49 protein-coding genes and 1 tRNA gene (1 of these 50 only partly in view) are annotated in these 57420 nt (G+C 67.5%); 31 read left to right on the top strand and 19 right to left on the bottom strand.

Annotation, left to right across the window (positions count from 1 at the left end):
• From JOD97_RS27090 to JOD97_RS27070, 5 genes are all read left to right on the top strand, one after another.
• A protein-coding gene (locus JOD97_RS27090; protein ID WP_209725473.1) for a glycosyltransferase family 1 protein crosses the window boundary here: on the top strand, positions 1–207 show its 3' portion. Its footprint begins 951 nt before the window's first position; the window shows 207 of its 1158 coding nt (coding positions 952–1158); its start codon lies beyond the left edge, outside the window; it ends in the stop codon at positions 205–207.
• A gap of 53 nt (positions 208–260) precedes the next feature.
• On the top strand, positions 261–1412 hold the full coding sequence (locus JOD97_RS27085) for a glycosyltransferase family 4 protein (RefSeq protein WP_209725471.1): 1152 nt from the start codon (positions 261–263) through the stop codon (positions 1410–1412).
• Between the two features lie 200 nt (positions 1413–1612).
• Entirely contained in the window at positions 1613–2320 is a 708-nt protein-coding gene (locus JOD97_RS27080) for a response regulator transcription factor (protein ID WP_209725469.1), read from the top strand.
• The gene (locus tag JOD97_RS27075; protein WP_229264764.1) at positions 2313–3752 is read left to right on the top strand and encodes a HAMP domain-containing sensor histidine kinase; all 1440 of its coding nucleotides are present in this window, start codon (positions 2313–2315) and stop codon (positions 3750–3752) included. The genes JOD97_RS27080 and JOD97_RS27075 overlap by 8 nt, the downstream gene beginning before the upstream one ends.
• A 76-nt stretch (positions 3753–3828) precedes the next feature.
• Complete coding sequence (locus JOD97_RS27070) at positions 3829–5082, top strand: pyridoxal phosphate-dependent aminotransferase family protein (RefSeq protein WP_229264763.1); 1254 nt, start codon at positions 3829–3831, stop codon at positions 5080–5082.
• A 12-nt stretch (positions 5083–5094) separates the two neighbouring features.
• On the opposite strand, the gene JOD97_RS27065 is transcribed toward JOD97_RS27070, so the two are convergent.
• The 3 genes from JOD97_RS27065 to JOD97_RS27055 all read right to left on the bottom strand — a co-directional run bounded on the left by JOD97_RS27065 (position 5095) and on the right by JOD97_RS27055 (position 9796).
• Positions 5095–6093, bottom strand: a complete 999-nt coding sequence (locus JOD97_RS27065; RefSeq protein WP_209725467.1) for an HD-GYP domain-containing protein — start codon at positions 6091–6093, stop codon at positions 5095–5097.
• Complete coding sequence (locus tag JOD97_RS27060) at positions 6090–8711, bottom strand: MHYT domain-containing protein (RefSeq protein ID WP_209725465.1); 2622 nt, start codon at positions 8709–8711, stop codon at positions 6090–6092. The genes JOD97_RS27065 and JOD97_RS27060 overlap by 4 nt, the downstream gene beginning before the upstream one ends.
• A gap of 98 nt (positions 8712–8809) precedes the next feature.
• Complete coding sequence (locus JOD97_RS27055; RefSeq protein ID WP_209725463.1) at positions 8810–9796, bottom strand: alpha/beta fold hydrolase; 987 nt, start codon at positions 9794–9796, stop codon at positions 8810–8812.
• 263 nt (positions 9797–10059) lie between these two features.
• On the opposite strand from JOD97_RS27055, the gene JOD97_RS27050 reads away from it, so the two are divergent.
• Genes JOD97_RS27050 through JOD97_RS27040 form a run of 3 tightly spaced genes read left to right on the top strand, consistent with a single transcriptional unit; the run spans position 10060 to position 13297 of the window.
• Positions 10060–11304 (top strand): efflux RND transporter periplasmic adaptor subunit, encoded by a 1245-nt coding sequence (locus tag JOD97_RS27050; protein WP_229264762.1) that lies wholly within the window; start codon positions 10060–10062, stop codon positions 11302–11304.
• Positions 11304–12077, top strand: a complete 774-nt coding sequence (locus JOD97_RS27045) for an ABC transporter ATP-binding protein (RefSeq protein WP_229264761.1) — start codon at positions 11304–11306, stop codon at positions 12075–12077. The genes JOD97_RS27050 and JOD97_RS27045 overlap by 1 nt, the downstream gene beginning before the upstream one ends.
• Complete coding sequence (locus JOD97_RS27040) at positions 12074–13297, top strand: ABC transporter permease (RefSeq protein WP_229264760.1); 1224 nt, start codon at positions 12074–12076, stop codon at positions 13295–13297. The genes JOD97_RS27045 and JOD97_RS27040 overlap by 4 nt, the downstream gene beginning before the upstream one ends.
• 6 nt (positions 13298–13303) lie before the next feature.
• Here JOD97_RS27040 and JOD97_RS27035 read toward each other — a convergent pair whose 3' ends face one another.
• Positions 13304–13756 carry a hypothetical protein gene (locus JOD97_RS27035; RefSeq protein WP_209725461.1) on the bottom strand — a complete coding sequence of 151 codons (453 nt, stop codon included), beginning with the start codon at positions 13754–13756 and terminating at the stop codon, positions 13304–13306.
• A gap of 104 nt (positions 13757–13860) precedes the next feature.
• Between JOD97_RS27035 and JOD97_RS27030 the strand changes: the two genes are divergently transcribed.
• The gene (locus tag JOD97_RS27030) at positions 13861–15177 is read left to right on the top strand and encodes a BNR repeat-containing protein (protein WP_209725459.1); all 1317 of its coding nucleotides are present in this window, start codon (positions 13861–13863) and stop codon (positions 15175–15177) included.
• A gap of 104 nt (positions 15178–15281) precedes the next feature.
• Positions 15282–16817 (top strand): S10 family peptidase, encoded by a 1536-nt coding sequence (locus JOD97_RS27025; protein ID WP_209725457.1) that lies wholly within the window; start codon positions 15282–15284, stop codon positions 16815–16817.
• Positions 16818–16850: 33 nt separating this feature from the next.
• Here JOD97_RS27025 and JOD97_RS27020 read toward each other — a convergent pair whose 3' ends face one another.
• The 4 genes from JOD97_RS27020 to JOD97_RS27005 all read right to left on the bottom strand — a co-directional run bounded on the left by JOD97_RS27020 (position 16851) and on the right by JOD97_RS27005 (position 19244).
• Complete coding sequence (locus JOD97_RS27020) at positions 16851–17348, bottom strand: glycine zipper 2TM domain-containing protein (protein WP_209725455.1); 498 nt, start codon at positions 17346–17348, stop codon at positions 16851–16853.
• A gap of 99 nt (positions 17349–17447) precedes the next feature.
• Positions 17448–17771: a hypothetical protein gene (locus JOD97_RS27015; RefSeq protein WP_209725453.1), complete on the bottom strand. Its 324-nt coding sequence runs from the start codon at positions 17769–17771 to the stop codon at positions 17448–17450.
• Positions 17772–17863: 92 nt separating this feature from the next.
• Positions 17864–18595 (bottom strand): choice-of-anchor J family PEP-CTERM protein, encoded by a 732-nt coding sequence (locus tag JOD97_RS27010; RefSeq protein WP_209725451.1) that lies wholly within the window; start codon positions 18593–18595, stop codon positions 17864–17866.
• A gap of 166 nt (positions 18596–18761) precedes the next feature.
• Positions 18762–19244, bottom strand: a complete 483-nt coding sequence (locus JOD97_RS27005; protein ID WP_209725449.1) for a hypothetical protein — start codon at positions 19242–19244, stop codon at positions 18762–18764.
• A gap of 159 nt (positions 19245–19403) precedes the next feature.
• Between JOD97_RS27005 and JOD97_RS27000 the strand changes: the two genes are divergently transcribed.
• Entirely contained in the window at positions 19404–19592 is a 189-nt protein-coding gene (locus tag JOD97_RS27000) for a hypothetical protein (RefSeq protein ID WP_209725447.1), read from the top strand.
• A 111-nt stretch (positions 19593–19703) separates the two neighbouring features.
• On the opposite strand, the gene JOD97_RS26995 is transcribed toward JOD97_RS27000, so the two are convergent.
• Positions 19704–19788: transfer RNA gene (locus JOD97_RS26995), tRNA-Leu, on the bottom strand.
• Between the two features lie 235 nt (positions 19789–20023).
• Between JOD97_RS26995 and JOD97_RS26990 the strand changes: the two genes are divergently transcribed.
• Positions 20024–20521, top strand: a complete 498-nt coding sequence (locus JOD97_RS26990; protein ID WP_209725445.1) for a hypothetical protein — start codon at positions 20024–20026, stop codon at positions 20519–20521.
• On the opposite strand, the gene JOD97_RS26985 is transcribed toward JOD97_RS26990, so the two are convergent.
• Positions 20518–22422, bottom strand: coding sequence for an AAA family ATPase (locus JOD97_RS26985; protein ID WP_209725443.1), 1905 nt, complete (start codon positions 22420–22422; stop codon positions 20518–20520). The genes JOD97_RS26990 and JOD97_RS26985 overlap by 4 nt on opposite strands.
• A gap of 455 nt (positions 22423–22877) precedes the next feature.
• Between JOD97_RS26985 and JOD97_RS26980 the strand changes: the two genes are divergently transcribed.
• On the top strand, positions 22878–23264 hold the full coding sequence (locus JOD97_RS26980; protein WP_209725441.1) for a gel scht: 387 nt from the start codon (positions 22878–22880) through the stop codon (positions 23262–23264).
• Between the two features lie 19 nt (positions 23265–23283).
• Here JOD97_RS26980 and JOD97_RS26975 read toward each other — a convergent pair whose 3' ends face one another.
• From JOD97_RS26975 to hutC, 6 genes are all read right to left on the bottom strand, one after another.
• A complete protein-coding gene (locus JOD97_RS26975; protein ID WP_209725439.1) occupies positions 23284–25035 on the bottom strand; it encodes a glycosyltransferase family 39 protein in 1752 nt (583 codons plus the stop codon).
• A gap of 114 nt (positions 25036–25149) precedes the next feature.
• Positions 25150–25419 carry a type B 50S ribosomal protein L31 gene (locus JOD97_RS26970; protein ID WP_209725437.1) on the bottom strand — a complete coding sequence of 90 codons (270 nt, stop codon included), beginning with the start codon at positions 25417–25419 and terminating at the stop codon, positions 25150–25152.
• 241 nt (positions 25420–25660) lie between these two features.
• Positions 25661–26923 (bottom strand): transcription termination factor Rho, encoded by a 1263-nt coding sequence (gene rho / locus JOD97_RS26965; RefSeq protein WP_090317455.1) that lies wholly within the window; start codon positions 26921–26923, stop codon positions 25661–25663.
• A gap of 168 nt (positions 26924–27091) precedes the next feature.
• A complete protein-coding gene (gene trxA, locus JOD97_RS26960) occupies positions 27092–27418 on the bottom strand; it encodes a thioredoxin TrxA (RefSeq protein WP_209725435.1) in 327 nt (108 codons plus the stop codon).
• A 456-nt stretch (positions 27419–27874) separates the two neighbouring features.
• Positions 27875–32110 (bottom strand): PAS domain S-box protein, encoded by a 4236-nt coding sequence (locus tag JOD97_RS26955; RefSeq protein WP_373999950.1) that lies wholly within the window; start codon positions 32108–32110, stop codon positions 27875–27877.
• Positions 32111–32387: 277 nt separating this feature from the next.
• Complete coding sequence (gene hutC, locus JOD97_RS26950; protein WP_209725431.1) at positions 32388–33134, bottom strand: histidine utilization repressor; 747 nt, start codon at positions 33132–33134, stop codon at positions 32388–32390.
• 187 nt (positions 33135–33321) lie between these two features.
• Here hutC and ada point away from each other — a divergent pair, with 187 nt between their 5' ends.
• The 8 genes from ada to JOD97_RS26910 all read left to right on the top strand — a co-directional run bounded on the left by ada (position 33322) and on the right by JOD97_RS26910 (position 41499).
• Complete coding sequence (gene ada, locus JOD97_RS26945) at positions 33322–34413, top strand: bifunctional DNA-binding transcriptional regulator/O6-methylguanine-DNA methyltransferase Ada (protein ID WP_229264759.1); 1092 nt, start codon at positions 33322–33324, stop codon at positions 34411–34413.
• Entirely contained in the window at positions 34406–35362 is a 957-nt protein-coding gene (locus JOD97_RS26940; protein ID WP_229264758.1) for a 2OG-Fe(II) oxygenase, read from the top strand. The genes ada and JOD97_RS26940 overlap by 8 nt, the downstream gene beginning before the upstream one ends.
• Before the next feature lie 158 nt (positions 35363–35520).
• Positions 35521–36381 (top strand): STAS domain-containing protein, encoded by an 861-nt coding sequence (locus JOD97_RS26935; RefSeq protein ID WP_209725426.1) that lies wholly within the window; start codon positions 35521–35523, stop codon positions 36379–36381.
• Between the two features lie 7 nt (positions 36382–36388).
• Positions 36389–36745: an STAS domain-containing protein gene (locus JOD97_RS26930; protein WP_209725424.1), complete on the top strand. Its 357-nt coding sequence runs from the start codon at positions 36389–36391 to the stop codon at positions 36743–36745.
• Positions 36742–37209 carry an anti-sigma regulatory factor gene (locus JOD97_RS26925; protein WP_209725422.1) on the top strand — a complete coding sequence of 156 codons (468 nt, stop codon included), beginning with the start codon at positions 36742–36744 and terminating at the stop codon, positions 37207–37209. The genes JOD97_RS26930 and JOD97_RS26925 overlap by 4 nt, the downstream gene beginning before the upstream one ends.
• Positions 37197–38228, top strand: coding sequence for an anti-sigma regulatory factor (locus JOD97_RS26920; protein ID WP_209725420.1), 1032 nt, complete (start codon positions 37197–37199; stop codon positions 38226–38228). Before JOD97_RS26925 ends, JOD97_RS26920 begins: the two co-directional genes overlap by 13 nt.
• The gene (locus JOD97_RS26915) at positions 38228–39586 is read left to right on the top strand and encodes a sensor histidine kinase (RefSeq protein WP_209725418.1); all 1359 of its coding nucleotides are present in this window, start codon (positions 38228–38230) and stop codon (positions 39584–39586) included. The genes JOD97_RS26920 and JOD97_RS26915 overlap by 1 nt, the downstream gene beginning before the upstream one ends.
• Positions 39583–41499, top strand: a complete 1917-nt coding sequence (locus JOD97_RS26910; protein WP_229264757.1) for a response regulator — start codon at positions 39583–39585, stop codon at positions 41497–41499. Before JOD97_RS26915 ends, JOD97_RS26910 begins: the two co-directional genes overlap by 4 nt.
• Here JOD97_RS26910 and msbA read toward each other — a convergent pair.
• The gene (msbA, locus tag JOD97_RS26905; protein WP_209725416.1) at positions 41496–43340 is read right to left on the bottom strand and encodes a lipid A export permease/ATP-binding protein MsbA; all 1845 of its coding nucleotides are present in this window, start codon (positions 43338–43340) and stop codon (positions 41496–41498) included. The genes JOD97_RS26910 and msbA overlap by 4 nt on opposite strands.
• Positions 43341–43487: 147 nt before the next feature.
• Here msbA and JOD97_RS26900 point away from each other — a divergent pair, with 147 nt between their 5' ends.
• The 10 genes from JOD97_RS26900 (at position 43488) to JOD97_RS26855 (ending at position 55643) form a co-directional block, all read left to right on the top strand.
• Positions 43488–45167 carry an amidohydrolase gene (locus JOD97_RS26900; RefSeq protein ID WP_209725414.1) on the top strand — a complete coding sequence of 560 codons (1680 nt, stop codon included), beginning with the start codon at positions 43488–43490 and terminating at the stop codon, positions 45165–45167.
• Between the two features lie 227 nt (positions 45168–45394).
• Entirely contained in the window at positions 45395–45616 is a 222-nt protein-coding gene (locus JOD97_RS26895) for a hypothetical protein (RefSeq protein WP_209725412.1), read from the top strand.
• A 9-nt stretch (positions 45617–45625) separates the two neighbouring features.
• Positions 45626–46624: a hypothetical protein gene (locus tag JOD97_RS26890; RefSeq protein WP_209725410.1), complete on the top strand. Its 999-nt coding sequence runs from the start codon at positions 45626–45628 to the stop codon at positions 46622–46624.
• Between the two features lie 149 nt (positions 46625–46773).
• Entirely contained in the window at positions 46774–48495 is a 1722-nt protein-coding gene (gene hutU / locus JOD97_RS26885; RefSeq protein ID WP_209725408.1) for a urocanate hydratase, read from the top strand.
• 13 nt (positions 48496–48508) lie between these two features.
• On the top strand, positions 48509–50056 hold the full coding sequence (gene hutH, locus JOD97_RS26880; protein ID WP_209725406.1) for a histidine ammonia-lyase: 1548 nt from the start codon (positions 48509–48511) through the stop codon (positions 50054–50056).
• An 11-nt stretch (positions 50057–50067) separates the two neighbouring features.
• Positions 50068–50856, top strand: coding sequence for an N-formylglutamate deformylase (hutG, locus tag JOD97_RS26875; RefSeq protein ID WP_209725404.1), 789 nt, complete (start codon positions 50068–50070; stop codon positions 50854–50856).
• Positions 50853–52232: a formimidoylglutamate deiminase gene (locus JOD97_RS26870; protein ID WP_209725402.1), complete on the top strand. Its 1380-nt coding sequence runs from the start codon at positions 50853–50855 to the stop codon at positions 52230–52232. Before hutG ends, JOD97_RS26870 begins: the two co-directional genes overlap by 4 nt.
• Positions 52229–52804: a HutD family protein gene (locus tag JOD97_RS26865; RefSeq protein ID WP_209725400.1), complete on the top strand. Its 576-nt coding sequence runs from the start codon at positions 52229–52231 to the stop codon at positions 52802–52804. Before JOD97_RS26870 ends, JOD97_RS26865 begins: the two co-directional genes overlap by 4 nt.
• Positions 52805–52812: 8 nt before the next feature.
• On the top strand, positions 52813–54030 hold the full coding sequence (hutI, locus tag JOD97_RS26860; RefSeq protein ID WP_209725398.1) for an imidazolonepropionase: 1218 nt from the start codon (positions 52813–52815) through the stop codon (positions 54028–54030).
• 83 nt (positions 54031–54113) lie between these two features.
• A complete protein-coding gene (locus JOD97_RS26855; protein WP_209725396.1) occupies positions 54114–55643 on the top strand; it encodes a glycine betaine ABC transporter substrate-binding protein in 1530 nt (509 codons plus the stop codon).
• A gap of 200 nt (positions 55644–55843) precedes the next feature.
• Here JOD97_RS26855 and JOD97_RS26850 read toward each other — a convergent pair whose 3' ends face one another.
• Positions 55844–56335 carry a GNAT family N-acetyltransferase gene (locus tag JOD97_RS26850; protein WP_209725394.1) on the bottom strand — a complete coding sequence of 164 codons (492 nt, stop codon included), beginning with the start codon at positions 56333–56335 and terminating at the stop codon, positions 55844–55846.
• The gene (locus JOD97_RS26845) at positions 56335–57255 is read right to left on the bottom strand and encodes a DMT family transporter (protein ID WP_209725393.1); all 921 of its coding nucleotides are present in this window, start codon (positions 57253–57255) and stop codon (positions 56335–56337) included. Before JOD97_RS26845 ends, JOD97_RS26850 begins: the two co-directional genes overlap by 1 nt.
• Positions 57256–57420 lie beyond the last annotated feature (165 nt).

Here is a 57420-nt window from a genome sequence, read left to right as displayed (position 1 = left end):
TCGCTGCCGGAGGTGGCGCTGGGCGCGGCGCTGGAGTTCGATCCGCTGTCGGTGCCGGAGATGAGCGCGGCGATGACCGCCATCGCGCGCGACGACGCGCTGCGCCAGCGCCTGGTGGCCGCCGGCCGCCGCCGCGCGCTGGAACTGACCTGGGACGAGGCGGCCCGCCGCACCGCGGCCGTGTATCATGACGTCCTGTCACACTGATGTCACACTAATTTCACACTAAACGGCCGCGTCGAGCGGCCCGACCACCAGCCATGCGCGTCCTTCATTTCTACAAGACCTACTACCCCGACAGCTGGGGCGGAATCGAGCAAGTCATCCGCCAGATGTGCGTAGGGACCGGCCGCCTCGGTGTGACCAACGAAGTGCTGACCCTGACCCGCGACGCCGGCCCGGCGCGCATCGAGCTGGAAGGCCACACCGTGCACCGCGTGCGCATGGACTTCGAGATCGCCTCGACCGGGTTCTCGTTCGCGGCGATCCGCGCGCTGGCCCGGCTGGCGCGCAAGGCCGACGTGATCCACTACCACTTCCCGTGGCCGTTCATGGACATCGCCCACTTCATGGCCCGCATCGACAAGCCGAGCGTGGTGACCTACCATTCCGACATCGTGCGCCAGAAGAACCTGCTGCGCGTCTACAGCCCGCTCAAGCGCCGCTTCCTGCGCAGCGTCGACACCATCATCGCCACCTCGCCGAACTACCTGGCCTCGTCGCCGGTGCTCAAGCGCTTCGAACACAAGACCCGCACCATCACCTACGGCCTCGATAAGAGCATCTATCCGCAGCCGTCGGCGGCGGTGATGGACAAATGGCGCGCGCGCTGCGGCGAGCGCTTCTTCCTGTTCATCGGCGTGCTGCGCTACTACAAGGGCTTGCACATCCTGCTCGACGCCATGGCCGACATCGACTATCCGGTGGTGATCGTCGGCGCCGGGCCGATCGAGCGCGAACTCAAGGAGCACGCCGCCCGCCTCGGGCTGACCCACGTGACGTTCGTCGGCGCGGTGGAGGAGGAGGACAAGATCGCGCTGCTCAAGCTGTGCTACGCGATGGTGTTTCCGTCGCACCTGCGCTCGGAGGCGTTCGGCATCTCGCTGCTGGAGGGGGCCATGTTCGGCAAGCCGATGATCTCGAGCGAGATCGGCACCGGCACCACCTACATCAACATCGACAACGAGACCGGCCTGGTGGTGCCGCCCAACGATCCGCAGGCGTTCAGCGGCGCCATGCGCCTGCTGTGGGAGCAACCGGAGCGCGCCGCCGAGATGGGCCGCCGCGCCGAGGCGCGCTACTGGGAACTGTTCACCGCCGAGCGCATGGCCGAGAGCTACCACGCGCTGTACCGCGAGTTGGCGGCGCGCCACGGCGGCAAGCGCGCGCCCCTGCGCGACCGCACTGTTTGATCTGGCGCAAATCCCCGGCGGCGCCGCGCCGCTATCATGGTCACCGAACTCCGCACCCCGCCGATGGTCCTCATTGATGGCGCTACCAAGATGGCGCCACCCCCTGTGCGACGCAACGACGTCGGCCGGGTGGGAGTTCACCTTCGGCCCCCCGCAAGCGCGGTAGAATACGCCCATCGTCCCAAATGATGGAGAACCGCGTGCGCTGCCTGGTTATCGAAGATGAAGCCGAAACCTCGAACTACATCTGCAAGGGCCTGCGCGAAGCGGGCTACCTCGTCACCGCCTGCGCGACCGGTCCGGACGGACTCGATTACGCCACCGGCGAGCAGTGGGACCTGATCATCCTCGACCGCATGCTGCCGGGCCGCATCGACGGCCTGTCCATCGTCGACAAGCTGCGCGCGCTGGGCAAGCAGACCCCCGTCATTATCGTCAGCGCGCTGACCACCATCGACGCCCGCGTGACGGGCCTGCGCGGCGGCGCCGACGACTACCTGTCCAAGCCGTTCGCCTTTTCCGAGCTGCTGGCGCGGGTCGAGGCGCTGCTGCGGCGCAGCGCGCCCGGCGCCGACAGCACCCAGCTGCAGGTGGCCGACCTGACCCTGGACCTGCGCACCATGCGCGTCACGCGCGGCGCCAAGGTCATCACCTTGCAGCCGCGCGAGTACCGGCTGCTCGAGTACCTGATGCGCAACGAGAACCAGGTGGTGACCCGCACCATGCTGCTCGAATCGGTGTGGGACTACCATTTCGACCCGCAGACCAACGTCATCGACGTCCAGATCAGCCGCCTGCGCGCCAAGGTGGACAAGGATTTCCCCGTCATGCTGATCCACACGCTGCGCGGCGTCGGCTACCGCATGGGCGCCGCCGCCGCCGACGCGACGGAGCAGGCGCTTGATTGAGCGTGAGCGTGAGCGTGGGCGCCCGCGCCCGCTCGCGGCCAGGCTGGGCTTCGGCACGCTCGGGCGGGCCTCGATCGCCGCCAAGCTGGTGCTGGGCTACGGCCTGCTGGGCACCGTCTCGATCGTGGTGGTGTCGGCGGTCTTCTACACCGGCACCATCGGCGTGCTCGATGATAACCTCGACGGCAAGATCGTCATGCAGTCCGAGCGCCTGCTCGGGCACGCCGGCATGCCGGGCCACGGTGCGCTGGTGGAGGAGGTGCGGCGCCAGCTGACCGACGGCATCGACACCGACCGCGAGATCTTCCAGCTGATCGCCGCCGACGGCGTGCCGCTGGCCGGCAATCTGGACGTCGTGCCGGCCGGCGCGGCGCGCGGCGCGCGGGAGGGCGGGGGCTCGGAAATGATCACCACCGCCGTCCGGCGCGCCGGCCACGAGCGGCCGGCGCGCCTGTACCTGCGGCCGATGGCCGACGGCGGCCTGCTGATCGTCGGGCGCGACCTGAGCGAGCAGCACGCGGTGCGCGAGGTGATCTGGCGCGCGCTGCTGGCCGGCGCCGGCGTCTCGCTGCTGCTGACGGTGGCCGGCGCGCTGCTGTTCCGGCACGGTATCGAGGGGCGCCTCGGCCAGATCCGCCGCACCGCCGCGCAGATCGAGGCGGGCAATCTGAGTCACCGCATCCCGGTCTCCGGCGGCGACGAGTTCGCGCTGCTCAACCGCGACATCAACCGCATGCTCGACCGCATCGAGCTGCTGATGGAGGGCATCCGCCACGTCTCCAACGCCATCGCCCACGACCTGCGCACGCCGCTGAGCCGCATCCGCGGGCGGCTCGACGACGCGCTGCGCCACGAGGTGACGGTGGCGCGCCTGTCCGGCGCCGCCCACGACGCCATCGACGACATCGACGATCTGATACGCCTGTTCGAGCGCCTGCTGCAGATCGCCGAGGCCGAATCGGGCATGCGCGCGCGCCTGTTCGAGCGGCTCGACCTGGGGCGCGTGGTGGCCGACATCGGCGAGATGTACGAGGCCATCGCCGAGGATGGCGGCATCGCGCTGACGGTCGACGCGCCGGCCTCGCTGTTCGTCGACGGCGACCGCAACCTGCTGGCCAGCGCCGTCGCCAGCCTGCTCGACAACGCCATCAAGTACGCCGGTCCCGGCGCCACCATCCGCATGCGCGCCGGCCTGCACCAGGGCCAGGCGTCGATCGCTATCCACGACAACGGCCCGGGCATCCCGGACGAGGAGCGCGACAAGGTGACGCAGCGGTTCTACCGGCTCGACAAGAGCCGCCACCTGCCCGGCAACGGCCTCGGACTGGCCATCGTCAGCGCCACCGCGACCTCGCACGGCGGCGCGCTGGCGCTGGAGAACGGCGCGCCCGGGCTGGTCGCGCGCATCCTGCTGCCGCTGGCGCCGGCGTGAAGGCCGAGCGCCCCGGCCGGCCCAAGCTATCCTAGCTGTAATGTGACCGCAATCTTGCGGAGAGGCGGGCGGTCCTATGATGGCCGCACAACCACTCGACTCTCCCATCATGCACGATTTAAGCGACATCGCCCACTGGCTGCGGCACCATCCGGTCCACCACACCTCGCAGGTGCACAGCACCTTGCCCGATCCGACCTTCGACACCGGCGGCGAAACGCTGGTCTCCTTCAGCACCAACAACTATCTGGCGCTGGCCAACCATCCGCGCCTGGTGGCGGCGGCCAAGGAGGGCCTGGACCGCTACGGCGTGGGCAACTGCGAATCGCGCCTGCTCGGCGGCGACCTGGAGGTCTACCGCGAGCTCGAGACGCGCCTCGGGGCCCTCAAGCACAAGAGCGACGCGGTGCTGTTCGTGACCGGCTACATGACCAACATCGGCGTGCTGTCGTCGATCGTCAAGGCGGCCACGCTGGCGCGGCTGCACGGCTTCCGCACCAAGAAGCGCCACAAGTACGCCTACTACTCGGACGAGTTCAACCACATCAGCATCCGCGAGGGCATCCAGATGTCCGGCGCGCTGCGCTACAACTACCGCCATTGCGACATGAACCACCTGGAGGCGCTGCTCAAGGCCGGCGCCGAGGAGGGCACCACGCCGCTGATCGTCAGCGACGGCGTGTTCAGCATGGAGGGCACGATCGCGCCGCTGCCGGACCTGGTGGCGCTGGCCGAGCGCTATGGCGCGCTGCTGTACATCGACGACGCCCACGCCACCGGCATCCTCGGCGCCAACGGCGGCGGCACCTCGGAGCATTTCAACTGCTACAGCGACAACATCATGCAGATGGGGACCCTGAGCAAGGCGCTCGGCGCGATCGGCGGCTTCGTCGCCGTCGAGCGCGACGTCGCCGAGGTGATCCGGCTGACCAGCTCCGCCTACGGCTTCACCTGTCCGCCGCCGCCGGACCAGGCGGCGGCGCTGCTGGCCGCGCTCGACCTGCTGGAGCAGGAGCCGCAGCGCCGCCAGCGCCTGTGGGAAAACCAGCGCTACTTCATCGAGAAGATGGCGCCGCTCGGCTACACCATCCTGTCGACGCAGACGCCGATCCTGCCGGTGCTGATCGGCGACGCCGAGACCTGCCAGCGCTACGCCATCGAACTGCGGCGCGAAGGCATCCACGTCGACGCCGTGCAGTTCCCGGCCGCGCCGGTGGGCAAGGCGCGCCTGCGCTTCATGATGAACGCCGGCCACACCCGGGCGCAGATCGACCACGTGGTCGGCGTCATGGCGCGCCTGGCGGGACGCGAGCTGCGCCTGGTGGCCTGACGGCGCCGCCCTTCAATGCTCTGCCCAGCGCCGCTTGACCTCAAGCAGCGCGGGCATCTGTTTCAGGAACAGGTCGACCAGCTCCGGCTGGAAATGCTTGCCGCGCTGCGCCAGCATGTGCTCGACCGCCCGCTCCAGCGGCCAGGCCTCCTTGTAGGGCCGCGCCGACGTCAGCGCGTCGAACACGTCGGCGATCGCCACGATGCGCCCCACCAGCGGGATGCGCTCGCCGGCCAGGCCGTTCGGATAGCCGCTGCCGTCCCATTTCTCGTGGTGCGTCACCGCCACGTCGTGCGCCATCGCCAGCATGCCGTGCGCGTGCCGGCCGATGATCTCGCCGCCGATGGCGGCGTGCGATTGCATGATCTTCCATTCGTCCGCGTCCAGCGCGCCCGGTTTGCGCAGGATGCTGTCGGGGATGCCGATCTTGCCGACATCGTGCATCGGCGCGGCGTGCAGCAGGTCGTCCGCCTCGGCTTCGCCCATGCCCAGCGCCAGGCCGAGGATGCGCGAATAATGGCTCATGCGGATCACGTGGCGGCCGGTCTCGTTGTCCTTGTATTCGGCGGCCAGGCCGAGGCGCTGGACGATCTCCAGGCGCGTGCGTTTGAGTTCGTCCACGCGCACCAGCGACAGGTGGGTGCGCACGCGCGCGCGCACGATCGCCGGGTTGACCGGCTTGGTGATGTAGTCGACGGCGCCGGCCTCGAAGCCGACCACCTCGTCCAGGCTCTCGGTCAGCGCGGTGATGAAAATGACCGGGATGTCGGCGGTGGCGCCGTCTGCCTTGAGCGCGCGGCAGACGTCGTAGCCGGTCATCCCCGGCATCATGACGTCGAGCAGGATCAGCTGCGGGCGCTCCTGGCTGGCCAGTTCCAGCGCGCGTGCGCCGTCCTTGGCGTACAGCAGGCGGTAGCGGTCCTGCAGGATGTGGCGCAGCAGCTGCAGGTTGTTCGCTTCGTCGTCCACCGCCAGGATCAGCGGCATGTTCGGTTGGTGTGTGGTGATCATGGTTTTTCCCCGGCCAGGCTGTCAAGCATGGCTTCCAGTGTCGCGTGCGCGAGCGGTAAGTCGAAGTCGTTCAAGGCGTTCTCGATGGCGGTCATGCGGCGTGTCAGCGCGGCCGGCGCGCCGGCGCCGTGGATGCCGGCCGCCAGCGCCGCCAGCGCGGCGTCGTTCAGTTCCCCGCGCTTGAGCGCCGGCAGCAGCAGGCCGGCCTTGGCGCGTACCAGGGCGGCGTCGTAGGCCGGCGCCGTCCCGGGCGGCGACGGCTCGGGCAGTGGCGGGGCGGCGAGGGCGGGCGCGCCGGCGCCGCCATCGGCTTGGCGGGCGGCCGCCTCCAGCGGCACCCTGACGTGGAAGGTGGCGCCCTGGCCGGGCGTGCTGTCGGCCCAGATCCGGCCGCCCATCAAGGTGACCAGCTGGCGGCTGATGGTGGTGCCCAGGCCGGTGCCGCCGAAGCGCCGCGTCATCGAGGCGTCGGCCTGGGTGAACTGGTCGAAGATCGCCTGCAGCCGCTCCGGCGCGATGCCGATGCCGGTGTCGGCGACGTCGATGCACAGGCAGGTGTCGTCGCGGCGCGCGCGCAGCGTCACCGTGCCGGCGGCGGTGAACTTGATGGCGTTGTCGACCAGGTTGCCGATGACCTGGCGCATGCGCAATTGGTCGCCGTGCAGCCACGCCGGCAGCGCCGCGTCGTATTCGACCTCGATGCGCAGGCCCTTGGCGCGGGCGTTGCCGCCGAAGGTGGACGCCAGCTCGTCGATCAGGTCCGCCAGGTTGTAGTCGGCCTTCTCCAGCTCCACCGCGCCCTTGTCCAGCTTGGCCGTGTCGAGCACCCCGTTGAGCAGGCGTAGCAGCGCGCGGCCGGCCTTGTGCACGGTGCCCAACTGCTGGCGCTGGCTGGCGTCGAGATCGGTCTCGAGCAGCATTTTGGTGAAGCCGAGGATGGCGTTGAGCGGCGTGCGGATCTCGTGGCTCATGTTGGCGACGAAGCTGGCGCGCGCCGCCGCCGCCTGTTCGGCGCTCTCCTTGGCCTTGCGCAGCTCCTGCTCCATTTGATGGCGTTCGGTGATGTCGAGGATCACGCCGTCGATCCAGACGATCTCCGGCCGGTCCTCGTCGCGCGTGACGGCGCCGTTCTCCCACACCCAGCGGATGCCGCCGTCGGCGTGGCGCACCCGGTATTCCACTTTGTAGGCGGCCAGGTTGGCGATGCTGTGCGCGATCCGCGCGGCCACGTCGGCGCGGTCCTCGGGCACGATCAGCGAACTCAGTTTGCGGGTGCGTCCGGCGCCGACGAAATCGCTGGCCGGATGGCCGGTCAGGCGTTCGATGCCGTCGCTGATGAACAGCGGCGGCGCGTCGAACTCCATGCTGCTGCGGAAGGAGATGCCGGGCATGTTGCCGATCAGGGAGCGCAATTGCAGCTCGCTGTCGCGCAGCGCCTGCATGATGGCGCGCCGTTCGCTGATGTCGGTGATGAACAGCACGAACAGGTCGCGCTCGTCCAGCGCCGCGTGGCCGATCGCCAGGCGGATCGGCACGATGGCGCCGTCCTTGCACAGCCCCAGCACCTCGCGGCCCTTGACCGGCAGCGCGGAGTTGTCTTCGCCCAGGGTTTTGAGCAGGCCTTCGCGCTGGGCGCGGTCCGGGTCGGCCATCAGCAGGCGGATGTCGCGGCCGACGATCTGGGCGCGCGTCCAGCCGAAGATGCGTTCGGCCGAGATGTTGAATTCGTGGATGGTGCCGGCGCGGTCGATGGTGATGACGCCGTCGATGGTGGTGGTGAGCAGCGCGCGCATCCAGCTTTCGCTTTCGCTTTTCTGCCGGAACAGTTCGCGGTAGCGCAGCAGGCCGTTGGCCGACATGATGAAGATGGTGATGGCCACCGTGATCAGGCTGATCGCCAGCGCCAGGAAGGTGCCGCGCTGCTCCGGCACGGCGCCGGGCGGCAGCCGGCCGACGAAGCGCGCCGCCGCCATGCCGGTGTAGTGCATGCCGGCGATGGCGCAGCCCATCACGCTGGCGCTGATCAATCCCAGCACGTGGCGGTGCAGGCGGCCGCGCAGGTTGCGCAGGCCGAAGCGGATCCACAGCGCCAGCGTGGCCAGCACCACGGCCACCACGATCGACAGCGCGAACATCGCCGGGTCGTAGCGCAGGGCCAGATCCATGCGCATCGCCGCCATGCCGGTGTAGTGCATGGCGCCGATGCCGGCGCCGACCAGCAGGCCGCCGCTCAGCAGCGAAGCGGCGCGCAGTTGCCGGCGGCTGATGATCATCAGCGCCACGCCCGACGCGCCCAGGCTGGGGAGTATCGACAGCAGGGTGGTGCCGGGATCGTAATCGACCTGCGTGCACAGGTTAAACGCCAGCATGCCGATGAAGTGCATGGCCCATACGCCGCAGCCCAGCGCCAGGCTGCCGCTGGCGAGCATGATGATGCGCAGGCCACGCCAGCGGCTGGTGCTGGCCTGCGCCAGGCCGACCACCTGCAGCGCCATCCATGATGAAAAGATGGCAACCATGACGGAGAGCGCGACCAGCGAGGGGGTGTAGCTGCCGTAGTTGATCAGCGATGGGTCGGCCGGCGGCGAAAACAGTTGCGGCGAAAAGTAGGTGTTCATGTGATATCGGGTGCTGCCGGGTCCGAGCGGAACGGCGACCATATCACATAAAAAACCGCCCGCAGGCGGTTTTCGGAGAACTGTTGTTTCGTGTCCCGTCAGGACTTGGCGAAGGCCAGGAAGTCGGCGTTGAACTTGTCCTTGTGGGTGTCGGTCAGGCCGTGCGGCGCGCCCGGATAAGTGATCAGTTTTGCATTCTTGACGATCTTGGCGGCGGCGCGGCCGGCGGCGTCGATCGGCACCACCTGGTCGTCCTCGCCGTGGATGATCAGCGTCGGCTTGTCGAATTTTTTCAGGTCGTCGCGGAAGTCGGTCTGGGCGAACGCCGCGATCGAATCGTAGGTGTTCTTGTGGCCGGCCTGCATGCCCTGGTTGTAGAAGGCGTTGATCAAGCCCTGCGACGGCTTGGCGCCGGGCCGGTTGTAGTTGTAGAACGGGCCGGAGGCGAAGTCCAGGTACAACTGGCCGCGATTGGCGACCGACGCCGCGCGGATGCCGTCGAACACCTCCAGCGGCAGGCCGCCCGGGTTGGTGTCGGTCTTGAGCATCAGCGGCGTGACGGCGGAAATGAGCGCCAGCTTGGCGATGCGCTTGGTGCCGTGGCGGCCGACGTAGCGCGCCACCTCGCCGCCGCCGGTGGAAAAGCCTGCCAGGATGATGTTGTTCAGGTTGAGCGCCTCGATCAGCTGCGCCAGGTCGTCGGCGTAGTGGTCCATGTCGTTGCCGTCCCACGGCTGGCTGGAGCGGCCGTGGCCGCGGCGGTCGTGGCTGACCACGCGGAAGCCGTTGCTGGCCAGGTGGAAGGCGGCCGATTCCCAGCTGTCGGCGTTGAGCGGCCAGCCGTGGCTGAGGATCACCGGCTGGCCGTTGCGCGGACCCCAATCCTTGTAATAGATCTCGACGCCGTCGCGGGTGGTGATGGTGCTGGCGGTCTTTTGCAGCTTGCCGGTGGTGGCGGCCTGGCTGTCGGTGCTGACGGCGGCCAGCGGCAGCGCGCTGGCGACGGCCGCCGCGGCGGCGAAGGCGCCGCCGGCCAGGGCGGAGCGGCGCGATGGATCGAGCTGGTTGTTGTCGTTGTTGGACATGATGTAAGCCTTTGTTTTTGGGGTTGAATGTGTGGTGCGATGGAATGCATGGTAGGGCCGATTTTCGGCGCCGGGAATGGCCATTCCTGCAAAGTTGGATTGCAAAATTGCATATCCCGACATCAGGGGGCGGCGCCCCATCCCGGAAGGGAGACGCGCCGCCCTACCGATGGGCGGGCAGGCGATCGGCGGCCATGGATTGCGTTTTTTGCAAAAGTGCTGAATACTTGCCGAGCTGATCCGCATACCGTCGGATCGCCCCTATGAGACAGACAGAAACGATGGCCTTTTTCACCAAGAAGAAAATCGCGCTGATGGTCGGCGTGATCGCGATCGGCGGCGCCGCCTTGGCGTTCTATTCCAAAAGCCGGACCCCTGTGGTGGAAGCGCCACGCTTCCGCGTCGCGGCGGTCGACACCGGCAATATCACGCAGACGGTGACGGCCACCGGCACCATCAACCCGGTCGCGCTGATCAACATCGGCTCGCAGGTCTCGGGCACGGTCAACGTGCTCAAGGCCGACTTCAACGACCGCGTGAAGAAGGGCCAGATCCTGCTGACGCTCGACCCCACCATCTTCAACGCGCAGATCCGCCAGAGCGAGGCGCAACTGGCGTCGGCGCGCGCGTCGCTGCGGCTGGCGCAGGCCACGCACCAGCGCAACCAGACCCTGGTGACCCAGAGCTTCATCTCGCCGCTGGCGCTGGACCAGTCCAAGCGCGAGGTCGACGTGGCGCTGGCGAACATCCAGCTGACGCAGGCGCAGCTGGCGCGCGCGCAGGCGGACCTGAACAACAGCGTGATCCGCTCGCCGATCGACGGCGTGATCATCAAACGCACGGTGGAGCTGGGGCAGACGGTGGCGGCGTCGTTCACCACGCCGACCATGTACCAGATCGCCCAGGACCTGACCAAGATGCAGATCGACACCAGCGTCTCGGAGGCCGACGTCGGCGCGCTGAAGGAGGGGCAGCAGGCGCGCTTCGTCGTCGACGCCTATCCGGACAAGGAGTTCGAGGCGCGCATGCGGCAGTTCCGCCTGGCCGCCAACGTGGTGCAGAACGTCGTCACCTACAACGTGGTGCTCGACGTCGACAACCACGACGAGCTGCTCAAGCCGGGCATGACGGCGCAGGTGCGGCTGTTGGTGGGCAACCGCGAGAACGTGCTGCGCATTCCGACCGCCGCGCTGCGCTTCCGCCTCAGCGACGAGGAGGTCGAGCGGCAGGCCAAGCTGGCCAAGGAGGCCAAGCCGGCCGGCGCCTCCGCGGACAGCGCCGCCGCGATGGACGCGCCGCCGGAGGACGACGCCGGCTTCCGCACCAAGGCCGACCTGACGCGCTCCTTCCGCATCTACACGCTCGATACCAAAAACCAGCCGAAGCCGATGGACATCAAGATCGGCCTGTCGAACTTCCGCTACACGGAGGTGGTGGGCGGCGCCTTGAAGAAGGGCGACAAGGTAGTCACGCGCGCCATCGTCGACAACAAGGACGGTGTGCGTTGATGTCGCGGACAAGCGCGCCGGCGGCGCCGGCCGGTCCGCTGATCGACATCCGCGGCGTGACCAAGAGCTACTTCTCCGGCGGCGTCGAGACGCCGGTGCTGTTCGGGATCGACCTGGCGGTGCCGCGCGGCGACTTCCTGGCGGTGATGGGGCAATCCGGCTCCGGCAAGTCGACCTTGATGAACATCTTCGGCTGCCTGGACCAGGCCAGCGGCGGCAGCTACCTGCTCGACGGCGTCGATACCTTGACCTTGTCGCGCGCCGAACTGGCCACCATCCGCAACCGCACCATCGGCTTCGTGTTCCAGAGCTTTAACCTGATCAAGCGCATGAGCGTGGCGGAGAACGTGGCGCTGCCGCTGATCTACGCCGGCGTCTCGCGCGCCAAGGCGCACGCCAAGGCGCTGGTGGAGCTGGACCGGGTCGGCTTGCGCGAGTATGCCAAGCGCACGCCGAACCAGCTGTCTGGCGGCCAGCAGCAGCGCGTGGCGATCGCCCGCGCGCTGGTGGGCGATCCGCCGCTGATCCTGGCCGACGAACCGACCGGCAATCTCGATACGCAGACCAGCGAGGAGATCATGCGCTCGTTCCAGCAGTTGAACCAGGAGCGCGGCATCACCATCCTGCTGGTCACGCACGAGCCGGACATCGCCGCCTACAGCAAGCGGCTGATGCGCCTCAAGGACGGCCACGTGCTGTACGACGGGCCGGCCGCCGAGGGCCTGCGCGAGATGATGGCGGGCCACCAGCCGGCCAGCGTGGCGGCGCCATGAATCCGCTGCAGATCACCATCGAGGCGTTTCGCTCCATGCTGGCGAACCGCCTGCGCACCCTGCTGACGATGCTGGGCATTATCATCGGCATCGCCTCGGTGGTGCTACTGCTGGCCGTCGGCGACAGCATGAAGCGTTTCATCGCCAAGGAGCTGGAGCAGCTGGGCACCAACATGCTGTTCATCTCGCCGGGCGGCGACCGCGCGCAGCAGCAGCGCCTGCGCAACGGCGCGGCGCCGGCCCTGACGCTGCTCGACGCCGAGGCGCTGAACCGGCTGCCGTCGCTGGCCGGCGCCGCGCCGACGCTGCAGGGCGGCTTCAATCTGGCGGTCGGCAACGAGAGCGCGTCGAAGACGGTGCATGGCGTCAGTCCGGACATGTTCAAGATCCGCGGCTGGAAGATCGACAAGGGCAGCGCCTTCAGCGACGCCGACATGCGCTCGGCCGCGCGCATGGTGGTCATCGGCCGCAAGATCGCCGACCAGTTCTTCTACAAGATCGACCCGCTGGGCAAATACATCCGCATCGAGAACGTCTCGTTCCAGGTGGTGGGGGTGCTGTACGGCGAGGGCAAACAGGTCGATGGCGGCGATTTGAGCGACTACGTGCTGGTGCCGATCACCGCCGCCGCCGCCAACCTGGTCAAGATGCAGTTCCCCGGCAACGTGCATTACGTGGTCGCCCAGGGCAAGTCGGGCGGCAACCTGCAGGACGCCATCCAGGACATCAACGAAACGCTGCGCGACCGCCACCACATCAAGTTCGAGCAGCCGGACGACTTCCGCATCGATAACCTGGCCTCGTTCGCGGAGACGGCCAAGACCATCAGCGCCGGCCTGGCCGCGCTGCTTGGCCTGATCGGCGCGATCTCGCTGATCGTCGGCGGCATCGGCATCATGAACATCATGCTGGTGTCGGTGACCGAGCGCACCCGCGAGATCGGCATCCGCATGGCGATCGGCGCCAAGCCGCGCGACGTGCTGCTGCAGTTCCTGACGGAGGCGGTGGTGATCTGCCTGGTGGGCGGGGTGTTCGGCATCGTGCTGGCGACGGCAGCGGCGGCCGCGATCACCTCGACCGGCAAGTTCGAGGTGTTCATCACCTTGCAGGCGGTGGTGGTGGCGTGCGGTTTTTCCAGCCTGGTGGGCGTGTTCTTCGGCTTCTACCCGGCGCGGCGGGCGTCGAAGCTGTTGCCGGTCGATTGCCTGCGCTACGAGTGAAGCGGCTTAATAATCGAACTTCTTGCTGCGCGAGGCGCTCTTGAAGAACAGCACCGGGTCGCGGTCCTCCTCGAGCTTCTGGCGCCGCTCGCGGGCCTCGCGCGCGCGTTGCGCGCGGCGCTCGTTTTGCTCGTCGATGCGCAACTGCACTTGAAACCCCTTCTTGCTGTTTTCCAGCAGCCCGAACTTTTGCCGCATCGCGGCCGCCCAGACGACGAAAATGATCAGCAGGGAGAGCAGATAGCCGGCTTGCCAGATGCCATAATTCTGACTGATGAAGGGAAACAGCGGCGCCGCGTCCTCCAGCCAGCCCTGGCCCAACACGCCCAGCACGGCCGCCGACGCGCCCAGCGCCGTCGTCTTGGTGATCAACCAGCGGCTGGCCTTGATGCGCTGCTCCCAGAACTCCAGCGGAGCGTCGAGCGGCGGGGTGTCTGGCGTGTCGAGGTCGGTTGTCATTGGGGGCGTGTTCGGGGCGAGGGCGCGGCAGGGGATATTATATGGCATATTTGCCTAATGGAAACAATGGTTGCTATTGATATGAGTCAAACAGGGATGCGCGGATGAAGAAAAGCTGCTTGCCGGCGCTGCTACTGGCCGTCTGCGTCGGCGCCGCGGCGGCCCCCGCCGGCGCGCCGACCGAATCGGTGGTGGGCCCGGGCTGGGCCAATAATTCGGTCAACGCCGTGGTGTTCCGCAAGAATTCGCTGGTCTCGGACCAGCACACGCAATACGTCGGCTACTACGACGCCGAGCGCTATCTGGTGCTGGGCAAACGCCGGCTGGGCACGTCCCGCTGGACCACCCTGCGCACGCCGTATCGCGGCAACGCGGCCGACGCCCACAACGCCATCAGCCTGATGCTCGACGGCGCCGGCTATCTGCACGTGTCGTGGGACCACCACAACAACGCGCTGCGGTACGCGCGCGGCGTCAAGCCGGGATCGCTGGAGCTGGGCCCCAAACAGGCCATGGTCGGCGCCGACGAGGATTCGGTGTCGTATCCCGAGTTTTACCGGCTGCCGGACGGCAACCTGCTGTTCTTCTATCGGCTGGGCGGGTCCGGCCGGGGCGACCTGGTGATCAACCGCTACGACACGGCGACGCGGCGCTGGGCGCGGCTGCACACCAACCTGATCACCGGCGAAGGCCGGCGCAACGCCTACTGGCAGGCCTTCCTCGACCATCGCGGCACCTTGCACCTGTCGTGGGTGTGGCGCGAATCGCCGGACGTGGCCAGCAACCACGACCTGGCCTACGCCCGCTCGCGCGACGGCGGCGTGACGTGGGAAAAGTCCGACGGCCAGCCCTACGCGCTGCCGATCAGCGCCGCCAGCGCCGAGTACGCCGTGCGGATCCCGCAAAACAGCGAGTTGATCAACCAGACCTCGATGGCGGCCGACCGCGACGGCCAGCCGTATATCGCCAGCTACTGGCGCGACGCCGGCTCGGCCGTTCCGCAATACCACGTGGTCTTCCAGGGCGCCGGCGGCTGGACGGTGCGCTCGCTCGACTTCCGCAAGACGGCGTTCTCGCTGAGCGGGCAGGGCACCAAGCGCATCCCCATCGCGCGCCCGCAAATCATGGTCGACGCCGGCCCCGGAGAGGGCAAGCCGGGCGGCCTGCTGGTGTTCCGCGACGAGGAGCGCGGCAGCCGGGTGTCGGTGGTCAGCATCAGCGATTTTGTCGCCGGCAAGTGGGAAGTCAGCGATTTGACCAGCACCTCGGTGGGCGCGTGGGAGCCCAGTTTCGATACCGAGTTGTGGCGGCGCAACGGATTGCTCAGCCTGTTCGTGCAGGACGTGCGGCAGGTCGACGGCGAGGGCCAGGCGGTGGCCCCGCCGCAGCCGGTGCGGGTGCTGGACTGGCGTCCGCGCTGAGCTGAAACACTACGTGACAAATCGCTACCGCCGGTAGCGGGTATTTTGTTGTCGTTTGGTATTTAAATGGACTACCATTGATTTTTTAACCTCAAGAGTAGCCCATGAAATCCACGCTTGCCCTCGTGCTGTTGGCCCTCAGCGCGGCCGTCTTCGCCCAGGACGCCGACGCCGACAAAGTCCCCGCGTTGGGCAAGGAGCGGGCCGCCGACCTGCAGGCCAACGAGCGCTTCATCAAGGCCGATACCCGCGTGAGCAAAACCGCGACGGTCACCATCAAGGGCAAGGCGGTGCCGTACAAGGTCACGGCCGGCACGCAGCCGGTGTGGGACAAGGACGGCAAGGTCAGCGCGACGCTGTTCTACACCTACTACCAGCGCACCGACGTCGCCGACAAGGGCAAGCGGCCGCTGGTGCTGTCGTTTAACGGCGGCCCCGGATCGGCCTCGGTGTGGATGCACGTCGCCTACACCGGCCCGAAAGCGCTCAACCTCGACGCCGAGGGCTATCCGACCCAGCCCTACGGCGTGCACGACAACCCGCATTCGATCCTCGACGTCGCCGACATCGTCTTCATCGATCCGGTCAACACCGGCTTTTCGCGCGTATTGGATGGCAAGGGCGACCGCGCGCGCTTCTTCGGCGTCAACGCCGATATCGCCTACTTGGCCGAATGGGTCTCCACCTTCGTCTCGCGCGAAGGGCGCTGGACCTCGCCCAAATACCTGATCGGCGAAAGCTACGGCACCTCGCGCGTGGCCGGGCTGGCGCTGGAATTGCAGAACGCGCAGTGGATGTACCTGAACGGCGTGGTGTTGGTGTCGCCGACGGAACTGGGTATCAAGCGCGACGGCATCGTCGCCGACGCGCTGGCGCTGCCGTACTTCGCCGCCACCGCTTGGTATCAGAAGGTGTTGCCGGCCGACCTGCAGGCGCGCGACCTGAAGGACGTGCTGCCGGAGGTCGAGGCGTTCACCGTCGACGAGCTGCTGCCGGCGACGGCGCGGGGCGGCTTTATCGATCCGCAGACCAGGGCGCGCATCGCCGCCAAATTCGCGCGCTACGCCGGCTTGTCCGAGGAGTACGTGCTGCGGAATAATCTGTCGGTGCCGGTGGAGAATTTCTGGAAGGAGCTGCTGCGCAAGCAGGGCAAGACCGTCGGCCGCCTCGACTCGCGCTATCTGGGCATCGACCGGAGCGATGCCGGCGACAAGGTCGACTACAACGCCGAGCTGACGTCGTGGCTGCATTCGTTCGCGCCGGCCATCAACCAATACCTGCGCGTGGAACTGGGCTACAAGACCGACATCAAATACAACCTGTTCGGCGACGTCCACCCGTGGGATTTCAAGAACGAGAAGACCGGCGAGAACCTGCGCCTGGCGATGGCCGCCAATCCTTATTTGAAGGTGATGATACAGTCCGGATACTACGACGGCGCCTGCACCTACTTCGACGCCAAGTACACCATGTGGCAGCTGGACCCGAGCGGCAAGATGAAAGACCGCCTGCGCTTTGAGGGCTATCGCAGCGGCCACATGATGTATCTGCGGTCGGAGGACCTGGCCAAAGCCAACGACGATCTGCGCGACTTCATCCGCCAGGCGACGCCGGCGCCCAACGCGCCGGCCAAGTACTAGTCCGGCGCCGAGGCGCCGGACGGGACCCGTCAATTACTGCTGTTGCTGGTTGCGCTTGGCGATTTCGTTGCCGGCGTAAGCGCCGCCCATCGCGCCGGCGATGGTCGCCAGCGTGCGGCCCCTGCCGTCGCCCACCTGGTTGCCCAGCAGGCCGCCGACCACCGCGCCCAGGCCGATGCCGACCGCGCTGTTCTGGGGCGCCGGAGCGCGTTGCACTGGCGCTTGCACGACACGCGGCTGGTCGTCGTCACGGCTGGCCTGGCGCGCCGGCGCATACGTGTGGTGCACAACGGTGCGGTGCTCGACGACTTGACGTGGCTGCGGTTGTGGCTGCGGCGGCTGCGCTTGCGCCGTCACCGGCTGGCTGATCTGGGCGGTGGGTGCTGCCATGTCCGGCGCCACGCTGCCTTTCGCTTGCGAGTTCGGCAGCAGGCCGAGGATGGAGGCGGCGCCGACCAGGCTGACCAAGGTCAGCGAAAACGCGGCGATCGCCAGCAGTGGGTGCATGCGGTTGGGTACGGTATGTTCCATGTTCTTTTCTCCAGATATCGCCGTGTGTGGCGCTTGCTCCCTTAACGGGGCGTGGAGCGAACCGGGTGACGCAGAAAGTGTTTCCAGAGTAAGCAGATGTTACGGCGCGTTCCTGGCGGCGTCGCGCCGCTCCAGCCATTCGCGCCCGCCGCGCTCGAGCGCCCGCTGCACCACCGCCGGCGGCAGGCTGTACACGGTCGCCCAGGTGGCCCGGCCGTCGGCCGCGTTCGACGGGAAACTGCTCGTCTCGACCGGCCAATGGTATTTGCGCTTCAGGCTTTTGATGATGGCGGCCAGCGAGGTGCGTCCCTGCAGCGGCGGGGCGCCGGTCTGGTCGCGGTCGGAAATGAGCACCGCCAGCACGGCGCCGCGCGCCGTCAACGGACCTGGAAAAGTGGGGGATTTCGGGGATTTGGTAGCCATGGCGCCATTTTATGACAGCGCGCCCGGTCCGGTGCGGACGCGACGGCGCGCGGGGCGGCCTGGCACGGCGCGTCCGCGCCGCCGCCCCCGGGTTATGCGGCGCGAGCCCGCGCTTGACGCCGGCGCATCAGCCCGACCATGCCCAGCCCGAACGCCATCATCACGTACGCGCCGGGTTCGGGGACGGCCGTGGCGGCGGCGGTGACGCGCACCGTATCGATGCCGATGTAGTTCGAATTGACCCCGAACAAACCGCCCTCGCTGACCGTGTAGCGGAACGCGAAGGCGCCGCTGGTCGGACCGGTGAGGCCGCTCAGCGTGGCGCTGTAGCGGGTCCAGTCCTCCGGATAGCCGCCGAGCGTCAGCGTGGGATTGATGCTGACCAGCAGCGTGGAGAAGCTGCCGACGCTGGTCGCCGTGGTGCCGACGTCGGTGCCGCCGACATTACTGAAGCGCACTTCCAGCCGGTCCGGCCATTCCGACGCGGGGACGGTGCGGGTGTAGAACGACAGCGTGTCGCCGTTGCTGTAGGTGGAAGTGGGCATGATCAGCCAGGTGCTGATGGTGGAGACGTCGCCGCCCGACGCGAAGTTGGCGGCGACATAGGAGTTCGGCGCGCCCTGCTGCGCCCCGAAGACCAGCTCGTTGCCCTGGAACCAGCCGATCGTGCCGGGTGGTTGACTCAGGTTGTTGACGGTCCAGCCGGCGGGAATGCCGGCGTCGAAGTTTTCCGTCAGCGGGGCGGCCCGGGCGGCACCGCCCAGGCACAAGGTCAACGTCAACGCCAAAGCTGAAACGATTGCCGGCTTAAATTTAACAGCCATCTTAACCTCCATCAATAAAGTGGAAAACGGCGAGCGGATGCGTACCGTATTGGTCAAAATAGCATGCTTAACTTATTTATATTAAGCTTAAAGCAACGTGCTTGAGCTAGATCCCGAACCCTTTCGGCTGAGGGAACCAAGCAGGCGCTGCCTCAGGCTAGGCTCATCAATGCACTTGGGCCATCTTGCTCAGCGCAACCTTCAGGCTGGCGCTGTCCAGCGAGTTGACCAGTTGCGGATGGTCGGCGAAAAAGGCCGCGACCCGTTCGACGACGCCCGGATTGTGCTGTTGCGCGGTGGCGGCGATTTCAGCGACCTGCGGCGGCGTGATGTCGGCCACCTGCGCCGGCGTCAAGGTCGCGTGGCCGTTTTGGGTGAACAGTTCGCCGACGCTGGCGGCCAGCGCGTTCAACATCGCCGGGCTGACGTCGTCCAGCAACTGGTTCAGCAGGCCCGCTTGCAACTGCGGATCGCCGCGCACGAACAGCTGGCTCACCAGTTGGCCGAAGGGCGGGGTCTCGTTCGACAGGAACGCGGCGGCCAAGCCGTGGGCGATGGACGAGCGCGGCGCGTCGCCGGCGACATGCGAGAACGCTTGTGCGACGCCTTCCGGATCGGTGGCGGTCGGATGGCCCGCGAACTGTTGCAATAAGTTTCCGAGGTCAAATCCCATGGCTGCTCCCGAGTTAAAAAGCCCAGTGTGCCTTGCCGCGGGGACGGCGTCTGTTCGGGTCTTAACGTCCCGTCGCATTCACTTGCTACATTGTTTTTATTTTTATGATAACTTACGGGGCTATTGGGAGAGCATATGCAAACAGAACAACGACACAACGCCTCGCTGAGCGCGGCGGTGGAACATGGGATTTGGCTGGCGGAGTCGCAGGGGAGCGCGATCGCGTGGGCTTACATGCAAACGTACAAGGTCCCGGCCGAGGCGATCCGCCGCGTGCTGGCGTATCCGGAAACCCGCCGCAAAAGCGACAACCACCGTCATTGAGCGGTCTGGCGCCACGGCGCCATGCAGTTCGCTGTCGGACAACAAAAAACCCGCGTGGCCTGATGGCGATGCGGGTTTTGTCGTTTGGTGGGGCAGTGTGATGCAAATTCATGGTGCCGGGAGCCGGAATCGAACCGGCACGCCTTGCGGCGCGGGATTTTGAGTCCCGTGCGTCTACCTATTCCGCCATCCCGGCAACGCGACCCGCATTATCACTGATTTGCCCACCAGCCGCAAGCCTTGATGCGCACTATTTGGTTTTTAAGCAAGGGGCCGGCCGTTCTGGCCAATCCGGCCCGGTTCGACGCAGATCAAATCCGCTGGATTTTGCCTCGATGAGCCCGTCTTTTTAGGCGCGACAATGGACGCGCGAACAACCTGCGTATTCCTGTAAACCGTATAAACTTTAATCCCGGGGGGCGTAGGGCGCTATGGAATTGTCCGAACGAGTCGATATGCTGGCGGCGCGGGTCGATGCGCTGGCCGAGCTGGTGAAGGCTGCCCACAGCGAGCAGCTGGAAGCGCATGACGAGCTGCTGACGGATCACGGCGAACGTCTGCCTGCCCTTGAACGGGTGCTGACCAACCATGGCGAGCAGATCGCCGCCTTGCGCAAGGAAGTGGCGGCGCTGACCGTTAAGGCTACCGTGCTGGAGGAGCGGCTGAATGCCTTGATGGGGCGGGTGCAGACGCTTGAGCACGAGGTCTCCCTGCTGCGCGCCGAGGTGACCGGGCTATCCGTCAGGGTCGACCATTTGTCCGCCAAAGTCGATAACATTTCAGCGAGGGTCGACCACCTCACGGTCCGGCTCGACCGGGTTGAGCACCGCCTCGGCCGCGTCGAGCTGGCGATGTGGTTGCTGGTGGCCTCCAACCTGGGCCAGTTGGCCTCCACCCTCGCCCTGTGGGGTTTCCTGCTTAATCGCTAGGCCGCCTTGATCGCGCGCTGTTGATGCTGCTGCTCCAGCAGCGCGAAGATGGCGTCCTTCGACAGCACATACTGATCCATCAACACCTCCTTGAGTTCGCTGATCTGCTCGCGGTAGTCGTTAATCGATTGCAGCGTGTACGTGTAGAGCTCGTCGGCCTTGGCCTGCACCTGGTCGAGATCGTTTTCCTTGTTCTTGAACTGCGAGTAGTCCAGCTTGGAACGCGAGTACATCGACAGCTTGTTGACCATCATGTCGAGCATCGACGTCGCCTTCTGGATGTCGTTCTGGCTGCCGACCGAGATGCCGCGCGCGCCGTAGAACAGTTCCTCCGCCGCCACGCCGCCATACAGCTGGATCACATCGCGCTCGAGTTCTTCGAGCGTGCGCAGCGCGACGTCGTCCGACGCCGACAGCACATAGCCGAGCGCGCCGAGCTTGGACACCGATTCCGTGCTGATCTTGAGCAGCGGCGAGCGCTCCTTGACCTCGGACAGCGGCAGGCCCTCGCGCAGCCACGGATCGATCTGCATGAAGAAGTGGCCCAGCTCGTGCAGCGCGACGCGTTCGCGCTGGCGGGTCTTCTCGGCCGTGGTGGCGCGGTCGGTCAGGCCGATGGTGGCGCGCTCGAAGGCGCGGAACATCAGGTCGGTGTTGATGACGGTTTTTTCCTGGATGGCGATCATGCTGGCGCGCTCGACCACGGTCTGCAGCAGCGCCGGGCTGAGGTTGGCCGTGATCTCGGCGACGTGGTCCAGGTTGAGCGCGTCCCAATCGACGCAGCCGTCGGCCTTGCGCGCCAGGAAGGAGCGCAGCAGTTCGCTGCGTTCGCCCTTGTTGGGCAGGCGGAAGTTGATCTTGACCGAGAAGCGGCGCAGCATCGCCTCGTCCATCTGCGACGAGGCGTCGTCGAAGTTGGAGGCGACCACCCAGATGACGCCGGCGCCCTTGTCGCTGCGCACGCCGTCGAGCAGGCCGAGCAGCGTGTTGGCGGTGTCGTCCTCCCATTTCTTTTCGCCGCGGCCGCGCGGCATGAACAGGCCCTGCGCCTCGTCGAGGAAGATGATGCAGCTGCCGCGCGCGCAAGCCTTGCGGTGCAGCGCGTGCAGCGCCTTGGAGCCGCCGCCGATGTAGCCCGATTCGAGCGCCGAGGCCGACGCCTGGATCAGCGGCACGTTCAGGCGCTTGGCCAGGTAGCCGGCCAGCTTGGTCTTGCCGGTGCCGGCCGGGCCGGTGAGCATGACGTTGAACGGCTTGTCGATGTCGTGCTCGCGGTAGACGGCGCGGTTGCGGATCATGTCCTCCAGGTGCAGCACTTCCTGCTTGATGTCGGCCATGCCGATCAGGTCGTCCATGCTGCCGTGCAGCTGTTCCGGATTGAGCACGGTGGCGCTGACGCCATTGCCGGGGATGCCGTGGCGCAGCATGAACAGCACCAGCCCGATCAGCAGGATATCGACCGCGTGGCGGCGCAGGAAGCCGCCGGCGCGCGCCAGCTTGCTGTCGTCCTCGTCGACCAGCACCGCCTTGTGCGACGCCAGGTAGTCCTCGCGCGCGATGGAATAGGGGATGTTGTTGCGCAGCAGTACCTCGCGCTCCAGGCTCAGGTGCGAGGTGCTGGGCACCTTGACCACGTGCAGCACCGGGTCGCCCTTGAGCTTGAAGATATAGCGCGGCGCCTCCGACAGCGGCGCGGCCACCATCAGGTATTCGAGCCGCGCGCGTTGCGTGGCCAATGCGGTGATTTGTGAAATATCCTGCGAACGCATGATCGGGCCGGCGTCCTGGGGCACGTCGGTGCGCCAGCTCAACAGCGCGGCGGCGGCGATCGCCAGCAGCGCCAGCGCGGCGCGGACGTAATTGTTGCGTAGTGCGGATTGAAGTTTGTGAAGAGTAAACATGTGCGCATCCAACCAGGAGTGGGCAGCTGTGTGTCGGGCCGGTGCGCGAGGGTGGGGCGCAGCAGTCGAGGCCGCCGTTGCCGGCGCGCGGTGTGGCGCAGCCGGGTGTTGCCAAAGGTTATCGTGGAACGAATCTTGTGAAACTAACATGCCGTGCGGCAACTCGTCCTATGCGAACTATAGCGGTCCTTTGGGGTTTTGTCTCGCGTTTGGTCAACAAAAAAGTGTGTCGCGCAACAGCCGGCGGCGGCGCGCGGCGGCCGTGCCCGAGGTTGCCCGGGCGCCATCCGTTCGTCGCCGTTTTTTGCTTTTGACGGCCGCCGTTTTACCGCCCGTCGCAAACGCCGGATATTGCCGTGGCGATTTGCTAATGTGATCACGTCAGCCGCTGAACAGCACATTCCAGCGGTGATCCCAGAGCAGTTTATTGAACCGACAACCTTACGGAGCACACCATGAAAACCACCCTGTTCAGCATCGCCGCCGCCCTTGCCCTGACCTCGATGTCCGTCGCCCACGCGCAGGACAGCAGCGTGCAGATCAAAGCCAGCACGGGCCATTACTATTTGGCGCCGAACGAGTTCGCCGACTTCAAGAAGACCTACGAACTGACCAACGGCCAGTTCCTGCAGTTCACGCAGAACGGCACCAGTTATTACACCCAGCTCGACAAGGGCGAGCGCGTGCGCATTTTCGCGGTCTCGCCGACGGTGTTCGTCACGGAGGCGGGCACGCGCATCAGCTTCACCGACCAGGGCGAGACGGTCGGCCTGAGCAACTTCGAAAAGCTGCCGATGGCCGCCAAGCTGCCGGCCAACACGATGATGATGGCGCGCCGCTGATGGCGGCGGCCGGCGCGGCCTAGTTGACCTGACCGGCCTGGTCGGCCTGATCGGCCCGGCGGTACAGGCGGAAGCGCTCGGTGCGGTCCGCCGGACGGCGTCCCTCCCAAATCAATTGCCACTGCTTGCCGCGATGTTGCGGCGCGATCTCGCGGTTGTCGCGCACCTTGGTGCTGTCCTGCAGTAGCAACAACTGGCAGCGCCCGCCCTCGACGCCGGCGAACGGCAGTTGCGCGTAGTAGGCGAACGACGCGCGTTGCGCCGGCCCCACATTGGTTTCGATGCAATCGGCCTGCGGCGGCAGCTTCTGGGCGATCTGGTGCGCCACGCTGGCGTAGCTCTTGCTGTAGTTGACATCCGGCAGGAACAAGGTCATCAGCAAGATCCAGATCAGGATCAGGCCGCCGGAGGACAGCACCACGGCGCGCCACAGCACGGTCGGCCGGCGCGACACGCGCCAGTGCACCAGCACGAACCAGCCGGCGGTGGCCAGCAGCGCCACCGGCACGGCCACCAAGCCCACCTCGGGCACGAAGCCCGGCACCAGTTTCAGCGCGTTCTTGGCCGCCTGCGCCGGCCAGCCGGTCAGCTTGGCGATCCAGAAAATCCAGATGATGGCCGCGCACAAGGTCAGCGCCATGACCGAGAACCAGTCGATGGCGTTGATGGCGCCGCGCTTCATCGTCAGCAGGCCGAACGCGGCCATGACGGCCAGCGGCGGCAGCAGCACCAGCAATTGGCCCTGCTCGGGCGTCTCGGTGGACAGGCTCAGCAGCGTGCCCATGGTGACGAAGGCCAGCGGCACGACGATGTGCAGCGCCAGGCGCTGGCGGCGCCAGGCCCACACGGCCCAGCCGGCGAACGGCCACGCCGGCCAGAAGAACCAGACGCCGACGCGGAAGAACGATTTGAAGGCGGCCAGCGTCGGTAGCGCCACCTGGTGCAGGTTCCAGTCCATCCACGCGTGCAAGGTCTGCTGGTGGTAGGGCCGCAACACCTCGGCCGGCACCAGCCACACGGCGGCGACGGCGGCTGCCACCAGCAGCGCCAGGCCGAGGTCGCGCAGCGCGCGCAGCACCGGCTGCGCCAGCAGCCGTGTGCAGGCGAACACGGCCAGCATGAGGAACACCGGTGTGACCCAGCCGCGCGTCAACGTCAGCAGGCCGATGGCCAGGCCGCTCAAGGCGGCGTTGCGCAGCGACGGCGCCTCCACGTAGCGCACGGTGCGGTACAGCATGAACGCCGTCAGCGACACCTGCAGCGCCTCGGACGTGGTCTCGTGGCTGTGCAACAGCAAGCCCAGGCAGCCGAGGTAGATCAGCGCGGCGGCGTCGGCCAGCGTGCGGCCGAAGTCGTCGGGCTCGGGCTGGCCGCCGAAGGCCAGGCGCAGCGGCTGCGCGTCCTGGCGGCGGCCCAGGTTGAAGGTGGCGAACCACAGCGACGACACGCCCAGCAGGAAGATGGCGACGGTGCCGACGCGGGCGGCCATGACGTCGCCCATCAGCCAGCCGAACAGCTTGATGCCGAGCGCGCCGATCCAGAACGCCAGCGGGCCCTCGTCGGGCATCGACAGGCCGGCGATGTTGGGCCACAGCCAGTCCTGCCAGGTGCCGTGCGCCATCGTCCACATGATGCCGAAGCTGGCGGCGTCGTCGTTCTTCCAGGGATCGCGGCCGATCAGGCCGGGCAGGATGTAGAGCAGGCCGAGGGCGAACAAGGCCCAGCGTGGCAGCGCCAGGGTGGCGGCGGCGGGAAGACGGACTGGCTTCATCGATCAGTGTGCGAATTGAGGTAGACGGGAGTATGAAGGAAAACCGCGCGCCGAGTCGGGACGGCAAACAAAAAAAGCAGCCAGAGGCTGCTTTTTTCGAATCGCGGGAAGGGATTAGCCTTGGGCGATTTGGGTCTTCGAACCCACGGCGCCGAACTTCTGGCGGAACTTCTCGACGCGACCGGCGGTGTCGACGATCTTGTGCTTGCCGGTGTAGAACGGGTGCGATTCAGCCGACACCTCGATCTTGACCAGAGGGTATTCTTTACCTTCGTGTTCAATTTTTTCGCGGGTCTGGATGGTCGAACGGGTGACGAATTTGAAGTCGCACGACAGGTCGTGGAACACCACTTCGCGGTAGTCTGGATGGATTTCTGGTTTCATGTTGAAGCCTCGGTAGGTTTGGTAGCCAAACAGCACTTCGTCGGTCGATGCAGCTTCTTGACCCGATTGCCGATCACTTGCCAGTGGTTTAGATAGTGCGACCGGGGATTATACAGCCGTAAACGGAAACAGGCAACCGAGGTTGCCTGTTTGTCATGATGCGCAGACCCTGCAACCCGCAGCCCGGGGTCGTACCCCATGGGGTACGACCCCACGTGGCCGCATTGCGGGTTTGGGGTGGTTATCCGCCCCGGCGCATCATGTCGAAGAACTCACCGTTGTTTTTGGTGGCCTTCATTTTATCCAGAATGAACTCCATCGCCTCGATCTCGTCCATCGAGTACAGCAGCTTGCGCAGGATCCAGATCTTCTGCAGCTGGTCCGGCTTGATCAGCAGTTCCTCGCGGCGGGTGCCCGATTTGTTCAGGTTGATCGCCGGGTAGACGCGCTTCTCGGCCAGGCGGCGCTCCAGGTGCACCTCCATGTTGCCGGTACCCTTGAATTCCTCGTAGATCACGTCATCCATGCGCGAACCGGTCTCGATCAGCGCGGTGGCGACGATGGTCAGCGAGCCGCCTTCCTCGATGTTGCGGGCGGCGCCGAAGAAACGCTTCGGACGCTGCAGCGCGTTGGCGTCGACACCACCGGTCAGCACCTTGCCCGAGGCCGGGATCACGGTGTTGTAGGCGCGCGCCAGGCGGGTGATCGAATCGAGCAGGATGACCACGTCTTTTTTCATCTCGACCAGGCGCTTGGCTTTTTCCAGCACCATCTCGGCGACCTGCACGTGGCGGGTGGCCGGCTCGTCGAAGGTCGAGGCGACCACTTCGCCGCGCACCGAGCGCTGCATCTCGGTCACTTCTTCCGGGCGTTCGTCGATCAGCAGCACGATCAAGGTCACGTCCGGATGGTTGGCGGTGATCGCGTGGGCGATGTGCTGCAGCAGCACCGACTTGCCGGACTTGGGCGAGGCCACCAGCAGGCCGCGCTGGCCCTTGCCGATCGGCGCGATCAGGTCGACGATGCGGCCGGTGATGTTTTCGGTGCCGTTGATGTCACGTTCCAGGCGCAGCGGCTCGTTCGGGTGCAGCGGCGTCAGGTTCTCGAACAATATGCGGTGCTTCGACGCTTCCGGCGATTCGCCGTTGACCTTGTCGACCTTGACCAGCGCGAAGTAGCGCTCGCCATCTTTCGGGGTCCGTACCTCGCCCTCGATCGAATCGCCGGTGTGCAGGTTGAAGCGGCGGATCTGCGACGGCGAGATGTAGATATCGTCGGTCGAGGCCATGTAGCTGGCGTCGGGCGAGCGCAGGAAGCCGAAGCCGTCGGGCAGCACTTCGAGGGCGCCGTCGCCGAAGATCTGTTCACCGGATTTCGCGCGCTTTTTCAGGATCGCGAACATCAGTTCCTGTTTGCGCAGACGCGCCGCGTTGTCGATATCAAGACCGATCGCCATCTCCAGCAATGCCGAGACGTGTAGGGCCTTTAATTCAGATAGATGCATATGTGTTGAGTGTCCCGTGACGGGAAAGTAAAGGTAGGGGAGGGAACTGCGTGGTGTTGTCTGTTTAATTATAAAACGGGCGTCGGTCGGGCCGCGCCATCGTTTTCTGGCTGGTAATCGACGGTGCCGCGGGCGCGGCGCCGTCGATGCAGGCAAATACTATCGTACTTAGATATTGCTGTCGATGAAAGAAGTCAGTTGACCTTTTGCCATCGCGCCCACTTTTTGCGCGGCCGGAACGCCGTTCTTGAACAGGATCAGGGTCGGGATGCCGCGGATGCCGAACTTGGCGGGCACCGCCTGGTTCGAATCGACGTCCATCTTGGCGATCAACAGCTTGCCGTCGTATTCCTTGGCCACTTCTTCCAGGATCGGGGCGATGCTCTTGCAAGGGCCGCACCATTCGGCCCAGAAGTCGACCAGCACAGGGCGGTCGGACTTGAGGACGTCCGCGTCAAAAGAAGTATCGGTGATGTGTTTGATATTTTCGCTCATATATTCCTCAATCGAGGTCTGTGGGTCAATAACGCCTGGAGATTATGCCATGTTGTCCGCAATCGCCGTCAACGTTGCCGGTTACAGGCAACAGATGGAGGCCAATTGCGCGAATTCAATGTCTTGGATGGGATGGCAACAAGGTCGGCAGGCGGGGATGGCTGAAATAATAACCCATTTTTTAAAAATGTGGGCGGAATGTGGAAACCCCCTAAACTATTTGCCGGGATCGCCCGCAACGCGGCCTCCGGCCCGGCGCCGAACCGTCGCGTGGCGCCATTGCGGGCATGCCCGGTCGGCGGCTCGCAGATGGCGGATTACGGCGTTCCGCCTAATCCGCCCTACGTGCTCCCGCGGTGACGCGGCGGCGTGCGGCCGGGCCCCATGCCTGGCGGGGAACCACGTAGGGCGGATTAGCGTAGCGTAATCCGCCATGCTCCGCCCGTGGCCCCGCCGTCAGTTGTCATCGGCGAAGGTGGTGTTGGTCATGATCTGCTCGGTGATCTTCTCCAGCAGCGGCCACAATTGGGCCAGCAGCGCCCGCGCCCGCGCCGCGCTGGCCGGATCGTCCGGCGGCAACTCCTCCAGCTCGCGCAGCAGCTCGCCCATGCCCAGCGCGCCGACCGTGCGCGCCGGCGACTTGAGGCGGTGGCTCAGGTCGCGCAGCTCGTCCATCGCGCCGCGCTTGAGCGCCGCCTCCATCCGGGTGATGACGTCCTGGCTGTTCTGCAAAAACTTGAAGGCGAACTTGCGCACCTTGTGCGGGTGGTAGCCCAGCAGCTTGGCCAGGATCGACAGGTCGATCACCGCCGGATCGCCGCCCAGCGTGGTCTTGAAGGCCGAGCGCGGCCCGGCCGGGCGCTCGCGCGCGGCGTCGCGCTCGGGCAGCCAGTTGGCGATGGTCTGGTACATCAGCGCCGGCTGGATCGGCTTGGAGATGAAGTCGTCCATGCCGGCCTCGATGCAGCGCACCCGGTCCTCGCTGGTGGCGGTGGCCGTCATCGCCAGCACCCGGATGTCGGCCAGGCGCGGGTCGGCGCGGATGCGGCGGGTCGCCTCCAGGCCGTCCATCAGCGGCATCTGCACGTCCATCAGCACGCAGTCGAAGGCGGTCTGGCGCAGCAGCTCGAGCGCCTCCATGCCGTTGGCGGCCAGGCACACCGACGAGCCGACCTCCTCCAGCATCTCGAGCGCGATCTGCTGGTTGAAGGTGTTGTCCTCGACCAGCAGGATGCGCGCGTTCTTGAGCGCGGCCATGACCGCCGCGCTGCGCGAGGACGCCAGCAGTTCGGCGGCGGCGTCCTTGACGCGGTCGATCAGCGACGGCACGCTGGCGCTCGACACGCCCAGGCGCGCGGTGAACCAGAAGGTGCTGCCGTGGCCGGGCCGGCTGCGCACGCCCACCTCGCCGCCCATCAGCTGCGCCAGCTGCTTGCAGATCGCCAGGCCCAGGCCGGTGCCGCCGTATTCGCGCGTGGTCGAGGTGTCGGCCTGCTGGAACGACTGGAACAGCTTTGCGATCTCGCGCTCGGACAGGCCGATGCCGCAGTCGCTGACCTCGAAGCGCAGCAGGCAGCCGGTGGCGTCGCCGACGACCTGGCGCACGCGCACGTCGATGCGGCCCTTTTCGCTGAACTTGATGGCGTTGTTGGTGTAGTTGATCAGCACCTGGCCCAGGCGCAGCGGGTCGCCGCGCAGCACCCTGGGCAGGGTCGGGTCGAGGTCGAACACCAGTTCGAGCTCGCGGCTGGCCGCCTTGGGCGCGACCACCGTGGTCAGGGTCTGGATCACGTGTTCGAGCGCGAAGTCGACCTGCTCGATGGCCAGCTTGCCGGCCTCGATCTTGGAGATGTCGAGGATGTCGTCGATGATGCCCAGCAGGTGCTCGCCGGCGAAGCGGATCTTTTCCAGGTAGTCGCGCTGGCGCGGATCGAGGTCGGTCTTGAGCGCCAGGTAGGCCATGCCGATCACGCCGTTCATCGGCGTGCGGATCTCGTGGCTCATGTTGGCCAGGAACTGGCCCTTGGTCTGGTTGGCCTCCTCGGCCAGCCGGCGCGCCTGATCGAGCTCGCGGGTGCGCTGGGCGACGCGCTCCTCCAGATGCTCGTTCAACTCGCGCAGCGCGTCCTCGCCGCGTTTGCGGTCGGTGATGTCGGTCAGGCTGGCCACCACCAGCGGCACGGCGCCGCCCTGGTCGGGGATCGGCTCGGCGTTGATCGACAGCCAGTGCAGCGCGCCGTCGGGCTGGGCGATGCCCATCACCACGTCGCGCACCGACAGCCCGGTGACGATGGCCAGGCGCACCGGATGGCTGGCGGCGTCGAAGCGGGTGCCGTCCTCGCGCACGCCGCACCACAGGCACGCGCCGCGGTCGGCGCCCTCGGCGCGCGGCTCGATCGGCAGCGCGTGCGCCAGCATGCGCACGGCGGCGGCGTTGCGTTCGAGGATGGCGCCGTGGCCGTCGACCATCACCAGGCCGTTGGTGACGGCGTTGAAGATCGACGCCAGGCGCTGGCTCGAGCCGCGCAGCGCGCCCTCGGCCTGGCGGCGCGCGGTGATGTCGGTCAGCATGGCCAGGGTGCCGGCGTAGTGGCCGGCGTCGGAATTGATGACGGTGGTCGACAGCAGGCACCAGACGGTGCTGCCGTCGCTGCGGCGGAAGCTGACGTCGCCCTGGATCGCCTCGCCGGCCAGGCGGCGCTGCAGGTGGTGGTGCAGCTGCAGGCGGCCGTCGGCGTCCATGAAGTCGGTCATGGCGCGGCCCATGATCTGCTCGACGTCGTAATCGAGCATGCGCGCCATGGTCGGATTGACGAACGTGGTGCGGTCGTCGGCGTCGCTCATCCAGATGCCCTCGGCGGCGGTCTGCACGATCAGGCGGTAGCGCTCGGAGCTGGCCTGCAGCGCCTCCTCGGCGCGCTGGCGCTGGGTCATGTCGCGCAGCGCCATGATCACCAGCTCCTGGCCGCCCAGCTCCACCTGCGACAGGTGCACCATGGCCGGGAAGGTGCTGCCGTCGGCGCGATGCGCGCTGAGCACCCGGCCCGGCAGGTTGGGGCGCACGAACAGCTCGCGTCCGCGGCCGTTGCTGCGCATCGCCTCCGGCGCCAGCTGGTCGACCGAGCGCCCCGCCATGTCGCCGTCGTAGCCGAAGCTGGCGGCGCAGGCCGGGTTGGCGTGGCGCACCCGCCCGCTCTTGTCGGCGATCAGCACCGCGCCCGGCGTGGCGTCGACCACGGCGCACAGGCGCGCCTGTTCGGCGGCGGCGCGCTCGCTGATGTCGGCCAGCGTGCCGGCCGCGCGCAGCGGCCCGCCGCCGGCGTCGCGCTCGACCACCATGCCGCGCATGAGCACCCATTTCCAGCGGCCGTCCCGGCAGCGCGCCCGGTGCTCGCTGTTGACCTGGACGTTGCGCTCGGCGGTGCCGGAGAGCAGGTCCTGGATGCCGCGTTCGAGCTGCGCGCGGTCGTCGGGATGGACCTGCTCGAGCCACTGCTGGAACGACGGCCTGGCGGCGGCGTCGCCGGCGTCGAGGTCCAGTATGTCGCAATAGCGCGGCGACAGCGTCAGCGCGCCGGTGTCGACGCGCCACTCCCACATGCCGGCGCCGGAGCCCTCCAGCGCCAGGCCGGCGATGCGTTCGGCGCTGTTTTGCTCTGCGCGGGCGGCGCCTAGCGCGGCGGCCTGTTGGCGCAGGCGCCAGGCGCCGGCCAGCATGACGAGCAGCAGCAGCGCGCCGAGCGCGGCGCCGCCGTGGCGCAGCAACCGGCTGGCGCCCTGCGGCTGGTACAGGAAGCCATCGAGCTTGAAGTCGGCCGGCAGCATGCCCTGCTCGATGTAGGCGCCGGCGATGGCGCGCCAGCGCTCCGGATTGCTGTAGCCCGGCTCGATCAAGTCCTGTTCCAGCAGCGAGACGATCTGGCGCGCCTCGAACATCAGGTGTTCGCGGCTGTGCCGCTCGGGGTAGCGGGCCCGTATCAGGTCGGCGATTTCGCCCTGGTGCGCCATCGCGTAGCGCCAGCCGCGCAGCGTCGCCGCGCGCAGCGCCCGCGCGCGCGCCGGATGCTCGCGCAATTCGCTCTCGGTGGTATAGAGCACGTCGCCGTAGAAATCGAGGCCGACGGCGCGCGGCGACTGGATCTCGTAGGCCAGGCTGGTGCGCTCGAGCACGAACGGCGCCTCGCTGGTGTAGACCGACATGGCATCGACCCGGCCCTGGAGCAGGTCATCGTAGTTGTGGCTGTGGGCGAGGTAGGACACGCTGTCGTCGCGCACGCCGATTTTTTTCAGGTAGACGTTCAATTCCTCGTTGTTCGGCGCCAGCATGATGCGGCTGCCGGCCCAGGGACGCGGCTTGCCGTCGGGGCCGTGGCGCACCAGCAGCGCCGCGCCGGAATGCTGGAAGATCGAGGCCAGCACCACCACCGGCTGGCCCATGCCGCGCGCCAGCAGCAGCGTGGTGTTGCCGACGCCGTACTGGGCGCCGCCGCTGGCGACGTTTTGCAGCGGATCGCCGCCGGGCACCGCCTCGGCCAGCGTGACATCGAGGCCGGCGTCGCGGTAATAGCCCTGGTCCTGCGCGGCGTAGTAGCCGGCGAACTGGAACTGGTGCTGCCACTTGAGCTGGATGGTGACCTTTTCGGCCGCCCGCGCCCCGGGGGCGGCGGCCAGCAGCAGGACGCACGCCGCCACCGTGCGCGGCAAACGGCGCCAGGAGCTCGGGCGAACGCGGGGACGGCTGTGCGACAAGTGCTTCCCTTTCCTGTGACAGTGGCTACCCTTGGGGCAGCCAACTATAGCAGTTTTAACCACCGATATCGCATTGGCAAGAAAAGAACGGATTTGCGTCGCGGCGGGGCGGAAAAGACACACTCCGGGGTCAGGTCCACCATTTCTACACGAGCGCGGCCTTAAGCAACTCTACAGCCCAGTTCGTGTAGAAATGGTGGACCTGACCCTGGAGTTGCCGCTATTGCGCGAAGCTGCCGGCGAACTGGTAGCGGTGGCCGGGATGCCACATGGTGGCGATGCTGGCGATGCGCCCGCCCGAGACGGTCTGGCGCTTGAGCACCAGGCAGGCCTGGCGGGTGTCGATGGCCAGCATGTCGGCGATGTCGCGCGGCGTGGCCAGCGCCTCGATGCTGTAGGTGGCGCCCTGCAGCGGCGCCGCCTGCATCAGGTATTCGTTGGGGGTGATGCTGGCGAAGTCCTGTTCCATGTAGTCGGGCGCGCACAGCGGATTGACCCAGCGGTCCTCGACCTGGATCGGCACGCCGTTTTCGAAGTGGATGATCACCGAATGGAACAGCGGGTGGCCGGGCGGCAGGTCGAACTGCTTGGCCATCAGGTCGCTGGCCTTGCCGCGTTCGAGCTGCTGCAGGCTGCTGCGGTGGACGTGGCCGCGCGCGCGCACCTCGTCGGCGATCGATTTGATCTCCAGCAGCGTGGCCTGGTACTTTTGCTGGGCGACGTAGGTGCCGGCGCCCTGGCGGCGCGTGAGCACCTGCTCGGCCGTCAGCTCGCGCACGGCGCGGTTGACCGTCATGCGGGAGACGCCGAATTGTTTGACCAGCGCCTGCTCGGACGGGATCACGTCGCCTTCCTTCCAGACGCCGGCCGTGATCTGCGCCAGCAAGTGGTCTTTGATGCGCTGGAAAATAGGGGTGCCGTCCGGGGCGCCCGGCGCGGGGTTTTCTCGCTTTGCTTGATCGTCCAAACGGGTCTCCGGGCGCGCCTCCGCAGGCGGCAGAGCGGGCATTTTAGCATCGGACAGGGGTACAATCCAAAAGCCTCGATTCAAAAGCAAGAATTCAAAAGCAACGATTCAAAAGCAAGACCCGGAGTGTGCCGCGATCCGCCGCCCGCTAGCATGGCATCATTCCAATTCAACGATGGAGTCCGCGATGGACAACTCAATAAACGACAGCGCCGGCCAAGCCGGCCCCTATGCCGGCGAGCAGGCGCGCTGGGACGCCGTGCGGCGGCGCGACGCCGGCGCCGACGGCGTGTTCTGGTATTCGGTGCGCAGTACCGGCGTGTTTTGCCGGCCGTCGTGCGGCGCCCGTCCGGCCCTGCGCAAGAACGTGGCGTTCCACGACAGCCGCGAGGAGGCGCTGCGGGCCGGCTTCCGCCCCTGCCTGCGCTGCAAGCCCGAGCAGCCGCCGCTGGCCGAGCGCCAGGCCGCGCTGGTGGCCGAGGCCTGCCGCCTGATCGACGCGGCCGACGAGGCGCCCGACCTCGACACGCTGGCCGCCGCCGTCGGCGTGAGCCGCTTCCATTTCCACCGCGTGTTCAAGGCGGTCACCGGAATCACGCCGAAAGCGTATGCGCAGGCGCGGCGCGCGCGGCGCGTGCAGGCCGGCCTGGCGCGGCAGGCGACAGTCACCGAGGCGATCTACGACGCCGGCTTCAATTCCAGCGGCCGTTTTTACGCCAGCTCGCCGGCGGTGCTGGGCATGACGCCGAGCGCCTTCCGCGCCGGCGGCGCCGGCGCCGTGATCCGCTTCGCCATCGGCGCCTGTTCGCTGGGGGCGATTCTGGTGGCCAGCACCGCGCAGGGCATCTGCGCGATCCTGATCGACGACGATCCCGATTTCCTGGTGCGCGACCTGCAGGACCGCTTTCCGAAGGCGGAACTGATCGGCGCCGAGGCCGAATACGAACAGGTGGTCTCGCGCGTGGTGGGCATGGTGGAGCGGCCGGAGCTCGGCCTCGACCTGCCGCTGGACGTGCGCGGAACGGCCTTCCAGCGGCGCGTGTGGCAGGCGTTGCAAGCGATTCCCGCCGGGCGCACGGTCAGCTACGCCGAACTGGCGCAGCTGGTCGGCTTGCCCAAGGGCGCGCGCGCGGTGGCCGGCGCCTGCGCCGCCAACGCGCTGGCGGTGGCGATTCCGTGCCACCGGGTGGTGCGCAACGATGGCTCGATTTCCGGCTATCGCTGGGGCGTGGACCGCAAGGCGGCGCTGCTGGACCGGGAAAGGCCGGGCAATGACTAGCAATGGCGAGTTCGATTTCGGCGCCGCCGCGCCGCCGCGCCAGCCGCGCAAGACGGCGCCGGTGGCGCCGGCCAGGCCCACCAAGCCCGCCCCGCAAGCCGGGCCGGCGGGCGGCGAGGGCGCCGAAGCGGCGCCGTCCGCCGCCGGCACGGCCGATGCCGCCGATGCCGCCACCCGCGCGCAGGCGCTGGCCAACGCGCGCCGCGCGCTGGGCGCGGCGGCCGGCATCGCCGCCCACGTGGCGGGGCTGGACTGGCAAGCCATCGCCGACGAGCTCAACGCCCACGGCTACGCCATCGTGCCCGGCATGCTGACCGCCGACGAAAGCGTCGCCATGGCCGCGCAGTACGCGCAACCGGCTTTGTTCCGCAGCCGCGTCGTGATGGCGCAACACGGCTTTGGCAGTGGCGAATACCAGTATTTCCGCTATCCGCTGCCGTCGATGATCTCGGCGCTGCGCCAGGCGCTGTACGGCCCGCTGGCCGCGATCGCCAACCGCTGGCACGAGCTGCTCGACATCGAGGCGCGCTTCCCGCCCGACCACGCCGACTTTTTGGCCCGTTGCCACGCCGCCGGCCAGAACCGCCCGACGCCGCTGCTGTTGCAATACGGCGCCGGCGACTACAACTGCCTGCACCAGGATTTATATGGCGAGCACGTGTTCCCGCTGCAGGCGGCGATTTTGCTGAGCGAACCGGGAACCGACTTCGACGGCGGCGAATTCGTGCTCACCGAGCAGCGCCCGCGCATGCAGTCGCGGGTGGAGGTGGTGCCGCTGCGGCGCGGCGACATGGTCATCTTCCCCGTCAACCACCGGCCGGCGCAAGGCGCGCGCGGCGTCTATCGGGTTGCCATGCGGCATGGCGTGAGCCGCCTGCGCGCGCCGGCCGGCGCCGGCCCGGGGCCGCTGCGCCATACCCTCGGCGTCATTTTCCACGACGCCGCCTGAATAGAATATTTCTTCGGTTTCCCCTCCGTAACGTCATTCCCCCTGTTATGCTGCCTGCGCGGCGCGCGCGTGTGGTCAATTGAACATCGGAAAAGCCGCAATCATTGATACTATTTCTTACCGCTATTTAATTTGCACGCTCTCATTCTGGGGATTTGATGACCACCAACGATAACGCACGCCGTATCAGCGCCCTGATCCAACAGCACCAGGCCGACATCGGCGCCGACTGGATCACCAATCTGGAGAGCCTGGCCTTCCGCAGCGACGGCGCCGCGCAGGAACAATTGCGGCGCCATTGCCGCCAGTTGCTGGCGCTGCTGCCGGAGGCCACGCTGAACGGCGGCTTCGACAGCATCGAGGGCCGCGCCTGGGACGAGGTGCGCGACCAGCTGACCGAGATCTCCGGCCAGCGCGCCAAGCAGGGCTCGACGCCGAGCGAGACGGCCACGTTCGTGTTCTCGCTCAAGCAGTCGCTGTTCACCAGCCTGCGCCAGTCGCTGGCGGCCGAGCCGGAGCTGCTGGCCGAGGCGCTGTGGAACGTCAGCGCGTTGCTCGACAAACTGGGCCTGTTCACCATCGAAGTGTTCCAGCGCTCGCGCGACCAGATCATCGTGCGCCAGCAGCAGGAGCTGCTGGAGTTGTCGACGCCGGTCGTCAAGCTGTGGACCGACATCCTGGCGCTGCCGCTGATCGGCACCCTCGACAGCGCCCGCACCCAGGTGGTGATGGAGAGCCTGCTCGAGAAGATCGTCGAAACCGGCGCCGCCATCGCCATCATCGACATCACCGGCGTGCCCACCGTCGACACGCTGGTGGCCCAGCACCTGATGAAGACCATCGCCGCGGCCCGCCTGATGGGCGCCGACTGCATCATCAGCGGCATCCGCCCGCAGATCGCCCAAACCATCGTCCACCTGGGCGTGAACCTGGACGACGTGGTCACCAAGGCGACCCTGGCCGACGCCTTCATCGTGGCGCTGGCGCGGGTGGGCTCGACCATCAGCCGCAAAGCCTGAGCCGGCGATGGACCGCATTCCCATTCTGCGCATCGGCGACCTGCTGCTGGTGACGATCCAGGTCGACATGCATGACCGCCTGGCGATGACCTTGCAGGACGACCTGACCGAGCGCATCGTCAAGGACCAGGCCAAGGGCGTGTTGATCGATATCTCCGCGCTCGACCTGGTCGATTCCTTCATCGGCCGCATGATCAGCAACACGGCGGCGATGGCGCGCGTGCTCGACGCCCAGACCGTGCTGGTGGGCATGCAGCCGGCCGTGGCGATCACGCTCGTCGAGCTGGGCCTGACCTTGCCGGGCGTGAAAACCGCGCTCAATGTCGAAAAGGGCATGGCGCTGCTCGGCAAGAGTTATCAATGAACGCTGCGTCGCCAGCGCAGCCGGTGCGCTTCGCCTCGCCGTTGCTGGAAGCGGACAAGCTGGTGCGCGCCAGCGTGCTGCTGCCGCTGCGCACCGACGAGCACGTCGTCGGCGTGCGCAAGGTGGTGCGCGAGCACGCGCTCGAACTCAAATTGAGCCTGGTCGAGCAGACCAAGCTGGTGACCGCCGCCAGCGAACTGGCGCGCAACACCATCAAGTACGGCGGCGGCGGCGTGGTGGTCGCCCAGAAGTTGTCGGACGGCGTGCGCAACGGCCTGCGGCTGGTGTTCGCCGACGACGGCCCCGGCATCGCCGACGTGGCGCAGGCGCTGCGCGACGGTTACACCAGCGGCGGCGGCCTGGGCCTGGGCCTGGGCGGCGCCAAACGCCTCGTCGACGAATTCGACATCGATTCACGCAGCGGAGAGGGCACCGCGGTCGCCATCGTCAAATGGAAAAAATAGCCAGTTCCTTCGACGGCCAGCAGTGGATTTCGATTGTGCACCCGAGCGACATCGCCACCGTCCGCCGTTACGGCCAGCGCATGGCGCAGGACGCCGGCTTCGACGATGTGCGCAGCGGCCAGGTGGCGATCGTCATCAGCGAGGCCGCCACCAACATCCTCAAGCACGCCGGCGAGGGCCGCATCGCGCTCGCGCCGGTGTTCAGCGGCGGGCGCGCCGGCGTCGAGGTGCTGGCCTTCGACAAGGGGCCCGGCATCGCCAACCTGGGCCAGGCGCTGCGCGACGGCGTCTCGAGCGCCGGCACGGCCGGCACCGGCCTGGGGGCGATGCGCCGCCTGGCCGATGAATTCGACGTCTACGCCCATCCGGGCAAGGGCGCGGCGTTTTGCATGCGGCTGTGGGCCGGCGCGGCCGAGCCGCGGCCGGCCGCGCGCGCGGGATCGGGCGCGGTCTGCCTGCCGCTGGGCGGCGAGACCGAGAGCGGCGACGCCTGGCTGGTGGCGCGCCAGCAGCACGCCATCGCGCTGATGGTGGTCGACGGCCTGGGACACGGGCCGGAGGCGGCCAAGGCGGCCCGCGCCGCCGTCGACGCGGTGGCGCTGCAGCCGGGCATGCGGCCGGCCGCGCAGATCGAGGTGTGCCACGCGGCGCTGCGGCCGACGCGCGGCGCGGCGCAGGCGCTGGCGCTGCTGGACCTGCCGGCGCGCCAGCTGTATTTCGCCGGCGTGGGCAACATCGGCGCCTGCGTGATCGACGGCGACACGCGGCGCCAGATGATGTCGCACAACGGCATCGTCGGCCACAACATGCGCAAGGTGCAGGAGTTCGCGCTGCCGTGCCCACCGGGCGCGCTGGTGATCCTGGCCAGCGACGGCATCGGCACCCAGTGGGACCTGGCGCAGTATCCCGGCCTGGCCGCCTGCGACCCGGCCATCGTGGCGGCGGTGCTGCTGCGCGATTTCGCGCGCGGGCGCGACGACGCCTGCGTGCTGGTGCAACGCTGTCCCGAGGAGCGCTGATGTCCATCACCCGCATTATCCAGGTCGGCATCGACAGCGAACCGGACGTGGTGCTGGTGCGCCAGCGCGCGCGCCAGATCTCCGGCCTGCTCGGCTTTGGCGTGCAGGACCAGGTGCGGGTGGCGACGGCGGTGTCGGAGGTGGCGCGCTGCGCCTACGGCCGCCTGTCGGGCGGGCGCGGCCAGTTCGCGCTCGACCAGGGCGGCGCGGTGGCGCGGCTGACCGTGTCGATCCGCGCCGAGGCGCGGCCGGCGTCGGCGCCGCCGCCGGTGCCGGCCGCCGGCGGCGAGGGCGAGTCGGCGGCGGCGCAGTTCGACAACGCCATCCTGACCGCCCAGCGGCTGATGGACGATTGCGTGGTCGAGCAGTCGGCCGGCGGCGGCCTGACGGTGGTCATGCGCAAGGACCTGCCGGCCGGCCAGCGCGTCGACGCCGCGCGCCTGCAGCGCATCGGCGCCGAGCTGGCGGCCAGCCCGGTGCAAAACACCTATTCGGAGATGCAGCAGCAAAACCGCGAGCTGGGCGCCGCGCTGGCCGAGCTGCGCGAGCGCCAGGACGACCTGCTGTCGCTGACGCACGAGCTGGAGGACACCAACCGCGGCGTGGTCGCGCTGTACGCCGAGATCGAGGAGAAGGCCGAGCGCCTGCGCAAGGCCGACGAGATGAAGTCGCGCTTCCTGTCGAACACCAGCCACGAGCTGCGCACGCCTTTGAGCTCGATCCGGGCGCTGGCCAAGCTGCTGCTCGACCGCATGGACGGCGACCTGACGCCGGAGCAGGAGCGCCAGGTCGGCTTCATCGCCAGCGCCGCCCACGATCTGTCGGAGCTGGTCAACGACCTGCTGGACCTGGCCAAGATCGAGGCCGGCAAGGTCGAGCTGACGATCGCGCCGGTCGACATCGACAATCTGTTCAGCACCCTCAAGGGCATGCTGCGGCCGCTCACGCGCAATCCCGGGGTGGAGCTGGTGTTCGTCACGCCGCCGGCGCCGCCGCCGCTGTGGTCCGACGAGGCCAAGGTGGCGCAGATCCTGCGCAACTTCATCTCCAACGCGCTCAAATTCACCGAGGCCGGCCAGGTGGCGGTGGCGTTCGAGGACGACGGCGGCGAACACGTCACCTTCGCCGTCAGCGACACCGGCATCGGCATCGAGGCCGACAACCTGCAACTGATCTTCGAGGAATTCAGCCAGATCGCCCACCCGCTGCAGGCCGGCGCCAAGGGAACGGGCCTGGGCCTGCCACTGTGCCGCCAGTTGGCGCAGCTGCTGGGCGGCTCGGTCGAGGTGGCCAGCGCGCCCGGCGCCGGGTCGACTTTTTCCCTGCATTTGCCGCGCCGGGCCGAGGGCGCGCCATGAAAGACAAAGCCATGAGCAATGACAGCATATTGATCCTCAACGTCGACGACAACGACGGCGCGCGCTACGTCAAAACGCGCATCCTGCAGGGCGCCGGTTTCAAGGTGGTGGAGGCGGCCAACGGCACCGACGGCCTGGCCATGGCGCGCCAGATGCTGCCGGCGCTGGTGCTGCTGGACGTCAAACTGCCCGACATCAACGGCATCGAGGTGTGCCGCCGCATCAAGGACGATCCGCTGACGGCCGGCGTGCTGGTGCTGCAGACGTCGGCCGCGCTGACCGGGCGCGACGACAAGATCCGCGGGCTCGAGGGCGGCGCCGACAACTACCTGGCGGCGCCGATCGAGGCCGACGAGCTGGTGGCCAACGTCAACGCGCTGCTGCGCCTGCAGCGCACCCAGACGGAGCTGCGCAACAGCGAGGAGCGCTTCCGCCAGCTGACCGAAAACATCGAGGACGTGTTCTGGATGTTCGACCTGCAAAGCCGCGCGCTGCTGTACGTGAACAACGCCTACGACTCCTTCTGGGGGCGGGCGGCGGCGCAGCTGCAGCACAACACCGGCGACTGGCTCAACGCCATCCACGCCGACGACCGCATCGCCGTCTCGGCCCGCTGGGAGGCGCTGCGGCGCGGCGAGCACTATGACGAGGAATACCGGCTGCTGCTGGCCGACGGCACGCTGCGCTGGGTGCGCGACCGCGCCTTCCAGGTGCGCGACGCCGGCCACACGCCGTACCGCATCGCCCGCATCAGCAGCGACATCACCCAGCGCAAGACCATGGAGGGGCTGCTGCGCGCGGCCGACGACAACAAGAACGATTTCCTGGCGACCCTGGCGCACGAGCTGCGCAACCCCCTAAGCCCGATCCGCAACGCGGTAGCGCTGATGGGCGTGGCCGACGCCAGCGAGGTCGAGGTGCACCGCAAGGCGCGCCAGGTGATCATGCGCCAGGTCGGCCATCTGGCGCGGCTGGTGGACGATCTGCTGGACGTGGCCCGCATCTCGGAGGGCAAGCTGGCGCTGCGGCTGGAGGACCTGGAGCTGCGCTCGGTGCTCGAGCCGGCGCTGGAGACGGCGCGGCCGCTGATGGAGTCGCGCGGGCACACGCTGACGGTGGTGGCGCCGCCGCATCCGATCCGCCTGCACGGCGACCCGGTGCGGCTGGCGCAGGCGGTGGGCAACCTGCTGCACAACGCGGCCAAGTTCACCGTGGTGGGCGGCGCGATCCGGCTGGAGGTGACGTCGCCGGCGCCGGACCGCGTGCGCATCGCGGTGCGCGACAACGGCATCGGCATCTCGACCGAGAACCTGCCGCGCATCTTCGACATGTTCGCGCAGGGCGCGTCGGCGCACGACCGCGCGCACGACGGCCTGGGCATCGGCCTGTCGCTGGTGTCGAAGATGGTGCAGATGCACGGCGGCACGGTGTACGCCGAAAGCGCCGGCACCGACCAGGGCAGCAGCTTCGTCATCGAACTGCCGGTGCTGGCCGCGCCCGGCGCCGAGCCGGCCGCCCCCGCGCCGGCGGGCGGCGGCGTGCCGGTGGTGACGGGGCTCAACCGGCTGCTGGTGGTCGACGACAACGTCGATTCGGGCGAGGTGCTGGGCGACCTGCTCAAGTTGCTGGGCTACGAGGTGCGGCTGGCGCATGACGCGGCGTCGGCGATGGCCAGCGCGCGCGCGTTCGAGCCGCACGCGATGATCCTCGACATCGGCATGCCGCACGTCGACGGCTACGCGCTGGCGCGCATGCTGCGCGCCGATTCGGCGCTGTCGCGCATCCGGCTGATCGCGCACACCGGCTTCGGTTCGGCCCAGGACCGCGAGAAGACCGCCGCCGCCGGCTTCGACTTCCACCTGGTCAAACCGGCGGCGCTCGACGAGCTGCAGCAGACGCTGCGCCTGCTTTAAGCCGCCTGCACGCTTTTTTGCGTTTGATAGAGGCGCGAATAAATGCCGTTGTGCGCCAGCAGCGCCGCGTGGCTGCCCGCTTCGGCGATGCGGCCGCCGTCGAGCACCACGATGCGGTCGGCGTTCTCGATGGTCGACAGGCGGTGCGCGATGACCACCGTGGTGCGGCCCTGCATCAACACCTCCAGCGCCGACTGCACCAGCCGCTCCGATTCGGTGTCGAGCGCGCTGGTGGCCTCGTCGAGGATCAGGATCGGCGCGTCCTTGTACAGCGCGCGGGCGATGGCCAGGCGCTGGCGCTGGCCGCCGGACAGGCGCAAACCGTTCTCGCCCACCGGCGCCAGGTAGCCGCCGGGCTGGCGCTCGATGAATTCATGGGCGTGCGCGGCGCGCGCGGCCGCCTCGATGCGCGCCATCGACGGCGCCGGGTCGCCATAGGCGATGTTGGCCGCCAGCGTGTCGTTGAACAGCACCACGTCCTGGCTCACCAGCGCGATCTGCTGGCGCAGCGACGCCAGCGTGTACTCGCGCAGGTCGACGCCATCGAGCCGGATGGCGCCCGAGCTGACGTCGTAGAAGCGCGGCAGCAGGCCGGCCAGCGTGGTCTTGCCGCTGCCGGAGCTGCCCACCAGGGCCACCGTCTCGCCGGCGGCGATGTCGAGCGAGACGCGGTCGAGCGCGGGCCGGGCATCGGGCGACAGCGGCTTGCCGTCGGCGCCGCGGTAGTGGAAACTGACTTCCTCCAATTGCAGGCGGCCCTCGGCGCGCGCCAGCGTCCTGGTGCCGGTGTCGGCTTCGGTCTCGGTGTCGATCAGGCCGAACACCGATTCGGCGGCGGCCAGGCCGCGCTGCACCGGTTCGTTAATCTTGGTCAGGCTCTTGATCGGCGACTGCATCGCCATCAGCGCCGACATGAAGGTGACGAAGTCGCCCGGCGACAGCGCGCCGGCCTGGCTGCGGATCAGCGCGAAATAGATCACCGACGACAGCGTGATCCCGATCAGCAGCATGATGATGCCCGAGTTGAGCGCCGACGTCGCCGCATGCTTGACGGCCAGCTGGCGGTTGGTCTTGACCACGCTGTCGAAGCGGGTCTGCTCGTAGTTCTGGCCGCCGAAGATCTTCACCACCCGCTGGCCGCTGATGCTCTCGTCGAGCACATTGGTCAGCTCGCCCATGGCCGCCTGCGCGCTTTTGCTCAGGTGGCGCATGCGGCGCCCGGTGAAGGTGACGATGGCCGCCACCAGCGGCAGCAGACCCAGGCAGAACAGCGCCAGTTGCCAGTCGGTGATGAACAGCGTGGCCAGGTAGCCGATCGTGGCCACCGAGTCGCGCACGGCGATGTTGACGACGTTGAGCACCGCCTGCGCCACCTGGGCGGCGTCGAACGCCACGCGCGAGAGCGTGGTGCCGGTCGAGGAGAGGTCGAAAAAGCCGTTCGGCAGGCGCATGATGCGGGCGAACATCTGCTCGCGCAGGTTGGCCTGGACCCGGCTGCTGAGCCACGCGGCGCCGTATTCGCCGACAAAGCTGGAGAACATGCGCATCACCGCCAGGCCGAGGATCACCGCCGGGATGGTCCACAGCGCCACGCGCGCCGGGTCGCTCGGCAGCAGGGGGGCGAGGACGTCGCGCGCCTTGGCCAGCAGGCCGGTGACGGGGGCCTGGACGCCGGCCATGCCGTGCGACGGCGCCAGCGCGTCGATCACGTTTTTCAGCTGATTGATCAGCAGCACGTCGGTGGCCGCCGCCACGCCGACCGCCAACAAGGTGACGACGACGATCCCGGCGTAGGGGCGGAACTGCCTGAGCAGGCGGAGATAGAGTAGGCGGCTGGACACGTGTGGCGTTCTGAGAGCGGCGAATCCGCCATTGTACCCTTCCCGCCATGGCCCCCGCGTGCAAAACCCCGACACCCGACGCAAGTTCGATTGACCCCGGCGCAAACTTGGTTACACTCTGATCTTGCTTCCGAATGGAGAGATTTGATGCGCACCACCCCTTTGCAACGTTCCCCGCTGGCGGCGGCGATGGCGATCGCCCTGTCCGCCCCCCTGATGCCGGCGCAGGCCGACACCATCATCGACCACGCCAACGGCTACACGCTGACGGCGGCGGGCACGCTGCAGCGCTTCACGTCGCTGGGCTTCGACGATCTGGGGCGGGTGGTGGTGGTGGGCGGCGAAAAGGACACGGCGGCCCGGCTGCCGGACGCGCAGCACGTCGACGCCCAGGGCAAGACGCTGCTGCCGGGGCTGATCGACGCCCACGGCCACGTGTTCGAGCTGGGCGAGATCGCCTCCGGCGTCGACCTGTTCAGCCCGACGACCTTGGGCGGCGCCGTGCGCGCGGTGGCCGAGTTCGGCCGGACCCACCCCAAAAACGCCTGGATCATCGGCTACGGCTGGAACCAGGAGGCGTGGAAGCTGGGCCGCTTCCCCACCGCCGCCGAGCTCGACGCGGTGGTCAACGACCGCCCGGTGCTGCTGCACCGGGTCGACGCCCACGCCACCTGGGTCAACACCAAGGCGCTGGAGATGGCCGGCATCACCAAGGACACGCCCGATCCGGCCGGCGGCAAGATCGAGCGCGACGCCGGCGGCAAGCCGACCGGGGTGCTGGTCGACAGCGCCATGGAGCTGGTCAACAAGGTGGTGCCGCTGCCGACCCCGGCCCAGGCGCGCGGCACGCTCGACAGCGCGCTGGCGGCGCTGGCCAAGGTGGGCCTGACGAGCGTGCACGACGCCGGCATCAAGGTGGCGCAGGACGATTTGTACCGCGACTACGCCGACCACGGCAAGCTGACCACGCGCGTGTACGCGATGATCGGCGACACCGGCGCCGACTTCGACGAGCTGGCCAAGGAAGGCCCGCTCAAGTCCTACGCCAACGACGTCTACGCGCTGGCGGCGGTCAAGCTGTACGCCGACGGCGCGCTGGGCAGCCGTGGCGCGGCGCTGCTGTCGCCGTACAGCGACATGCCGTCGACCAAGGGCCTGCTGTTCCACCCGAACGACGAGATGCTGGCCAAGATGAACAAGGCCATGAAGGCCGGCTACCAGGTCAACATCCACGCCATCGGCGACGCCGGCAACCGCCAGATCCTCGACGCCTACGCGCAGCTGATCCCCAAATATAACAACGTGCAGCTGCGCCACCGCATCGAGCACGCGCAGGTGGTGGCGCCGGAAGACATCCCCCGTTTCAAGACGCTGGGGGTGATCCCGTCGATGCAGCCGACGCACGCGACGTCGGACCAGAACATGGCCGAGCACCGCGTCGGCCACGAGCGCATCAAGGGCGCCTACGCCTGGCGCACCTTTTTGGAGCAGGGCTCGAAGATCGCCTGCGGCTCGGACTTCCCGGTGGAGTCGCCCAATCCGTTCGAGGGCCTGCACGCGGCCGTCACGCGCCAGAACAACGCCGGCGTGCCGGCCGGCGGCTGGTACAAGAACCAGGCGATGACGCTCAACGAGGCGTTCCGCTGCTTCACCTTGGACGCGGCCTACGCGGCCCACCAGGAGAACGTCATCGGCTCGCTGGAGCCGGGCAAGTGGGCCGATTTCATCCTGGTCGACCGCGATGTGTTCAAGGTGCCGCCCGAGCAGATCGGCAAGACCGTGGTGCTGCAGACCTGGATGGGCGGCAAGCGCGTGTACAAGAAGTGACGCGCGGCGCGGCCACACTGGCCGGAAATTCAATTATTCATCCTTAACAACGTGTTGCGCGCGGCGCGGCTAACTCGAACGCTTCAGGTCCATTTTGATGTAGATCAAATGTTTTTCACCCCCTATTTTTTACCATTTCCATACGGCATCAAGATGAGGCGAAGTCATCGGGCCGTCCGGACTGGCGACCGCACCGTCGCCGGCATCTATATCTCAGGGGGAGCGACATGCTCGATAAAAGCAATCGAAAGTGGAAAGACATTGTCACCGGCAAGCTTGAATTGAAGACCGACAATTTTGGTTTGCAGATGTTTCTTAAACGCGCGGTGACTCGGTTCGCGACCGCGCAGCCGCCCGGAGAACTGGAAAAGACGGTGGCGGAACTCCATGGGTTTTTCGTCAAATACGAGCGCGTTCTGGCAAAAGAAATCGCCATCATTTCGAAATAAAAGGAAGCCATGAAAACATCTACTCTGCTGACTGTCGAGGAAGCGACGGCATTGATCAACGCGGGAAAAGTCCTCGCCCTGGCCGGTGATGAAGCCCTGCTGGCGCGGCTGCCCAAGGGGAGCTGGATCGCCGGCACCATCCCGTATTTCATCGCCGACGACGGCGGCACCGAAACGCGCGACAAGCTGTTCGCCACCGAGCTGACGCACGCCAGCGCCGCCACCACCACGCTCAAGACCTACACGCTCGACACCATTAAAAACATCGCCACCGACGCCCCGGCCAACGGCTACACGGTGGTCATCATCCCGGCCAAGAGCGCCGTGCACACCGAGTACGCCAACCATGGCCGGGACTACGACGACATGTTCATGAAGCCGATCGTCGGCTGGATCGCCGGCGTCCACCTGGCCGACATCGACAGCGCCGCCGCCAAGGTGGTCAACGGCGCCGACGGCGCGCTGCGCGGGGACGAGGCGGTGGCCTTGCACGTGGCCTTGCCGGAGCAGCAGATGGCGGTGGTGCATATCCTGAACCTGTTCAAGCAAAATCCGGACGGCGACGTCATCACCTTTGGCGCCACCGGCTTTAGCGCGTCGACGTGTTTCGTCAACGGCGAGGAGACCGTGCTGGCCGACTACATGGCGTCCCGTAAGCTCGACCTGAAGCTGCCGCTGGTGGCCGACTACAACGGCGCGCAGATCAACACCTCGTTCCAGGGCATCGACCAGGACGGCCGCACCGTGCATTTCTATGCGCCGGTGTTCGCCGGAATCGAGTATCGTCAGGCGGCGCCCGTTGGCGACTATGTGCACGAGTTCGAGGCGCTAGCCAAAGGCGGGCACGGCGACGTGGAGTTCAGCTGCAACTGCATCCTCAACTATCTGTACGGCGAGTTGCAGGGCCGCAAGACGGGCGACCTGAGCGGTCCCGTGACGTTCGGCGAGGTGGCCTACCAGCTGCTCAACCAGACGCTCGTGTACCTGGACGTGCAGACCCACGACTGAAGCACTGCGGGAGCGGCGGCAAGGGGGCAGGGGGGGGGGCGCAAAAAAGGTTGACTTAGTTGTATAGACAACTTATCCTTCGAGAATGCGCTGATGGCGCGCGACGGTTCGCGCGCCATCGGTCTCACTTATTCAAGGAGCGAGATACCATGTCCACCCCAGCCAGCGGTAGCACCCATCTGGAGCACGATCCCCGTTTTGACGCCAGCCGCGACATCCGCGCGCCGCGCGGTTCGCAAATGACCTGCAAGAACTGGGGCGCCGAGGCGGCCTACCGCATGATCCAGAACAATCTGGACAAGGAGGTGGCGGAAAATCCCAAGCACCTGGTGGTCTACGGCGGCATCGGCCGCGCCGCCCGCAACTGGGAGTGCTACGACCAGATCCTGGCATCGCTGCGCGAGCTGGAAGACAATCAAACCCTGCTGATCCAGTCCGGCAAGCCGGTCGGCGTGTTCCAGACCCACGAGGACGCGCCGCGCGTGCTGATCGCCAATTCCAACCTGGTGCCGAAGTGGGCCAACTGGGAGCATTTCAATGAACTGGACCGCAAGGGCCTGTTCATGTACGGCCAGATGACCGCCGGCAGCTGGATCTACATCGGCACCCAGGGCATCGTGCAGGGCACCTACGAGACCTTCGCCGAGGCGGGACGCCAGCATTTCGGCGGCGACCTCAAAGGCCGCTGGGTGCTGACCGCGGGCCTGGGCGGCATGGGCGGCGCGCAGCCGCTGGCGGCGACGATGGCCGGCGCCGTGTCGCTGACCGTCGAGTGCCAGCAAAGCAGCATCGACTTCCGCCTGCGCACCCGTTATCTGGACAAGCAGGCGCAGAGCATCGACGAGGCGCTGGAGCTGATCAAACTGCACAAGGCCAACGGCGACGCCATTTCCATCGGCCTGCTGGGCAACGCCGCCGACGTGTTGCCGGAGCTGGTGCGCCGCGCCAAGGCCGGCGGCGTGGTGCCGGACATCGTCACCGACCAGACTTCCGCCCATGACCTGATCAACGGCTACCTGCCGCAAGGCTGGAGCGTGGAGCAATGGAAGGCGGCGCAGCACGACGAGGCGCGCCACGCGGCGCTCAAGGACGCGGCCACCGCCTCGTGCGCGGTGCACGTGCAGGCGATGCTGGACTTCCAGGCGCTGGGCGCCAAGGTGGTCGACTACGGTAATAATATCCGCCAGGTGGCGTTCGACCACGGCGTGCAAAACGCCTTCGATTTCCCCGGCTTCGTGCCGGCCTATATCCGGCCGCAGTTCTGCGAGGGGCGCGGTCCGTTCCGCTGGGTGGCGCTGTCCGGCGACCCGGAGGACATCTACAAGACCGACGCCAAGATCAAGGAGCTGTTCCCGCACCACGCGCAGGTGCACCGCTGGCTGGACATGGCGCGCGAGCGCATCGCCTTCCAGGGCCTGCCGGCGCGCATCTGCTGGCTGGGACTGGGCGAGCGTCACATCGCCGGCCTGGCCTTCAACGAGATGGTGCGCAGCGGCGAGCTCAAAGCGCCGGTCGTCATCGGCCGCGACCACCTCGACACCGGCTCCGTCGCCAGCCCCAATCGCGAGACCGAGAGCATGAAGGACGGCACCGACGCCGTCTCCGACTGGCCGCTGCTGAACGCCCTGCTCAACACCGCCGGTGGCGCGACCTGGGTCTCGCTGCACCACGGCGGCGGGGTCGGCATGGGTTACTCGCAGCACTCCGGCGTGGTGATCGTGGCCGACGGCACCGACGCCGCCGCCCGCCGCCTGGCGCGGGTGCTGGTCAACGACAGCGGCACCGGCGTGATGCGCCACGCCGACGCCGGCTACGAGACGGCGGTCGCCTGCGCCAAGCGCAACGGCCTCAATCTGCCCATGATTAAGTAAATAGAGAACCTACATGACCACCACCGCATTGACCTTGAAACCGGGCGCGATGACGCTGTCCGAACTGCGCGCCGTCTGGACCGCCGCCGCCCCGCTGGCGCTGGCCGCCGAAGCCTGGCCGGTGATCGAAGCGTCGGCCGCCGCCGTGCGCGCCATCGTCGCCAAGGGCGACGCCGCCTATGGCATCAACACCGGTTTCGGCCTGCTGGCCAAGACCCGCATCCCGGACGACAAGCTGGAACAGCTGCAGCGCAACCTGATCCTGTCGCATTCGGTCGGCACCGGCGAGCTGCTGTCGGACGCCGTCTGCCGCCTGATCATGCTGATGAAGATCGGCAGCCTGGCGCGCGGCTATTCCGGCGTGCGCCCGCTGATCATCGAAACCCTGATCGCGCTGTACAACGCCGGCATCATGCCGGCCATTCCGGCCAAGGGCTCGGTCGGCGCCTCGGGCGACCTGGCGCCTTTGTCGCACATGACCCTGGCCATGCTGGGCGTGGGCGACGTGCGCTTCAACGGCGAGATCACGCCGGCCGCCGAGGCGCTCAAGGCCGCCGGCATCGCGCCGGTGGTGCTGGCCGCCAAGGAGGGCCTGGCGCTGATCAACGGCACCCAGGTGTCGGCCGCGCTGGCGCTGCACGGCCTGTTCATGGCCGAGCGGTTGCTGGAGGCGGGCATGGTCTCCGGCGCGCTGTCGCTGGACGCCGCCAAGGGCAGCGATGCGCCGTTCGACGCCCGCGTGCACGAGGTGCGCGGCCAGCCGGGCCAGATCGCCGCCGCGTCGATCTACCGCCAACTGGTGAGCGACAGCGCGATCCGCGCCTCGCACCTGGTCGGCGACGAACGGGTGCAGGACCCGTACTGCCTGCGCTGCCAGCCGCAGGTCATGGGCGCCTGCTGGGACATCATCGGCAACGCCGCCCGCACCCTGCTGATCGAGGCCAACGCCGTGACCGACAATCCGCTGCTGTTCAAGGACGGCGAGCTGTCGGTGGTGGTCTCGGGCGGTAACTTCCACGCCGAGCCGGTGGCCTTCGCCGCCGACACGCTGGCGCTGGCGATCGCCGAAATCGGCAGCATTTCCGAGCGCCGCATCGCGCTGCTGATCGACGCCACCTTGTCCGGCCTGCCGCCGTTCTTGGTGCGCGAGCCGGGCCTGAATTCGGGCTTCATGATCGCCCACGTGACGGCCGCCGCGCTGGCGTCGGAGAACAAGTCGCTGGCCCATCCGGGCAGCGTCGACACCATCCCGACCTCGGCCAACCAGGAGGACCACGTCAGCATGGCGACGTACGCGGCGCGCCGTCTGGACGACATGGCGCAAAATACGGCGGTGATCATCGGTATCGAGCTGCTGGCGGCGGCGCAGGGGATCGATTTCCACCGTCCGCTGACCACCTCGCCGCATCTGGAGCATGTGCATGCTCAGCTGCGCGGCAAGGTGCCGGTCTACGACGCCGACCGCTTCTTCGCGCCGGATATCGAGGCCGCCAAGGGCATGGTCATGCGCGGCGAGTTGAGCGCGTCGTGCAAGGATCTGTTCACATCGCTGCATCCATAACCGGGGGCGCCATGGAGTATCAGTTCAACGCAGGCAGCATTCCCTTGCTGGTGTCGATGCCGCACGTGGGCACCGATATCCCCGACGATGTCGCGGCGGCGATGACGCCGGCCGCCTTCGACAAGCAGGACACCGACTGGCATCTGGCGCGGCTGTACGATTTCCTTGGCGAGATGGGGGCGTCGACCTTGTCGGCGCGCTGGTCGCGCTACGTGATCGATTTGAACCGGCCGCCGGAGAACACCAACCTGTATCCGGGGCAGGACACGACCGGTCTGTGCCCGGTCGACACCTTTCACCGCGAGCCGCTGTACCTGGAGGGCCGCGTGCCGGACCAGGCGGAGGTCGAGCGCCGTCTGCGGCTGTACTGGAAGCCGTATCACGAGCGCCTGCGGGCGGAGCTGGACCGGCTGCTGGCGCTGCACGGCGCGGTGGTGCTGTGGGACGCGCATTCGATCGCCTCGCACGTGCCGCGCTTTTTCGAGGGCAAGCTGCCCGACCTGAACTTCGGCACCGCCGACGGCGCTTCCTGCGCGCCGGGGTTAAGCGAGGCGGTGGTGGCGCGCGCGCTGGCGCAGGAACGCTACAGCGTGGCCGTCAACGGCCGCTTCAAGGGCGGGCATATCACGCGCTTCTACGGCAAGCCGGATGCCAGCGTGCACGCGATCCAGCTGGAGATGTGCCAATCGACGTACATGGACGAGCAGGCGCCGTACGGCTACCGGCCGGACCGCGCCGACCAGGTGCGGGGCCTGCTGCGCGAGATGACGCGCGCCGCCGCCGACTGGGTGCGCGGATGAGCACGCTATTTGCCCGCCATGCGCTGCTGCCCGAGGGATGGCGCGGCGATGTGCTGATCGAATGGGACGCGGCCGGCGCCATCACGGCGGTGCGCGCCGGCGCGGCGGCCGGCGAGGGGACCGAGACCGTCGAATATGCGCTGCCGGGCATGATCAACCTGCATTCGCACAGCTTCCAGCGGGCGCTGGGCGGGCGCACCGAGAAGGCCGGCCAGTACGTGGCCGGCGGCGCCCAGGACAGCTTCTGGACCTGGCGCGACCTGATGTACCGCTTCGCCCGCAACATCACGCCGGCCCACATCGAGGCCATCGCCGCCCAGCTGTTTTCCGAGTGTCTGCGCCACGGCTACACGTCGCTGTGCGAATTCCACTATGTGCAACGGGCGCCGGACGGCGCCATGTATCCGCGCCCGGCCGAAACGGCCGAGCGGGTGATAGCGGCCGCACGGTTGACCGGAATCGGCGTGACGATGCTGCCGGTGTTGTATAGTTATTCCGGCTTTGGCGAAAGCGCCTTGAAACCCGAACAGCAGCGCTTCAAGACCGATGTCCAGGACGTGCTGCGGGTGATCGAGGCGCTGGAACCGTTGCGCGACGCGCAAACCGAGGTCGGCGTGGCGCCGCATTCGCTGCGCGCGGCGTCGGTGGCGCAGATCAACGCGGTGCTGGCGGCCTTGCCGCAAGACCGTCCGGTGCACATCCACATCGCCGAGCAGCAGCAGGAGGTGCGGCAGTCGCTGGACTGGAGCGGGCGCCGCCCGGTCGAGTGGCTGCTCGACCATGTCGACGTCGACCAGCGCTGGTGCCTGGTGCACGCCACCCACCTGACGCGCGACGAGGTCGACCGCATGGCGGGCAGCGGCGCGGTGGCCGGCCTGTGCCTGACCACCGAGGCGAACCTGGGCGACGGCCTGTTCCCGCTGGAGCAGTTCCTGGCGGCGGGCGGGCGCTTCGGCATCGGCAGCGACAGCCATATTTCGCAAAGCCCGGTGGAGGAGCTGCGCTGGCTGGAATACGGCCAGCGCCTGCAGCACCAGCGGCGCAATATCGCGGTGTCGCCCAGCGAGCGCCAGGTCGGCGACTTTTTATGGCAGGGCGCCTTGCGCGGCGGCGCGCAGGCGGCGGGACGGCCGGTGGGCGCGCTGGCGCCGGGCCGCCGCGCCGACGTGATCGTGCTCGATGACGATCACCCGAACCTGTACGGCTTGGCGCTGGACGAGGTGCTCGGCAGCTTCGTCTTCAGCGGCAACGACAATCTGGTCAAGGACGTCATGGTCGGCGGCCAGTGGGTAGTACGCAACCAGCAGCACGTGGCGCAGCAGGCGATCGCTGCGCGCTTCAAGCAGACGATGGCCGAACTGAGGGAGTTCCGATGACCCAGCTGATCCAGTATGCAAGCCTGATGCCGGCCCCGTGGAAAAACGGCGGCGGCAGCACCACCGAAATCGCCGTCTCTCCCCCCGGCGCCGGTTTCGACGATTTCGATTGGCGCGCCAGCCTGGCGACCATCACCCAGGACGGCCCCTTCTCGGTCTTTCCCGGCATCGACCGCACGCTGGCGCTGGTCGACGGCGACGGCGTGCTGCTCGATTTCGGCGACGAGCGCGTGGTGCTCAGCCCCAGCGAGCCGCTGATCGAGTTCGCCGGCGAGGACACGGTGCACGCCACCGTCACCGGCGCCAACACCACCGACTTCAACGTCATGACGCGGCGCGGCCGCTGCCGCCACCGGCTCGAAGTGTGCGCGGTGCGCGGCACGCTGGAGCTGAACCGCCGCGCCAGCACCACCTTGCTGTTCCTGGCCGACGGCGAGAGCCTGTCCGTCAGCAGCGCGCGCGAACGCATCGCCATGGTGCGCTACGACATGCTGGTGATCGAATCCGAACAGGCCTGGAGCCTGGAGGCGGCGCAGGCGACCGTGTTCGTGGTCGATATCATTAATAACTAGGGTTGCGCATGACCGTGTGGGATGTCTTGTTTACCAATGTGCACCTGGCCACCATGGCCGGGGGCTACGGCGAAATCCGCGATGCCGCCATCGCCGTCAAGGACGGCCGCATCGCATGGCTGGGGCCTGCGGCGGCGCTGCCGGCCGACGCGCGGGCGGCGGCCGTGCATGACGGCGACGGTTGTTGGCTGACGCCCGGCCTGATCGACTGCCACACCCACATCGTCCACGCCGGCAACCGCAGCGACGAATTCGAGGCGCGGCTCAACGGCACCACCTACGAGGACATCTCCCGCGCCGGCGGCGGCATCATGTCCACCGTGCGCGCCACCCGCGCCGCCTCGGAGGACGAGCTGCTGGCGCAAAGCCTGCCGCGCGTGCGCAGCCTGCTGGCCGAAGGCGTGACCACGCTCGAAATCAAATCCGGCTACGGCCTGACCCTGGAATCGGAGGCCAAGATGCTGCGCGTGGCGCGCCGCCTCGGCCGCGATTATCCGGTCGATGTCGCCACCACCTTCCTGGGCGCGCACGCTTTGCCGCCGGAGTTCGCCGGCCGCGCCGACGATTACATCGCCGAGGTGTGCGCGATGATCGCGCCGCTGGCGCGCGAGGGGCTGGTCGACGCCGTCGACGCCTTCTGCGAGCGGATCGGCTTTTCGCACGACCAGACCGAGCGCGTGTTCCAGGCGGCGCGGGAGCACGGCTTGCCGGTCAAGCTGCACGCGGAGCAGTTGTCCGACCAGCGCGGCGCGCAGCTGGTGGCGCGCCATGGCGGCCTGTCCGCCGACCATCTGGAACACCTGACCGACGACGGCATCGCCGCGATGGCCGCCGCCGGCACGGTGGCGGTGCTGCTGCCGGGCGCCTATTACTTCCTGCGCGACACCACGCCGCCGCCGGTGGCCGCGTTGCGCGCCGCCGGCGTGCCGATGGCCGTGGCCACCGACTGCAATCCGGGCACCTCGCCGATGACCTCCCTGCTGCTGGCGATGAACATGGCTTGCACCCTGTGGCGACTGACGCCGCTCGAGGCGCTGGCCGGCTGCACGGCGCACGCCGCGCGCGCGCTGCGGCGGCAGGCGCTGATCGGTACGCTGGAGGCGGGCAAGCGCGCCGACTTCGCGCTGTGGCGCATCGCCCGCCCGGCCGACCTGTCGTACGCCATCGGCATGAATCCCTGCGTGGGCGTGGTCAACGCGGGCACTTTGCGCGCGCCGGCGGTCTAGCGCGGCCGGTTGACGAAAAACCGCTGCGGCGGGAGGGCTTTCGGTTACATTACCCGGATGTCATCTCATGCCACAGGAACTCCATGTTTGTTTTGAATCCGTCGCGCCTTGTCGCCTTGTTCTCGGCCCTGCTGTGGAGCGCGACGGTGGGCGCGGCCAGCGACGACACGCTGCACGTCGGCTCCAAGCGTTTCACCGAATCCTACATCCTCGGCGAAGTACTGACGCAAACGGCCGCGCCGCACGCCCGGGTAGTCCACATGCAAGGGCTGGGCAACACGGCCATCGTGCTGGCGGCGCTGCAGGCGGGGCGCATCGACGTCTATCCCGAATACCTGGGCACCATCGACCTCGAGATACTCAAGCACACGCAGGCCACGCCGCTGGCGCAGATACGGCGCGAGCTGGCGCCGATGGGGCTCGGCGTGGCGGTGCCGCTGGGCTTTAACAATACCTACGCGCTGGCGACGCGCGGCGATGCCGAGGGCGTGCGCAAGCTGAGCGACCTGGCCGCGCGCGACCAGCTGCGTTTCGGGCTGTCGCATGAATTCATCGGCCGCGCCGACGGCTGGCCGGGACTGGCCGCGCGCTACGGCTTGAGGCAGCGGCCGGAAGGACTGGACCACGGCATCGCCTACGAGGCCCTGATGCAGCGCCAGGTCGACGTCATCGACATCTATTCGACCGACGCCAAGATAAAGCAGTACGGCCTGCGGGTGCTGGACGACGACCGTGCCTATTTCCCGCGCTACGACGCGGTGCTGCTGTACCGGCGCGACGCGGCGCGGCGCTTTCCCGCCGCGTGGAAGGCGATCGGCCAGCTGGAAGGGCGCATCGGCGCCGACGACATGATCGCCATGAACGCCGCCGCCGAAATCGACGGCAAGAGCTTCGCCGACGTGGCGCGCGACTGGCTGGCGGCGCACGGCGCCAGCGCCACCGGGCAGGCCGCCGCCGCCGTCAAACCGGCGGCGCGCGACGGCCTGCTGGCCAAGATCTTCGACCGCAATCTGTGGCCGCTGACGCGCCAGCACCTCACGCTGGTGCTGTTCGCGGTGGCGATGGCATGCGTGATCGGCGTTCCGCTGGGCGTGATGGCGGCCGTGTTCCCGCGTCTGCGGCAACTGGTGCTGGGATTGACGGGCGTGCTGCAAACCGTGCCGTCGCTGGCCTTGCTGGCGCTGCTGATCCCCTTGCTGGGGCGCATCGGCACCGTGCCGGCGCTGGTGGCGCTGGTGGTCTACGCGCTGCTGCCGATCGTGCGCAACACCTGCACCGGCTTGTTACAAGTCCCCGCCGGGCTGCGGATGGCGGCGCTGGCGCTGGGCCTGCGGCCGTCGCAGCGCATGTGGCTGGTCGAGCTGCCGCTGGCGCTGCCGGTGATCCTGGCCGGGGTCAAGACGGCGGCGGTGATGAGCGTGGGCACGGCGACCATCGCCGCCTTCATCGGCGCCGGCGGCTATGGCGAGCGCATCACCATCGGCTTGGCGCTGAACGACAACGATATGCTGTTGGCCGGGGCGATCCCGGCGGCGGTGCTGGCGCTGCTGACGCAGGCCGTGTTCGAGTTGCTGGAGCGGCTGGCGGGCCGCGCCCGGCCGCAACGGTCTTGATTCCGGCGGAAAATCTTTCGCTAAATCAAGCTACGCATTTTTGTAAAGCAAATGTAAGCAGACTTGAAGACGGGTAAGGTTTTGTAAGGTGGGAGGCAAGTGGCCGGCGGCGCGGCTATAGTGGACTCGTTGATTCAATCTCCCTCCCACTGACACCGGGTTCTTCCCACGAGCGGTTTTCCGCGTCGTGGGATTTTTTTTTACGCCTGCGCCGACAGCTCCGTCAGCGCCTCGCCGGTGACGCGGCAGATGCGCCACTCCGGCATGACGGTCGCGCCCATGCCCTCGTAGAGCTTGATGGCGTTGGTGTTCCAGTCCAGCACCGACCACTCGAAGCGGCCGCAGTCACGCTCGACCGCCAGGCGCGCCAGCGCCACCAGCATCTGCTTGCCGTAGCCCCTGCCGCGGCAGGCTTGCTTGACGTACAAGTCCTCCAGGTACAGCCCCTTCTTGCACAGGAAGGTGGAGAAATTGTGGAAGAACAGCGCGAAAGTGACGACCTCGCCGTTGGCCTCGCCGACCAGCGCCTCGCAGCCGGGCTTGTCGCCGAACAGGCTCTCGTGCAGCATGGCCTCGTTGGCCACGACCATGTGTTCCAGTTTCTCGAACACGGCCAGCTCGAAAATCATGCCGAAAATGGCGGAGACGTCGGCCGGCTCGGCCGGGCGGATGGTCAGGTCGGAGGTGTTCATCAGGCTGCTTCTACACTTTCTTTTATGACAGGGGAATCGGATTTGAGGGCCCAGGCGACGCTCGATAAGCACAATACCATGCCGGCCCATTCCAGCGGCCCCGGGCTGTAGTGTTCGAGCTGGATCGACAACAACACCGAGATCACCGGCGTGACGACGGTGATATAGACGGCCTTGTCCGAGCCGATGCGGTGGATCAGGGTGAAATAGGCGGCGAACGCGATCACCGAGCCGAACAGCGACAGGTACAGCAGGCCGGCCCAGTACTTCGGTTCGCTCGACAAGGTGAACGCCTGGCCGCTGGCGAGCACCCAGGCGGCCACCAGCAGGCTGCCCCACATCATCGACCACGCCATCGTCAGCAGCACGTTGGACGACTCGGCGCGCACCTTGACGACGATCAGGTTGCCGACCGTGCTGGCGATGGTGGCCGCCAACGCCAATAGCAGGCCGAGCAGGAAATGGCCCTCGCCGCCGCGCAGGATCTCGCCCCAGGCGCCCTGGATCGAGTGGAAGAACAGCAGCGCCACGCCGGCGATGGCGACGGCGCCGGCGTTCCAGGTGCGCCAGCTGACGGGCGTGCCGAAGGCGATGCGGTTGAGGATGGGGCTCCAGAACACCATCAGCGCGAACAGCACGGCGACCAGGCCGGACACCAGATATTGCTCGGAGGTATAGGTGCAGATATAGCTGAGGGCGAAGGTGGCGGCGCCCTGCAGCATCAGCCAGCGCTGGGCGCGCCAGGGCAGCATGAGTTTGTCGCCGCGCGCGGCGCACCAGGCGAACAGCACGGCGGCGGACAGGCCGAAGCGATAGGCCACCGAGACGGCCGGCGCGACATCGCCCAGTTGCAAGGTGATGGCGAAGAACGTGGAGCCCCAGATCAGGCAGGCGGTAACGAAGAGCAATGGAGAGGACATCGAAAGAGTATAGCTGGCTTATTAGCAACTTGCCTAGCAGCCATCTTTTGCAGCCGGTATTCATCTAAATCACGTAGGGCGGATTAGCTGTGATGTTTCAAGAGGTTGTTGCGTGAAAACTTGAGCCTAGACATCGGAGCCTTTCCATCGACACCGTGATGCGGG

The sequence above is a fragment of the Duganella sp. 1411 genome, assembly GCF_017833525.1.
Lineage (GTDB): Bacteria > Pseudomonadota > Gammaproteobacteria > Burkholderiales > Burkholderiaceae_D > Rugamonas.
Note: the sequence above shows the minus strand (reverse complement) of the source record. Positions and strands in the feature narration are given on the sequence as shown.

Excerpts from the sequence above, each read along its gene's own strand:
- JOD97_RS27045 (WP_229264761.1), top strand. The coding sequence starts at position 11,304 with ATGTCGCGGACAAGCGCGCCGGCGGCGCCGGCCGGTCCGCTGATCGAC.
- JOD97_RS26990 (WP_209725445.1), top strand. The coding sequence starts at position 20,024 with ATGGAATTGTCCGAACGAGTCGATATGCTGGCGGCGCGGGTCGATGCG.
- JOD97_RS26845 (WP_209725393.1), bottom strand. The coding sequence starts at position 57,255 with ATGTCCTCTCCATTGCTCTTCGTTACCGCCTGCCTGATCTGGGGCTCC.
- JOD97_RS27060 (WP_209725465.1), bottom strand. The coding sequence starts at position 8,711 with ATGAACACCTACTTTTCGCCGCAACTGTTTTCGCCGCCGGCCGACCCA.
- JOD97_RS26935 (WP_209725426.1), top strand. The coding sequence starts at position 35,521 with ATGACCACCAACGATAACGCACGCCGTATCAGCGCCCTGATCCAACAG.
- JOD97_RS26930 (WP_209725424.1), top strand. The coding sequence starts at position 36,389 with ATGGACCGCATTCCCATTCTGCGCATCGGCGACCTGCTGCTGGTGACG.
- JOD97_RS27025 (WP_209725457.1), top strand. The coding sequence starts at position 15,282 with ATGAAATCCACGCTTGCCCTCGTGCTGTTGGCCCTCAGCGCGGCCGTC.
- JOD97_RS26855 (WP_209725396.1), top strand. The coding sequence starts at position 54,114 with ATGTTTGTTTTGAATCCGTCGCGCCTTGTCGCCTTGTTCTCGGCCCTG.
- hutG (WP_209725404.1), top strand. The coding sequence starts at position 50,068 with ATGGAGTATCAGTTCAACGCAGGCAGCATTCCCTTGCTGGTGTCGATG.
- JOD97_RS26925 (WP_209725422.1), top strand. The coding sequence starts at position 36,742 with ATGAACGCTGCGTCGCCAGCGCAGCCGGTGCGCTTCGCCTCGCCGTTG.
- JOD97_RS26915 (WP_209725418.1), top strand. The coding sequence starts at position 38,228 with ATGTCCATCACCCGCATTATCCAGGTCGGCATCGACAGCGAACCGGAC.
- JOD97_RS27030 (WP_209725459.1), top strand. The coding sequence starts at position 13,861 with ATGAAGAAAAGCTGCTTGCCGGCGCTGCTACTGGCCGTCTGCGTCGGC.
- trxA (WP_209725435.1), bottom strand. The coding sequence starts at position 27,418 with ATGAGCGAAAATATCAAACACATCACCGATACTTCTTTTGACGCGGAC.
- ada (WP_229264759.1), top strand. The coding sequence starts at position 33,322 with ATGGACAACTCAATAAACGACAGCGCCGGCCAAGCCGGCCCCTATGCC.
- JOD97_RS26910 (WP_229264757.1), top strand. The coding sequence starts at position 39,583 with ATGAAAGACAAAGCCATGAGCAATGACAGCATATTGATCCTCAACGTC.
- JOD97_RS27015 (WP_209725453.1), bottom strand. The coding sequence starts at position 17,771 with ATGGCTACCAAATCCCCGAAATCCCCCACTTTTCCAGGTCCGTTGACG.
- JOD97_RS27050 (WP_229264762.1), top strand. The coding sequence starts at position 10,060 with ATGAGACAGACAGAAACGATGGCCTTTTTCACCAAGAAGAAAATCGCG.
- JOD97_RS27000 (WP_209725447.1), top strand. The coding sequence starts at position 19,404 with ATGCAAACAGAACAACGACACAACGCCTCGCTGAGCGCGGCGGTGGAA.
- JOD97_RS26870 (WP_209725402.1), top strand. The coding sequence starts at position 50,853 with ATGAGCACGCTATTTGCCCGCCATGCGCTGCTGCCCGAGGGATGGCGC.
- JOD97_RS26970 (WP_209725437.1), bottom strand. The coding sequence starts at position 25,419 with ATGAAACCAGAAATCCATCCAGACTACCGCGAAGTGGTGTTCCACGAC.
- hutU (WP_209725408.1), top strand. The coding sequence starts at position 46,774 with ATGTCCACCCCAGCCAGCGGTAGCACCCATCTGGAGCACGATCCCCGT.
- JOD97_RS26865 (WP_209725400.1), top strand. The coding sequence starts at position 52,229 with ATGACCCAGCTGATCCAGTATGCAAGCCTGATGCCGGCCCCGTGGAAA.
- JOD97_RS26920 (WP_209725420.1), top strand. The coding sequence starts at position 37,197 with ATGGAAAAAATAGCCAGTTCCTTCGACGGCCAGCAGTGGATTTCGATT.
- JOD97_RS27010 (WP_209725451.1), bottom strand. The coding sequence starts at position 18,595 with ATGGCTGTTAAATTTAAGCCGGCAATCGTTTCAGCTTTGGCGTTGACG.
- JOD97_RS26940 (WP_229264758.1), top strand. The coding sequence starts at position 34,406 with ATGACTAGCAATGGCGAGTTCGATTTCGGCGCCGCCGCGCCGCCGCGC.
- JOD97_RS27085 (WP_209725471.1), top strand. The coding sequence starts at position 261 with ATGCGCGTCCTTCATTTCTACAAGACCTACTACCCCGACAGCTGGGGC.
- JOD97_RS27020 (WP_209725455.1), bottom strand. The coding sequence starts at position 17,348 with ATGGAACATACCGTACCCAACCGCATGCACCCACTGCTGGCGATCGCC.
- JOD97_RS27040 (WP_229264760.1), top strand. The coding sequence starts at position 12,074 with ATGAATCCGCTGCAGATCACCATCGAGGCGTTTCGCTCCATGCTGGCG.
- JOD97_RS27055 (WP_209725463.1), bottom strand. The coding sequence starts at position 9,796 with ATGTCCAACAACGACAACAACCAGCTCGATCCATCGCGCCGCTCCGCC.
- JOD97_RS26890 (WP_209725410.1), top strand. The coding sequence starts at position 45,626 with ATGAAAACATCTACTCTGCTGACTGTCGAGGAAGCGACGGCATTGATC.
- JOD97_RS26895 (WP_209725412.1), top strand. The coding sequence starts at position 45,395 with ATGCTCGATAAAAGCAATCGAAAGTGGAAAGACATTGTCACCGGCAAG.
- JOD97_RS26850 (WP_209725394.1), bottom strand. The coding sequence starts at position 56,335 with ATGAACACCTCCGACCTGACCATCCGCCCGGCCGAGCCGGCCGACGTC.
- JOD97_RS27070 (WP_229264763.1), top strand. The coding sequence starts at position 3,829 with ATGATGGCCGCACAACCACTCGACTCTCCCATCATGCACGATTTAAGC.
- JOD97_RS26985 (WP_209725443.1), bottom strand. The coding sequence starts at position 22,422 with ATGTTTACTCTTCACAAACTTCAATCCGCACTACGCAACAATTACGTC.
- hutI (WP_209725398.1), top strand. The coding sequence starts at position 52,813 with ATGACCGTGTGGGATGTCTTGTTTACCAATGTGCACCTGGCCACCATG.
- JOD97_RS26900 (WP_209725414.1), top strand. The coding sequence starts at position 43,488 with ATGCGCACCACCCCTTTGCAACGTTCCCCGCTGGCGGCGGCGATGGCG.
- JOD97_RS26980 (WP_209725441.1), top strand. The coding sequence starts at position 22,878 with ATGAAAACCACCCTGTTCAGCATCGCCGCCGCCCTTGCCCTGACCTCG.
- hutH (WP_209725406.1), top strand. The coding sequence starts at position 48,509 with ATGACCACCACCGCATTGACCTTGAAACCGGGCGCGATGACGCTGTCC.
- JOD97_RS27065 (WP_209725467.1), bottom strand. The coding sequence starts at position 6,093 with ATGATCACCACACACCAACCGAACATGCCGCTGATCCTGGCGGTGGAC.
- rho (WP_090317455.1), bottom strand. The coding sequence starts at position 26,923 with ATGCATCTATCTGAATTAAAGGCCCTACACGTCTCGGCATTGCTGGAG.
- JOD97_RS26975 (WP_209725439.1), bottom strand. The coding sequence starts at position 25,035 with ATGAAGCCAGTCCGTCTTCCCGCCGCCGCCACCCTGGCGCTGCCACGC.
- JOD97_RS27035 (WP_209725461.1), bottom strand. The coding sequence starts at position 13,756 with ATGACAACCGACCTCGACACGCCAGACACCCCGCCGCTCGACGCTCCG.